A 57,671-nucleotide genomic window follows, 5' to 3' on the forward strand; every position below is an offset into this window, starting at 1 on the left:
GTCTCATTGTAATGTTGTCTCTTCACACTCATGGCGCCGGCACCTCTTCGATTTATTAGATTTATTATCTGCCTGAATCTAAGAGGTGTCCACTTTTTATTCTAAGTCCAATTCGCTTCTGTTTATGTGTTAACATCCAAATTAACAGCAAATAAGCGCGGGAAACGCGCTTATTCTGGAGCGCCCGGACAAATAAGCGCGAAATATGCGCTTTCAGCAAGTGCTCTACGCGCCGAAGCCCACCCACTGAGTCCGAGAAATTTACTGCTTTGCATAATTTCCAATACAATAAAAAAGTGGTCAAATCCACTCGATTATAGGTCGGCTTGAAAGCGAAACTCTGTGGATTGATTTCGAACATTTAGGCTGCAAATCTGAGGATCGCGGGGAACGAGGTGCCGTTATTTCGGTGATTATGTCGATGCGGGACCCGCACGCGGAACGCAGGGGCCTTATTTTGCCGTTTTACCGGTTTTTCCACCTCGAAAGCGGGAAATAAAGGCTGCTCGTTCCGCGAAAACGTGAAATACGCTGTTTTGAGCAAAATAAAGCTTCTACGTTCCGTTAAAATCTGGTGATGTCGGGTGCGTATCCCTTCCATTTCCGTTTTCATTTTACACCACTTATCCATAGATCGGCATCTTGCATAATTTCCAATACAATAAAAAATGCCCAAACTGATTACTATCAGCATAGGCATTATTTAAAATAAAATTATAAAGTTTGTTCGAGCTGCTTTACAGCATTACCGAAATGATCATTTACTTGAACAAGCGCATCCAAAGCTTTCTCACGGCTTACGCCAAACATCAGCATTAGAATCGCGACTCTTGCATCTCCCTTAGCTTCCATTCCGATGCGACGAGCTGTATCTTCATCTGTACCAGTCGCCTCTTGAATAATCCGCACGGTACGATCCCTAAGTTTCTTATTCGTCGCCTGAACATTTACCATCAGATTCCCATAAACTTTGCCCATTTGAATCATCACTGTCGTCGAGATCATGTTGAGAACCATTTTTTGCGCTGTTCCCGCTTTTAATCTTGTCGACCCCGTAATAATCTCAGGCCCGACAGGCACCTCGATCGGATATTTCACAACAGCACTAAGCTGCGTATCCCGATTACAACTTATGCCGATCGTTAATAGACCCAACCGGTTAGCCTCTCGTATAGCGCCAATCACATAGGGTGCGGTTCCACTTGCTGTAATACCGATGACTACGTCACCAGCTCGTGCAACATCTGCTATCGCGCGCACACCAGCATCTTCATCATCTTCAGCGTTTTCTACCGCTGCACGAATGGCTATTTCTCCTCCAGCAATAATGCCGTTCACAAGCTCCGGCTCAACACCAAACGTAGGCGGGCATTCGGATGCATCTAGAACGCCGAGACGGCCACTGGTTCCAGCTCCAATGTAGAAAAGTCGGCCGCCGCGGGTCATCGCTTCGACCACCGCCTCAGCGGCATCAGAGATTTGCGGTAAAGCTCCGTTAACGGAGAGAGCTACCGTCTGGTCTTCTTCATTCATTAGAGTCACGATTTCCCGAACAGTAAGTCGGTCAAGGTGACTTGACTTTGCATTTCTCTGCTCGGTAACCGTTTGATTAACTTGTTGTACCACGTTACCTTGCCTCCTTTTTATCAATACGCTGCTTTGCGTCTATTTACGAAAAACAAATGCTGCTATCCGTTGTTTCATTACTTCCGTTAATTCAAAGCCCCGTTCCTGCAAGGCAAGAAGATAGGCTCCAATCACGGGTGGCCGCTCGAGCAGCCGGACATCGAACATGCCGGACTGTATCAACGGTGTCTGCATAAAGCGATGCTCGAACATTTGATCTGAAAATAAGCCGCCTGTTATCACAAGAGGGATTGTATTTTCTGCCAAATCATGGTTATCGCTTTCCTTCATTGGGTGTTGTTTCTCCATGGAAGTTATAACCGTCTTTACGAGCTCTTCTAGCTCCTGAATCGCTTCTTCCACGAGCTTAACAGCAATCGGATCCCCATTGGCTGCAGCTTGCATGACGAGCTTGGATCCATCCGCAATCGCGGTCCGTACATTGTTATGGCCATAAATGGTGTTGATCAATTGCCCAGGATGCTGTAAGGACCAACGTTCAAGAACTAACCCTGTCAAAGCTGTAGGCTCTCCTCGGCCGTCATACGCCCGCATAACAGCCACAAGCGCTTTCCGCCCAAGATCAAACCCGCTTCCTTCATCGCCGAGTAAATAGCCCCAGCCTCCGACTCTTACAAATCCGCCCGTCGACGGATCGAATCCATACGCGATGGAGCCTGTGCCTGAGATGAGCGCAATGCCCTTCTGTCCCCAAGTACCAGCAGCCAACGCGGTCACTGCATCATTGTGGACGGTGATCGGAACACCTTCCGGCAATTCGGTTTGCAGCCAGTCGCCGATCCGTTTCCGGTCTTCGGGGCGGTCACTCCCGGCCAAACCAAGGAAGATCCCACCTAATTGGGACATTTCTGTACCCGATTGGTCTAATACATCCCGGATGAGTGTGAGCAGAACACGCTGAACATCTTCCCATGGACGGGACTTCACACTGCTGGATTCACCGCGGCTTTCAGCCAAAATGTTACCTTCCGCATCGCCGAGAATACATACTGTTTTGGTCCCACCGCCGTCAATCCCAATATATTTAGTTTCAGCCATCTTATTTCACCGCTCCTGCCGTCATGCCTTCCATAAACTGTTTCGACGCTAGGAAAAACATGACAATCATTGGCACTGAAGCCAAGGTTAAGCCAGCGAATAGCATACTTAAATCTGTAGAGTACTGTCCGAACAGTGACAGCATGCCAACCGGTATCGTCTTTTTCATATCGTCTTGGATAAAAATCAGCGGGAAGAAGAAATCGTTCCACGCCATAATAAAATTCATAATCATGACCGTCCCCAGTGCTGGGCGAATAAGCGGCAGCAAAACGTGCCACATGACACCGAAATCCGAAGAACCATCGATGCGCGCTGCTTCCTCGAGCTCCTTCGGCAGCGTTCTAAAAAAGCCAGTTAAAATCAGGACAGCGAGCGGCATTCCGATCGCCGTATATACGCTAACAAGCGACCAAACGCTATTCAACAGGGCTAGCTTCTTCATTAATAGGAACAAGGGAACGATCCCAAGCTTAATTGGAATCATCATGCCTAAGAGGAAAAAGAAGAACAACGCACCATTCCAACGGAACGGATATCGTGCAATATAAAATGAAGCCAAAACGCCAAACAGCAAGATCAAAGCTACGGAAACAACACTAACCACGACACTGTTCCAAAAATAAGTTCCAAACGGAATTTGATGGATTAGCTTACTATATGCCGTAAACGATATAGAAGTCGGAAGCGACATCGGGTTTTTCAAAATCTGGATATTCGTTTTGAAAGAGGAGGTCAGCATCAGAAAGATCGGATACAAACTGACCAGTGCACCCAAGTACGCCGCAGCGTATTGGAGCCCCCGAACGGATTTGTTGGTTTTCATGGTGTGCCTCCTTTCTTAATGCTGTGACGATTGGTTCCTTGTGAAGTACAGGAACAACGCGGAAATGGTTGCGATAATGAAAAATAGTACGACTGCCAATGCCGAGCCCAGGCCTAATGCGACCGAATCGCCGCCAGACGAGCCGCCAAACGCAATCCGATAAAAGAACACAGCAAGCGTGTCAGTGGAGTTGTAAGGTTCCCCTTGCGAACCTTCCATGGCATAGATAAGTTCGAACGCTTCGAATGCATGAATAAAGGTAAACACCGTAATGATGATTAATGACTGACTCATCATCGGCAGAATAATGGAACGGATCAACCGGAAGCCTTTTACTCCGTCCAATCTCGCCGCTTCAATGACTTCTGTCGATATAGCGTGCAAACCTGCAAGAAATATCAACATGGAGAAGCCTATGCCAAACCAGCTGTTGACGATTGTAATGGATGTTAACGCATAAGCCGGATCCCCGAGCCAAGGCTTAGCCCACGAAACAAGACCGATCTTTTTGAGCAGCACATTGACAATTCCATTGTTCGGGTTCAGCATAAGTTTCCACAAAAAGCCTACGACGATGACAGAAAGCAGCCTCGGTAAAAAGTAAGCCATTTTCAAAAAGTTCGAACCCTTAAGCTTGCTGTAAACCAGATAGGCAAGCACGAACGCAATCACGTTCTGAACAGCCATTTCAACAGCAAAATAATACAGATTATGACCGAACGCATTCCAAAATAAATGGTTGAACGGTTCTTTTGTAAACAGGCTCACAAAGTTGCCCAGCCCCACAAACTCCCCGCGGGTGTGACCTTTCCAGTCATAAAAACTGTAACCGAAAGCTGAAAGGATCGGATAGATCACGAAGAGAATGTAAACGGCGAGGGCAGGAACCGGGAACAGATGAACTGCTCCCTTTTTCCACCAAGACGATTTTGCAAAGTTATTCATGTGCCCCCACCCCTCTTCTTAAACTGAATTATTTCTTAGGCTTGAACCATGTATCTGCACTCTTTTGAACTTCTTCCGTCACTTGCTCCGGAGTCAATTTGTTCAAATACATGCCTTGAATTGAGTTTTCTAAAGTAGCTTTGGTTGTAGGGTTGCCTGCATTGAAATAGACAACGGATGCGTAAGGTGTAGAAATCGTATCAGCATTCTTAGCAATTTTGGCTACAAGCGGATCTTTCGCCGCGACACCTGGGATTGTGCTTGGTTTTTGCAGTTCGTTAACAGCTAGCGCTCCGAACTCTTTCGTTGTCAAAAACTCCATAAATTTCAGAGCTTCCGCCTTATGAGCAGATTTCGCATTCACTGAAAACGATCCGTCTACCCAAGTTGTAACTGTTGCTTTGCCATCAGCTTTCATTGACGGTACTGGGAACACATCCATTTGCAGGTCTGGATTCGTTTTCTTCATAACAGCATATTCCCAATCGCCCATGACCATCATGGCTGCTTGCTCGGAAACAAACATGTTTCTCATATCGTCCATCCCGATCCCTACATAATTATCTGGGAAGTATGGGGTCAAATCTTTGAGCATTTTAATCGAGCTTACATATTCCGGGCTTTTGAAATTCGCTTCGCCAGCAAGAATCTTCTTAATGAAATCAGTCCCATAAACGGACGGTGCAAGTGTACCTTGAGTCAGGGATAGAATCCAACCTTCTTTTGAGCCGAAAGCAAACGGAGTTACTTTATTTTTCTTCAAAGTATCCGCTGTTTTCAACAATTCATCCCACGTTTTAGGCTCGGTCAGATTATATTTTTGGAAGATTTTCTTGTTGTAAAATACTTGCGTGGAGCTGAATACAGTCGGTACGCCGTAGACTTTTCCATCTGATCCTGTAGCGGCCAGCAACGTGTCTTTCGAGAATACGTCCATTCCTTTGAGGCTGCTCAGCGGCTCTAAATAACCGGCATCTGCTAACACAGCACCTGCCGCATAAGGACGAAGATGAATAATATCAGGGCCATTTCCACTTTGCAGACCTGTGTTAAGCGCAGTGTTATATTCCGTATTTTTAATCGGCTTGAAATCAATATCAATGTTCGGGTTGCTTTTCTTGAATTCAGCAATGATTTTAGCGTAAGCATCCGCATCTTCCGTACGCCAGCTTCCCATTGTCAACTTCACTTTTTCCTGAGGTGCTGCCGATGGTGCTGTACTAGCTCCACCAGGTGTCGTGCTAGGAGTTGCGGTATTGCTGCTGCTGCAAGCGACAAGCATGGAAGAAGCAGCGACCATAGTTAATAATGCCCCACTGAATAAACGTTTCATTTAGAAAGCCTCCCTTTAATGTTTACTTATATATTTTAACCTCATGATTGAAATGAGGACAAAACCGCTTCATGCAAAATTGGACGCAGCTCCCGGATCTTATTGTTTCGCCCCAAATGAACCGCATTGGTAAGAAATACGACGCTGATGCCCTGTTCGGGCTCAACCCACAAGCTCGTTCCTGTAAAACCTGTATGACCGAAGCTACCCGTAGGCCAGCTTTCTCCGCAGCTCGGGACATTGGCGGGATCATGCTTGACCTCCCAGCCAAGTCCGCGGCCGCCTACGGGAGCAGCTGTGGTTTCTCGCATTAGCGATGGCGGAACAATATCCCAACGTTCCGGCTGCAACCACCATGCCGCATAGCGGGCTAGATCGTCCGCTGTTGCGAATAATCCCGCACTGCCGGTAACACCTCCGAGGTGGAAGCTCTTTTCATCATGAACTTCGCCGATGATGTAAGCTCCATCTACCTGTTCGGTTGCAGCAATACGATCTTGAAGTTCGGGGCCGGGGTTAAAAACCGTATTCTGCATCTCAAGTGGATCGAATATATGCTGCTTAACAAAGCGATCCAACGGCTCGCCAGACACTCGTTCTACAATAATCCCTAGGAGGATCATACCGAGATCACTATACAGCTTTTCCTTACCTGGCAGAAATAAAAGCTCTTGCGCCAGAATTTCCTCGATTAGGTTAGGCCGAGCTGCTTTGCGCGGAAAATATGGCAAATCCGGCGGCAGCCCGGACGCATGCATCAAGAGATGACGCAGTGTGACTTGCGAATGGCGGAATGCAGGCAAGTAAGCCTGCACGGAGCTATCCAGCGACAGTTTCCCTTTGGCCACTAGTACAAGAATTGCTGGAAGTGTAACGGTTACCTTCGTAAGGGATGCGATGTCAAACATTGTGTTCAAACGAATTGGATGTTCCTTTGTGCCGTCGGAGAATGATCCATATGCTTTTTGAAATCGCAAGCTGTTCGATACAGTAATATCAAGCACAGCGCCGGGCAAGAGCCCATCGCGCACCCATCCTTCTACCAAGCGGTCCACTTTATCCATTGCGTTTCCCCGCCATGACGGCTTGTCTCGTCTTTTCTAGAGATTTGATGCTTTCCTCATAATGACGGCCAGCGATGCCGGCGTACAAAATATCAATCACGTTCAGTTGAGAAATCCTTGAAGCCATCGCCCCGCTGCGAATGCTCTTCTCTAAGGTGCTTATAAACAACTGTATATCCGCAAGCTCCGCTACTGGATTAGCTCCAAACCGGGTCAGTGTAATGACAGAGGCACCGTTATTCTTAGCGACAGCGAGAGCACGAATCATGTCTTCGGTTTGGCCTGAATAGGAAATACCGAAAACTACGTCACCGGGAATTAGATTTGCTGCAATGGTTGCTTGAGCATCAAACCCGGTGCCCATTTCACACCAGCGATTAATACGCGTTAGCTTTTGCATGAAATCCTTCGCGATAACCGCCGATGCGCCTACACCGAAGACACCAACTTTTCTTGCGCTGCTCAGCGAATGAATTGCTTTTTCCACACTTTCCGGAGAAAGTACCGTTAATGTATCTTGGATAGAAACAATATTGTTATTGGAAACCGATTTAATGAGATCTACGATAGATCCGTCAGTGCGGATTTCTTGGTACGATTCTGCAGGTAAGGACGATTGTGATAAATCACCCGCGATCCTCAGCTTCAACTCTTGAAATCCTTTACAGTGAAGGGAGCGTGATAGCCTAACAATCGTCGCTTCACTTACGTGAGCAAACTCTGCCAGCTTCTGCACAGAAAGGCTGACTACCTGTTCCGGATGCTCCAAAATATATTGTGCAGCCCTGCGCTCCATCGGCTTTAAGCTCCCTATAGCCGCTTCTATACTTACTAATCCACCTTTTAACATGGGAGTCACCCTCTACGGTTTCATGTGTAGTTTTGAACTTGCATATCCTTATTATAGAGTTTTATTTCACTTTGTCTATATGTTACTGAAATTTTATTTCACATTTTACGTTTACGCTTAAAATCATCGTTACAGCGCGAGACAGACAAGGTTGAAACATCTGGCAACGATGTAAAACATCGTTGCAAGTTGCACGTGGCGTGGATATCAGGCCTTATCTCACCTGTATTAAAGGGTTGCTCTCTGTCAGCCAAAACATATAAATTCTTATCTTATAAAAAAACTGAGGCTCTGCCTCAGTTCCTTGTCTAATGCATATATTTCCATCCCATTTCCATCCTCTTTCTATTCTTCTCTGTATCTAGAATTTCAGTTACAAACCTAAACCTTAGCCAGCGAACATACGCGGCGCGTCGGACTTTAAGCGCCTTTTCGGCGCTTAGCAAGTAAAACATCTTGTCACATACTTGTTGCCCCCCAGGCTGGAGCTGCATCAGATGGTTGTTTTAGATGTTAATATTGTAAAACGGACCTATTCGCAACATTTGCGATAGAGCCGTTTTTCGTTATTCTTTGGATATTCTAATGTCCATATCTTTGTATTGCATAATCCTAGGAATAAAAGCGAATAATTCCTTTATTATGAAATGTTTCCGATTTGACCTAAGATCATTTCACTTTGAGGGGATTGGAAAATGGAACTAAAACAGGAACCTATCAGTACTTCCGTTTCCCAAAATCTTGAGAAATTATTGCAATATTTTAGTCAAAATGAATATCTGGTTGTCAGAAATATCACTAAAAATGACGGCCAATCGTTAGCGTCTATTATTTACTTGAATATCCTTGTTGATGAAAACATCTTAAATCAACAAATCATCCGTAAAATGTCCGAAGATCTTCTTTACTGGAAGGGACCCGTTGATGATGCGATAACAGGATCGTTATACTCGTTAGGCGCAGTTAGACTTTTGCCAAATTTAGATGCGGTTGTGAGCATGATTACGGATGCAGGCTTCGTTATTTTTGTTGAAGGTCGCTCAGAGTCATACGGAATGATGTTGCCTGGATATGAAACGCGCGCGATAGACGAACCAAAGCTTGAAGTCAACGTACGTGGGCCACGTGAGGGGTTCACCGAAGATTTGCAAATTAATTTGGGAATGGTTTATAGAAGACTGAAGACATCGGATTTGAAATCGAAATCCTATATCATTGGACGACGGAGTCAAACAAAAGTATCCGTCTTGTATCTCGATAATCAGGTTGATCATACCGTATTAGAAAAATTGAAGAGAAAACTCGAAGCGATAGACTTGAATATTCTAGTAGATAGTGCACAAATAGAAGAATGGATTCAGGACAGTACGTTTTCGCCTTTCCCACAAATTCTAAATACGGAACGCCCCGACCGGATTGTTACGGCCTTGAACAGAGGGAAAATCGCGATCATAACGGACGGGACTCCGATAGCTTTAATTGCCCCCAGCTCTTTTTTCGAGATGATGCATCCCAGCGAAGATCTTTACGAAAGGTTTTATTTTGCTAACTTTTTGCGCTTAATACGGTTGATTACGCTATTCACTTCCCTTTTTGGGCCTTCTTTATATATCGCACTGACGACCTTCCATCTGGAAATGATCCCTACGCCGCTAATGATGGCCTTCCTTTCTGCCAAAGCGGGGATCCCCTTTCCAAGTTTTATTGAAGCTTTCATCATGGAAGTGGCTTTCGAAGTGCTGCGAGAAGCCAGCCTGCGTCTGCCTCGCGCTGTCGGCCAATCTGTCAGTATCGTAGGTGCTCTCATCATCGGAGAAGCAGCGGTACAGTCGGGAATCGTTTCCCGTCCGGTTGTGATCGTGGTTGCCATGACAGGAATTGCATCCTTTACAATTCCATCATTTAGTACAGCCATCGCTTTGCGAATGTTACGGTTTCCTCTCATGCTTCTTGCAGCTTCTACAGGTGTCTTTGGGCTCTCTCTGGGATTGTTCGCAATCCTTTTGCATCTATGTTCCTTACGGTTCTGTGGAGTACCATTCTTAGAACCGGTCGATTCTGAAAGCTTAAAAAATACATTTAAGAAATTCATCCTCCTTCCGGCCCGATATCGAAGTTCCTCATCGTATAAGAGGAAATAAGATTGTAAGGCAAAGGTGAAGGGGAAATTTATTTTTGGAATTGAAGGCGAGGGGTATGAAGAACGTTAAATGGTTTCTGGCTATGTGTTCAATCTTGTCACTATTAGTGGGCTGTTCACCTGATAATAAGGAAATCAGCGATATTGATTTAGTTATGGCAACTGGTATTGATTATGACAAGGAAAGCAATAAATATGTAATTACTGTTTATTGTGTTTTACCCGCATCGACAAGTACGGAGAAAACAGGTAAACAGATGGAGTTGGTTGATAGTGCAGTTGGAGATTCGATATTGGACGCTGCAAGAAATATGCGTAACCGTGTAGGTAAATCCTTGGTATGGCAGCATAATAAATTCTTTATTGTAGGTGAAGCTGCAGCACGTCATTCCCTCTATGATATCGTAGATTTCCTAACAAGGAACCGTCAAATCCGCATAACAGGTCACCTACTTGTTAGTGAGGGAAAAGCAGAGGATTTACTGAAAAGAAAATCCAATATTAGCGAACTTACTTCGAATGTGCTGCTAGGGATCGTCCGAAATGAAAAAGAGTGGGGCAAGAGCTACAGTCTAATGATACATAAAGTGGCCGACCGCTACACTAGTCCATACAGGGGCTTTGTTTTAGGCAGAATAATGACGTCACCAAAGTCTGTTTCCTCTCCATCATCGCTGCTTTTTAATGGCGGAGCTGTTATTAACAAAGGGAAATTCGTTGACTGGCTGGATGGAAATGATGTGCGGGTTGTCCATTGGTTATCTGAGAAAAGTAAATGGAAAAACTATGAATTTACAGAATCATTGGAATTCAAATCCACGAAAGTGTCCTATTTTCTTCGAATCTCAAAAAGAGAAATTCACAGCGATTACGTCAATGGCAAACCAAAATTAGATGTCCAGTTGAATTTCAAAGCGACTTTGGGTGAAATGAATCAATATCTTGCACTGAGCGATCCGGTTATATTGGCTCAATTGGAACAAGTTACCTCCAAGCATTTGGAGAAAATCATTCATGATAGCTTAAAACATTTTCAACAAGATCTGAAAGTAGACCTACTTGGGGTTTCTGAATATTTCATCCAGCATCATCCAAAGGAATGGAAAAAGCTAAAAAAGGATTGGGATCATGTATATCCGACAATGTCAATTCCTGTTCATGTCAATGTAGAAATTGAAAAACTGGGCATGTCCCAAATCATAGGTGGCCGATAAATGCTTCTTAATAACTCGCTCTGCTTAATAGCTATTTGTTTGGGGCTGAAAGGATCTATTCGCTTATGGAAACAACAGACTAAAACAGATGCTATAGTTCTCCTGTTGTATTATCTCGTTATAATCGTCTATTTGAATCCCTTCATGGGTTTTTCAAAGCTTACCTTGGAGTCCTTAAACAAGATTATTTATGGTCCTGTCTCCGATTACATGATAGACCTATTAAAAGTACGAGTGGAGGAATGAAGATGACCGATTCTGAAAAAATCAATCATGGTCAATTGGGATTTCTCTGTTTTAGTTATTTGTCCGGATTCTCTACCTTGTTTTTAATTGAAGCCAAGCTGGTCAAGCAGGATGTCTGGATTTCAAATCTTCTAGCTATTGTTTTTTCAATAGGAGTATTATGGCTTCTATCCTATGTTCAATCGCAGCATCCTCAATTAAGTATGACGGAAGCTTGCGAAAAATTGTTGGGAAAATGGCTTGCCAAACTCGTACTTGTCATCTATCTTATCTATTTCCTTGATACAGGTGTGTTGGCTTATCGCGCAATATCTTGGTTCTATACGACGGCTATCCTTCCACACACCCCCCCTAACTTTTTAATTTTACTCATTGTGTTGGTTAGTTCCTATTCCGTTTATTTAGGTTTAGGTACTTTAGTACGCACGGTTCAATTTATCCTACCGTTTTTCATTCTATCCATCAGCATCGTCAGTTTGTTTATTCTGCGTGAAGTGGAAATTAATCCTTTCCTGCCCATGTTTCAAAGCAAATTATCCACAATCATTTACGGTGGGATGCTGTCTTTCGGTTTTCCATTTGGAAAATGCGTTGTCTTCTCTTTTCTTCTATCACGGGTAAAAAATACAAAAAAAACGTTCTCAAGTTTAACAACTGCAGTAGTTTTATCAGGTATTTATTTGTTACTGGCAAGTTATTTAACATTCGGTGCGCTTGGCATACATTTAACCAAATTGTCGGCGTTTCCCTATTTTACTTCCATACAATTAGTTAAATTCGGAGAATATATGGAAAGGATAGAAATTCTTATCATCGCAATTTGGACCATTTTCACTTTATTTGAACTTATTGTGCTTCACTACGTTTTTTTACTCGTGATAAAACAAATTTTCAAGATCAAAGAGACGAAACCTTTTATTTTACCTACTGGACTATTGTTCTATGTTTTGGCTCAGATTAGTTATACAAAGATGATGGATTTGGGAGCCTATGACTTTGAAATTTTTCCCTTCTCCTCACTAATCCCAACCTTAATCATACCTGTCCTTTTAGCTATTATAACTTGGGTAAGAACGCGGCAGCGTAAAAATGAGCCCTCGCTAGCACACAACTAGCGAGGACTCATCCTTTTATTTGAAACGATTCATTGAAAATAACGAAATGTCATACTCACTTTTGCCTGTCGTAATAAGCTGGGATAAGATTTCGCCGACTACACTGCTAAATTTAAACCCATGTCCGGAAAATCCGGCGGCAAAGGCGATATGCGGATACTCTGGATGTGCATCTATAATGAAATTTTCATCGGGAGTGAGGGTGTACGTGCAGGTTTTTCCCTTGCGCAGTTCCATATTGGCAAGAGGCATAAACCGGCTTAAAAACATTCGTAAGTCTTCTTCATCCTCCTGAAGTGCCCCAAACTCGGGAATGGCTTCATCTGGATGAATCCGAACTCCCCCATCATGACGTCCTACCTTAAGACCAGCTCCCCCCATGCTGGGAAAACCGTAATAATGTCCCAAGGAGGTTTCAAACGTAAACGCAGGAAAGCGTTCCTCCCCGAATAAAAAGTCATCTGCTTCAAACCAGGCAAACGTCTTTCTTTTCGTAACAAGCGGTGGATGGATATTCATAAGAGGAAGCAGCTTAGAAGACCATGCCCCCGCTGTAACGATGAGCGCGCGTCCCTTATAACTTTCGTCGGCTGTTTGGACCGTCACCCCGTCAGAATCGATAGACAACTCTTGGACGGATGAATTCGTTAAAATGGTAACTTGATGACGTTCCAACAGTTCCCGATAAGCACGAATACATTCCTCGCTTTTAAGCACACCTGAATTCGATTCGAAGCAGCCCACGTAGCCCTCTGGAAGCGAAATTCCAGGCCATATTGTATGGATTTTGCTGGAATCCACTGTTTGCAGCGGAAGTGAATAGGCCTCGGAGCTAGAAACAACTTGTTGGATAAAGGTTGAATCACGAGTACCTACATTCAGCACCCCGGTTTGGTAGAACAGTTTTCTTCCCGACTCTCGCTCTAGATCGAACCAAAGCTTTTGTGCTCTGAGGGCTAACGGAACATAACTCGTCCCTTCTCCATAGGCATGCCTGATGATACGAGTATCGCCATGATGTGCCCCGCGATCGTGCGGAGGGTTAAATGAATCCAGCAGTAAAACGCTTTTCCCTTTAAGGGTCAAATAATAGCCTGCAGCCATCCCCATCGAACCGGCACCAACAATAATTACGTCATAGTTCATCATTCCATAATTCCCTCCAAAAAAAGGTTCAACTCACAATACTGGCTCGAATGACATATGCTGCAGATTCATTGCCAGAATGGCTTATTTGTATATTCACTTTGTCCAATGAAACTCTCCATGATAGTACGCAGAAGTCGCCTTTCTCCAACCATAGAGACTGATCTTCATTTATACTACATCTTACTCGGCCCTCGGTACAATAAAAAGCTTCTGTCACTAGTGTAAATTCCACATCATCCTTGTGGCATTCGATCTCCTGAGAAGTTCCTTCTTTGATCCATAAAGCTTCTAATTCTCCCCGGCATCCCGCCGCTGTGATGAGATTGAAGTCTGTTACTTTCCCCATACTCCGGGTGACCCATCCACCGCTGAAGCTTTCCTGTTCGTAAGGCATTAATCCCACTTGATGTGATCCCTCATATTCTAGAATCACCTCTCCTTTAATAACCATAAGCTTTCTCCAAAAATCAGGAAGGCAGGTAAACAAAGACTGCTCATCTTGAATGCTGGCCGTGCTGATTCTCCATAAAAAATTCCGTTTATTATACTCCGCGTTTTCAGGATATATGGCTAGCTGCGTTGTCGTTCCACCTGACCAAGCGGACGTTATTTGCATATTCTTTTTAATGACTTTGATCGAATAAGACATATAGGCATCTCCTTGAAAATATTCCATAAACGAATGAAAAAGAGGACCTGGAAATGCCAAGTCCCACCTACTAATCTGAACTATGCCTACTCTTACTTTATCATGTCAGCGTACCAAGAAAAATACGAACCTACCGCGTCGTTTTTGCGGATCAGCTTCTTTGTTCTATCCTTAACCTCTTCCGCATGGATGTATAAACGTGCGCACCCCGTATCCATGGCTGCTTGAGCAACGGCAGCCGCCACATTCGGAGCAATCATAGGATCAAATGGATTCGGAATCACATAGTCCCGATTTAACTTATGGGCTGGAACCAAACCGGCAATGGCGTAAACAGCGGCTAGTTTCATAGCCTCATTAATCTCTCTGGCACGCACATCTAGTACGCCGCGAAAAATGCCCGGAAACGCTAATACATTGTTGATCTGGTTGGGAAAATCGGAGCGTCCCGTGCCAACGATCGCAGCTCCGGCAGCTTTCGCTTCTTCCGGCATAATCTCCGGCACCGGATTCGCCAAGGCAAATATAATAGAATCACGGTTCATGGAGCTGACCATCTCTTTCGTAAGCGCCCCCGCAGCAGAAACTCCAATGAAGACATCGGCTCCTCTCACTGCATCGGCGAGATTACCTGTTAGATGATCTTTATTCGTCATCCGTGCTATTTCCAGCTTGAACGGATTCATGCCTTCTTGTCTTTCTTCATGGATAATACCCTTCGTATCGCAATCGATGATATCCTTAGCACCCATATGGCCCAGAAGCTTCATGGCCGCTATGCCGGCTGCGCCTGCCCCGTTAATAACCACACGAATTTGGTCCATCGTTTTGTCGACTAATTGGAGAGCATTGATTAATCCGGCCGCAATGACAATAGCCGTACCATGCTGGTCATCATGGAAAACAGGAATAGCGCATTCCTTTTTCAACCTCTCTTCAATTTCAAAACAATCCGGCGCGGCGATATCTTCTAAATTAATACCGCCGAACGAAGGTGAAAGCTGCTTAACCGTCTCAATCACTTTCTCTTTATCCAACGCATCTAAACAGATCGGAATCGCATCGACGCCAGCAAATACCTTGAAAAGCAAAGCTTTTCCTTCCATCACCGGCAAAGCTGCATGCGGACCGATATTTCCCAAACCGAGCACAGCCGTTCCATTGGTAACGACGGCAACCAGGTTTCCTTTCATCGTATAATCGTATACTTTATCTTCTTCCATACAAATGTCTTTACAAGGCTCTGCAACTCCCGGGGAGTAGGCAAGGCTCAAATCACGGACAGTGCCTACCGGAACCTTGGCAATAACCTCAAGCTTTCCGGCATACTTTTTATGCATGTGAAGAGCATCTTCACGTAAATTGTTCATGATTCATCACCTTCCAAGGCATTTTGTTCAGAGCATTGATTAAATCCATCCGCGCCATTTTATCGCTTCCACCATTCGCTTTAAACCAACGATGTAGGCTGCCAATCTCATATCTACTTGCTTCTGCAAGGATAATTGATAGACGTTGTAGAAAGATTTTTTCAATATTTGTTGAAGCTTTTCATTCACTTCTTCTTCATTCCAATAATATCCCTGATTGTTTTGGACCCATTCAAAGTAAGATACGATGACCCCGCCTGAGCTCGCAAGCACGTCTGGAACGATCAAAACACCTTTATTGGTCAAAATTTCAGTAGCCTTCAAAGTTGTCGGTCCATTGGCTGCTTCTACCAAAATCTTCGCTTTAATATCGAAGGCATTGTCTTCTGTGATCTGGTTTTCAATCGCAGCTGGAACTAAAATATCACAATCTTGGATTAACAACTCTTGGTTCGAGATGGCATTCGGGAACAAATTCGTCACCGTTCCAAAAGAATCACGTCGATCTAATAAATACTGCACGTCCAAGCCTTCAGGATCGTAGAGAGCCCCTTGAGCATCCGAAATGCCCACCACTTTGGCACCAGCCTCGTGAAGGAACTGAGCAAGAAAGCTGCCTGCATTGCCAAAGCCTTGGATAATGACTCGCGCGCCCTCAATCGGAATCCCTGCAACATGAGCCGCTTCTCTTAGCAATAGCACCACGCCCATGGCAGTAGATGATTCTCTTCCAATCGATCCGCCTAAGACGAGCGGCTTGCCGGTAATAAAACCTGGCGAATCGAATTCCCGAATCCGGCTGTATTCATCCATCATCCACGCCATGATTTGTGAATTCGTGAACACGTCCGGCGCCGGAATATCCTTGGTCGGCCCGACTAGCTGGCTAATTGCCCGTACGTAACCACGGCTTAACCGTTCCAGCTCGCCGAAGGACAGCGTGCGTGGATCGCATTGGATTCCGCCTTTGCCTCCGCCGTAAGGCAGATCGGCAATGCCGCATTTAATGGTCATCCACATGGAAAGAGCCTTCACTTCATCTTCGGTAACACCGGGATGGAAGCGAATTCCGCCCTTGGTCGGTCCGACCGCATCATTATGCTGCGCACGATACCCAGTGAACACTTTCACCGAACCGTCGTCCATTTTCACAGGAATGCGTACGGTTAGCAACCGAAGCGGTTCCTTTAGCAATTCATATAAGGATTCCGCGCATCCCATTTTGTCGAGAGCAGCTTGGATAACAAGCTGCGTTCTGCTCAAAACATTCAAGCTTTCCGCCTGCATAGGCTTCTCTTTTACTTCCGTCGGAGCTTCCATGATGATCCCCCTTGAGTCTTCGTACAGACTGTATCCCTTTAATGAATCCGTTTGCCGTCCGTGACTACCATTTTTCCTTGCTTGAATACGGAATGAACATGGTTGATCCCAAAGTGATAAGGCAGATAGGCCAAGTTATCCGCATTGTAAATAACCAAATCTGCTTGTTTGCCCGCTTCCAAACTGCCAATCGTACCCGCTTTTCCGATCGCGTGAGCCGCATTGATGGTTACGGCCGTCAGAACTTCCTCCGGCGACATCCCTAAATTCAGACAGCCCAGCGTCATGACGAGCTGTATGGATTCCGTTGGCGAACTTCCCGGATTATAATCCGTGGATAAAGCTACGGGAAGTCCCATTTCAATCATCCTACGCGCTCGGGCGTGATGCTTCAGCCTTAAATTAAAGGAGGTAGCTGGCAGACAGACAGCAATGACGCCCGCCCGCTGCATCGCTTCCAATCCTTCATCTGATGCGGCGATCAAATGCTCGGCGGAGATACAACCCAGTTTGCCGGCAAGCTGCGCGCCGCCCATCGGCTCGATTTCGTCAGCATGGATTTTCAAGCCGAAGCCCATCGCTTTTGCAGCCAACAGAATTTGTTCCGATTCTTCCACAGAAAATACGCCGTGCTCACAAAATACATCGCAAAATTCAGCAAGTCCCTGACGTTTCACTTCGGGGAGCATTTCTTCAATGATAAGCTGAACGAATTCTTGAGACCGGCCCTTATATTCTTCTGGCACCATATGAGCACCCATGAACGTAGACACCAAATCAACCGGATGTTCCTGATTGAGTTTGCGAGTGACCCTGAGCTGCTTAAGCTCATCATCCAGCGTTAGACCATATCCGCTCTTGGCTTCTGCTGTGGTAACCCCATAAGAAAGCATCGTATCCAAGCTTTTTTTAGCCTTTACGTACAACTCTTCTTCCGAAGCCTGACGGGTTGAGCGGACTGTACTGAGAATCCCGCCGCCTTGAGCTAAAATTTCTAAATAAGAAGCGCCTTTCAGCTTTAAGGCTAATTCATTCTCGCGAGAACCGCCGTGAACCAAATGCGTATGAGGGTCGATAAGTCCAGGGGTAACAAGCTTACCCTCAGCATCATGCTTATGAGTTATCGGCCGTTCACCGATTTGTGCCAAAACTTCTTCTTCCGTTCCTACTCCAACAATGATACCGTCTGTGATTGCCACAGCTCCTCTTCGAACTGCTGCAACCTCTGACATTTCATCGCCTCGGCGCGGCTCCTGAGTTCCTTGCATGGTGATCAGTGTGCCAATATTATGGATCAGCAGGTCAATCCGATTGTTCTCCATCGTTTCTCCCCCTCGAAATACAGCAAGCCCGATCGGGCTTGCTGCAAGTTATCTTCATTCTTTTATATATATTCAGTAACGATTAGATACCCATCATCGGTACGCGAACGCCGCGTTCCTTCGCCGTTTGAATGGCAATGTCATAACCCGCATCAGCGTGACGGATGACGCCCATTCCAGGGTCCGTATTCAAGACGCGCGCTAATCTTTCGTCCGCTTCTTTGGAACCGTCCGCAACGACAACCATACCTGCGTGCAGGGAGTATCCCATGCCTACGCCGCCGCCATGATGGACGGAAACCCAGCTCGCACCGGATGCCGTATTCACTAGCGCATTTAATATCGCCCAGTCGCCAACAACATCGCTGCCGTCCTTCATCGACTCGGTCTCACGGTTTGGAGAAGCCACGGAACCGCAATCCAGATGATCACGTCCGATAACGATTGGCGCGGACAGTTCACCATTGCGCACCATTTCGTTAATGGCCAGACCCATCTTGGCCCGTTCCCCGTAACCCAACCAGCAAATACGCGCTGGTAGACCTTGGAAAGCAACTTTCTCTCTTGCCAATTCGATCCATTTACGCAGATGCGCATTGTCTGGGAACAATTTCAAAGCAAGTTCATCGGTTTTATAGATATCCTCCGGATTACCGGAGAGTGCCGCCCAACGGAACGGTCCTTTTCCTTCGCAGAAGAGCGGACGAATGTAAGCTGGAACAAATCCAGGGAAGTTAAAAGCGTCCTTAACCCCTTCATCAAGAGCTACTTGGCGGATGTTGTTGCCATAATCAAATACGGTTGACCCCAGTTTTTGAAGATCAAGCATCGCCTGCACGTGCGCAGCCATCGACTTTTTGGAAAGCTTCACATACTGTGTCGGATCGTTTTTACGCAAGTCAGCCGCAGCTTCCAATGAGTAACCGACCGGTACATAGCCGTTAAGCGGATCGTGAGCCGAGGTTTGATCGGTTACGAAATCAGGCACAATTCCCCGTTTCACAAATTCCGCGAAGACCTCTGCAGCGTTTCCTACTAGCCCAATAGCGAGCGCTTTTCCCTCTGCTTTCGCTTCGTTCGCAAGCTTCAACGCTTCATCCAGATCGTAAACCATGACGTCGCAATAACGCGTGTCGATTCTGCGTTGAATACGGGTCGGATCTACATCTACACCAATAACGACGCCATCGTTCATCGTTACTGCGAGAGGTTGAGCGCCGCCCATACCGCCAAGTCCGGCCGTTAAAGTCAAAGTACCTCTTAATGTGCCTCCCGAATGCTGCCTAGCTGCCTCTGCGAAGGTCTCATAGGTTCCTTGCAAAATGCCTTGCGTACCGATATAAATCCAGCTGCCAGCCGTCATCTGGCCGTACATCATAAGACCCTGCTTATCGAGTTCATGGAACGTCTCCCAGTTGGCATAGGCCGGAACAATGACCGAGTTGGAGATGAGAACCCGCGGCGCATGCGAATGCGTTCTGAATACGCCAACCGGTTTCCCGGATTGTACAAGCAGTGTTTCATCCGCTTCCAGGTTCGTTAGACATTCTACGATCTTGTCATAAGACTCCCAGTTCCGCGCAGCCTTGCCAATTCCGCCATAGACGACGAGATCTTCCGGACGTTCGGCTACGTCAGGGTCCAGATTGTTCATCAACATACGCAGGACAGCTTCCTGCTGCCACCCTTTTGCCGTTAGCTTCGTTCCGTGTGCTGCTCGAATCGTACGTTTGACTGTTTGTTCCATGAATAGTCACTCCTCTATGTTGTGTTCGATTTAGTTTCGTTTCATATATCCCGTCAAGAAAGTTAAGATAACATGCAAGGCGGTCCTGACCGTAGCTCTGCGGGGATCTTGCATAGGATCCACACAAACAATATCAAAGCCTCGCACCTTAGGATGCTGTCCTAATAGGAATACCGCTTCCAACAGCTGCCATGAGGTCATTCCTGCTGGAACGAGCGCTGGCACACCTGGCGCATATGCTTGATCCAGTACATCCATGTCAACGGTTACATAAATAGCATCCGTCCCGTCACCGGCAACCTCCAGCGCCTTTTCCACCAAAGCTTCGATTCCTTCTTTGGCTACCTGACGCGCCGTATATTGAGTAATTCCTTGCGCCATGGCGTATTCATGATACGCTCTTGAATTGGCAAAGCTGTGAAGTCCGATTTGCGCAATGTGGCGGCCTTCAACCGTGCCCGATTCAATCAACCCGCGGATTGGCGTTCCGTTGGAAGGACCTCCATCCTCCAGATTCCGGACATCCATGTGGGAGTCAAGCTGAACGATCCCCACCTTTCCACCGACATGATGCTTAAAGGCTTTCACAGAGGGGCACGTAATGGAATGATCGCCGCCTGCAATAATCGGGAACATATGAGGCATGGCTGCATAAATGTTCTTCAGCCCTTGTTCAATATTGGCATGACAGCGCAGCAGATCCGTCACATGCATCTGAATATCTCCAAGATCACGTGCTTGCAATTCCTGCAAATCGACACCGTGGTCGATACTGTACGTTGTCACATTCGCAAATAATTCCCGCAAGGCATTCGGTGTCATCGAAGCGCCTGAAATACTGATTGACGTCTTAGAAAGCGGAACTCCGATGAAACCGACTTGGACTTCTTCCTCGCCTTCCCAAGGGGTCAACCACTGGGATACCTTGGTCTCGAATCGATCCCGCCAATTGGAGTTTCGTACGAATTCTGGCGGATTCAGCAGTTCAATTTGTCTCAAAGCTGCTTCCCTCCTGTAGGTTGATGAAACAAAGTTTGTTTGTTTCTATGACTCCATCATACTGAAAAATGGGGCATCTGAATCTAGCCGAATTTGCGGAAAGGTAGCACAATATTACGATTTACCTCGGAATTGAACATTCCGATGAAAACGCTTAAAAGCCAACCCCTGAGCGGATTGGCTTTAAGTGATTATACCTATAACACTAGCACTGGGCTGATGACCGATAGTCCGTCGGGCTGCACCCCATAATCATTTTAAATTTCCTTGCAAAATAGTTCGCATCCTGAAAGCCAACTCGCGCGGCAATCTCTTGCATGGTCAATTCCGTTTTCTCTAACAAATAAACGGCCTTCTCAATACGAACTTTATTTAGAAAATCGACAAAGCTTACACCCGCTTCTTTTTTGAATACATGGGCAAAATAATGGGTGCTTAAGTAACAATGCTGGGCAATTTCTTTTAATAGCATTTTGTCTTGATGATGCTCTCTTATATAGACAATAGCGGATCTCACAATGGGGGACACCTCTAAGGCATGATCGTCCGATACCTGCCTGGCCAGCTTCCTCCAGTATGCGCACAGCTTTTTAACAAATTTGTCATATCGAATGGTACTGTACAAGTCTTGAAGCATTCTCGCGTTTTCAGATAAAATTTCAGAAGCATTACCTCCTAAGTCGACAACCATTCTTGACAAAGAAAGTACTAGATCATAGGCTTCCGACTTAAATAGATCAATATTATGCTTATACGATTGGGAGAGACTTTCTAATAACTCGATCAAATAAGTGATTGAGCCTTCTTCATCACCGATCCGGACACGTGACAGCAATTCGATTTTCTCTTCGTGGGTCACAGGCTTTGCGCGTTCTTCCTGAATGCTTTTTTGTCCTTCATATTGAAAAATCATCCGGTTTCCTTGAAAGAAACGGTCGATCAATGATTCTTTGGCTTCGCTGTAGGAAAGATGAAGCTTGTAAGGATCTTCATAATAGGTGCCTATCCCGGCTGAAACGGAAAAGCCCTTCGTATCTACGAAGTTTTGAATTTTACGGACCATGCCATACGTAACTTGTTTATAAGACGCTTCTACGGGTTGAACTGATTGGAGATCCAATAGTACGGCAAGTACGCCTTCTCCAACCCATACCCACAGGAATGGCAAGGTGATGCTCTCAAAAATAGCTTCCACCAACACCTGCCCGATCTCAATACTCCATTGCAATGACTTGTCCAAGGCCAAATCCGTATAACGGTCGATGGACAAAACAATAACGACTTGGGGCCGCGGTTCGATACCAAGCCGCTCACGCATTTCTTCATAATCCGCTTCATGGATTAACGTCCCGGAAATGAGAAGTTGCGAAAAGGAGGCTTGGGCCGTATCCAATTTCATTGTCTAATCACCTCCCCTATCTTAAAAAAGGAAGCCGTTTTGCTCTTAAACTTCAGAGAAAACTGCTTCCATGTTATTTTATTCTATTTCACCTATCATGTCTTCAACAACCTTTACGATGTCGCCCTCATGAATTTGATGATAGATCGTCACGATGTCCGGATAGAGAAATCGGTCTTCCTCCACCATCGGCACTTTCGATCGTATCAGATTATATACTGCCGCAATTACCGGTGAAGGTTTCAACGGACGATGAAAATCAAGAGCTTGTACGGCCGACATTAATTCAATCGCCAAAATATACGTCAATTTCTTCGAAATTTGATAGGCTTTCCTTGAAGCCGCATATGCGAAGCTGACAACATCCTCTTGATTGGCGCAAGTGGGAACATTATCTACGGAGGCTGGATGAGAAAGAATTCTAATCTCTCCCAGCAGTCCTACAGCCGTATATTGCGGGATCATATATCCGCTGTTTAATCCTGGATTCTTCACTAAAAAACTAGGCAGCTCGCTCAGGTGATAGTTCACTAATCGGTCAATTCTTCTCTCTGCTATTTTTGCCAGATTAGCCATGGCTATACACATCGTATCTGCCTGAATGCCGACATAGGTACCGTCGAAATTACCTCCCATTAGAGCAATTCCATCATTGTCTTCGGGATAAATAACAGGATTATCGCTTACGGAGTTCAGCTCATTATGGATTGTAAAGGCTGCATCCTTCAGATTTTTTTTGGAAGCTCCATGCACTTGAGGAATGCATCGTAAACTTAACGCATCTTGCAATCGATAATCTTTATAGGTTTCAACAATTTCACTGCCTTTAAGGATTCGGATTATATTTTGTGCCGTCTTAGCCTGTTCCTCATGTTTTTTTAAAGAATGAAGTCTTGGATCAAAGGCGTGAATCGTTCCTTTCAAAGCTTCAAGTGACATGGCGCCCGCAATATCCGCGGTTTTTGCCGCTTGAATGGCATTATATAGAGTTAGAATGGCCATTGCAGTAACGGAGGATGTCCCGCTGGTCAGTGCCAGTCCTTCTTTACAGCTTAAAGTCGTAGGTTTTAATCCTGCTCTTTCAAGCGCCTCACTGCCTGAGATGAGTTCTTCCTTGTACCATGCTTTGCCCTCCCCAATAAGCACCAATGCCATATGAGCTTCCGGAGAAAGATAGCCAACGGATCCATCACCTGGAGCAAAAGGGGTAATTCCTTGATTCAATAGGGAAGCCACAAGCTCTAGCAGTTCCAACCGAACCCCGGAATAACCATGACCCAAATGAATGAGAATCATCAGTTGTATGGCTCTTACAACTTCTTTCTCTAGTGGGTCCCCTACGGAAACGGCATGCGATCTAATAATGTTGCGCTGCAGGGTCTCGGCATCTTCGGTTGAGATGATCTCTGTCACATTGCTCCCAAAGCCAGTCGTAACGCCATAAATGATGCGGTTTTCGTTTAAAAATTTCTCGATTAGGTGTCTGGATTGCTTGACGCGATCGCAGAAGCTTTGTGAAAAGGATATTTGGGCCCCATAACGGGCTACTGCAACAAATTCGGAAATTGAGATCGGATGATCGCCAAGAATCACTGTATTTATGTCTTTAGGATGTATGGGGGCAGTTTCAATTTCCATGAGAACATCTCCTTTAAAACCAATACATACTATGCAATAGTTGTCGGTTAAATATGCATACAAGAGATGTCTGAAAGACATCTCTTGTCGAAAGTTTGATTAATGATAATGGATGTCATCATCCAGAGCAAGTGATTTCGTCTCCGGCGCCCAAGCGATAGAAACGATAGTTCCAATTAGCAGTACTACGCTCATACCTATCATTGATGGGGTTAATCCCATGGAACTAACGCTTACCGGTAAAAGAAAAGTTCCAATGGCCGAACCGATTCGGCTTATTGCAGTAACAACACCAACACCAGATCCCCGAATTTCGGTGGGAAAGAGCTCGGCTGGATATACTAAGGTAAGATTGGAAGCAGCAGACATGACAAAGGTAAATAAACAAAATATTGAAATTGCCACGATATGTGAACCTGCTGGTAAAAGAGTAAGCGCAAGCAAGGAGACTGTAAGGATTATAAACGTGCTAATCGTAAAGCTCCTACGTGTATATTTCTCTGTAAACCACAGACCGGCAACCGAACCGACAAGCAGGAATAAATTCAGAATGGTGTCCATTAAGAACGTCTCTTCAAATCCCATTTTAGCTAAAATATCCGGCAGGAACGTATAAATGGCGAAGTACGGAATGACTTGACATACATAAAATAGACCGCCAAAAGCCGTACGCTTCCAAAGTTGTTTTTTGAAAAGATCTTGAAAGCGGTACGTTTTCGAGGTATGCTCCAAACGCGTTTCATCAAGCTCAGCAAGTGGTCCGATATGCTTCTTCACGATTTCCCTTGCTTCCTCCACACGTCCCATGCTAATGAGCCATCTAGGGGATTCAGGTGTTCCGATTCGCAACAGAAGAACGATTACTGCCGGGATAGCCGCACTAGCTAGCATCCACCGCCAGGAATCCGGACCGGTCTTAAGCAGATAATAACCAACAATGTTGGAGACTACATAACCGACGGTCCACATGACATTTAAGAAAGAAAGTAAAAAACCTCGATGCTTTCTAGGCGCGAACTCGGCAAGCAGCGTCGACCCAATCGCGTAATCGCCACCCAAAGCAAAACCGATCAATATACGCAGGATGAACAGAATCGTAGGATCTTGTACAAAAAATTGTAAGAAAGATGCTAAAGCAATGACTACGAAGTTACCAAGGAAGATTTTCTGTCTACCTATACGGTCAGATAATCCTCCGAGGAGTAGACTGCCGAAAAAAAGTCCGATCAACGCTGAACTTCCTATTAATCCGCTCCAAATCGGGCTAAGGTTCATTTGAGGTCCGATCAAAGTCAGAGCCATTCCTATAATACCAAGAGCATATCCATCGGAAAAATTAGAACCAAACGTAAGTGCTGTAATTTTCAGATGAAACTTATTAAGCGGCGCGTCATCAATCTTATAAGGTTTCATGGATAGTTGTACGGACATAGCAGTAACCCCCGTTTATGAAAATCGATTTTATGAATGTCTTGACTAAGCCCTCCGGAGGCAAGTAACCACTTTTAAACATGAATAAATGGTACATCTTTTCCTGCAATTTTATCAGGTTAAGTATCAAGGCGCCTCCTTCTAAATGTTAATTAACTTAACAAGAAATCAATCGAATCATTAAACCGAAATATCTATGTTAAGTTTATTAACATTAGAATACCTTCAAAACAGATGGATGGAACTAAACAATATTGCCAAACACTAGCACGATTTTGCTTTCCACTTTAGAACCAAACTGATCTCATTATTTTTGATTGTGACTAATAATGTGATACATTCCATTCTCTTTCTTCGTTCCAAAGCGATTTAAAGCGTTTTCAAATTACCAATTTTCCTTTGAAATCCGCTGCAGTAAATAAAGTATAATCGTTCATTATGGATTTCGCTCTAGATAATAATTCGGATTACTAGCACAATATTGCTGGAAAGAACTGCTACTGGAAAGGTATATGCAATGACTTGGAGCTGCCATAATTCATTCAGCATACCCAATTTCACAATAAAAATAACCATACAGCAGTTGCTGAATGGTTATTTTTAAAACTTCAAATCACATTATCCCCATCTATTATCGGGATGACGAAGTCGCCGCTTGACGGGGAATCTCCAAGCTTGACTGCTCTTTCTTATTGCCAATGATAAGATGGAGCAGCATCATAAACACGACTACTATAACCATTCCGCCAAATGCCGGAACGAAGCTGCCTGTAGCATCATGTATCCAACCAACAAAGATTGGACCCAAAGAGCCAATAACATACCCGCCAGACTGATTCATCGCTGCCCAAGCACTCGCGGTTTCCGCATCACCTGTTTCTTCCAGCGGCAGCATCAAAACGATAGGAAACAGTCCGCCTGCACCAATCCCGAGTAGGATGGCACAGAACCAGGGATTACCGTTTATCATGAAAAGAAGCAATCCTGCAAGCTGTAAAATAGCGCAGCCTAATAACCAGTACATCCGTTTAGGAAAGCGCGCAATCAGGATCGGCAGCACGAAACTGACCGGGTCACATCTTTCGCTCCATTTTACGCCTCAAATGCTGACCTTCCAGCGTCTTCTTTCCTCATAGACCTTCTCTGTTCTCTTCTCGGAACTCCCGTGGTGATAGACCGTATATCTTGCGGAACAGCTTCGAAAAATAATGCAAAGTCGAAAATCCGTGCTTGTCTGCAATCTCGGTGATGCTCAGATTCGTAAAGAGGAGGTCGTCTTTCGCCCGATTGATCCTGAATTGGATGACATACTGAGTTGGCGGCAATCCGGTTGCATCTTTGAACAAATCAAAAAAGTAACCACGGCTTATGCGCAGCTCCCTGTAATAGATCTCCAAAGGCTGCAGATTGCCTTGTACTAGATCCTGATCCAATCGTTCAAGTAACTTGGACATGCGGAGATTGGGGATATGCTCCTCTTTCAAGGCAAAAGTTAGAAAAAACTCGATAAACTGCTGGAAGCTGCTTTGGACCTTTAGGCTGCGAACGTACGTCCGCCCATTTGTATAGTGATTTTCGGTATAAAATTTCTCAAAAAAATCCATCCACAGCCGCAGCTTCTCCACTTTCACATGCTCAGGTAATGAATAAGGAAATGCAGGTCCAATCAGAGTAGGAACCAGAGTGGCTGCATCATAACAGATCATGCTCGGGTGGGTGAACTCGGCCCGACGGTCTACGTATGACCAATCGAAATAACAGCAGATGTGGACCATCGGGTCTAGGCTGTCCGCAACCCAATGGTGAGACTGCCCTGCTGGTATGTACACAAGAGAGCCGGCTACCGTTTCATAAGTGCGACCTTCGGTGTGAATGACACCTCTTCCCTCGCTAATCAAATATAGGGAGGACGCATAACAGATCCGATTGTTGCTAGTCTGTCCTTTGGAGAATGGGTACCGGGTTGCATAGTACACATAAGGATGTAAGTCGGCGAAATCCATCCATGATCACCACCTTATTCGAAAAAATTAAAATGCAATTAATATGACGATTGTACAAATAATTGACGATTTTGCAAATACAAAATAAACCGAATACTGTAGTATTTCTAAGTAAGGACGAAGATTTCTAAGGAGGATTTAACATGTTAGATACCAAGTATTTGTTGACAGATGAGCAAATGATGCAATTTATTACCAAAGGATATCTGGTGCTTCAGAACGACATGCCTCATCAACTTCATTTGAGCATCATGAACCAGATCAATCACGTTATGCATAATGAAGGAAACCCTGGAAACAACATTCTGCCTCGTGTCCCGGACATTCAGCAGCTGTTCGATACGCCGATTGTCAAGGGAGCGTTAAGCAGTGTACTTGGCCCAGACTTTTACATGCATCCACATCGACACTGTCATTACAATCAACCTGGAAATCAGACGCCGGGCGGCGGAAAATGGCACAAAGACGGCTATTGGTCTTCCATGCGCAGTCACCGACCGTGGTGGGCGATGATTTTCTATTACACCCACGATATTACCGAAGATTTAGGGCCTACGGCGATCATGCCAGGCACCCAATACTACGAGAAATTTCTCGGCGACCAAGGTGAGACGCTGCTGCCCACAGGCAAAGCGGGTACTATGGTACTCGTGCATTTCGACTTGTGGCATAGAGCTTCGCTTAATGTATCAGAACTAGATCGTTATATGCTTAAGTTTCAATTTCTCAGATTGAGCGCACCGGAGTTCCCAAGCTGGAATCATCAAAGCAGGGAGATGATTGTGCCGGAAGGAACGCCCGCTATCCATATGAATTTATGGCAAGACGTCTGGAATTGGCTTCGTGGAGAACCTACGTCCAAGCAGGTTGTCACGACAACGACCGAGGAGCGATTGTTGGCATTACGGCAAAAGCTTGAGTCAGAGAACCCGACCGATCGCGCGCGGGCGGCGGATGAATTGGGACGAATCGGTGAAGAAGCGGCTTCTTGCGCTCCCTCGCTAGGGCTTCTATTAAAAGATCCGGTGGAAACGACCGCTTTGAATGCAGCCTATGCGCTTGGACAACTTGGAACTCAAGGGATCGAGATGCTGATCAAGCAAATAACGGAGGGGTCGAGCCTGACAGCGGAACGGGCCGCATACGGATTGCAAGGAGCAGGCACTGAGGCGATTCCTGCCCTTCTCCGCGTTATGAAACATGAGGATGAAAAGCGCAGAGCACTGGCGGTTTTCGTACTCGGGATGATAGGTTCTTCCGAAGGTGAAGTAATACCCTCACTGATCTCCAGCTTGCAGGATCAGAGCGAGTGGGTTCGTCGAAATGCGGTAGAATCATTAGGTATGCTCAAGAATGCTGGTGAACAGGTTGTTGCGGCATTAGCGAAAGTATTGAAGGATTCTATACGATGTGAAACTGACGATGCTTCAGAATCAAATCATACGGAATCGATAAAGTCGTATGTAGGCGATCAGACATACATTACCAATAAGGTCGGATATACTGCGGCACTTTCATTGCTGCGCACTGGTAAGACTGGCGACGTGAAAGATGCTGTCCAATCCTTGGAGCAAGCGCTTTACAGCAAAGACCGTTACGTTAGAGCTTATGCAGCGGAAGCACTCACCCATCTGAGAACGGACGAAGCGGTAGATATCTTGATCCGATATTACCGCACTTCCCGCTGGTGTCCGGATACAAGTAAAGTTAGTACTTTTTAAGGATCCGATTACTAACTGAATACGAAAGCGCGGCTGTCCTATAAGTGGGTAAATCTACTGGAGGACAGCCCTTTAAGTTCTTGGCATGCCATTTGACGAAATGCAGTTTATGATGGATGATATTCTCATTTCAACATGAGGTGTGAACCCTACTTAATTGTGCACGATATGTCGGATGGATACATTTAATTCCTGCTATTCTTTTGATAAAGGAGGTCAGATAAATGGATTTGCTTACAAACATGAATGGTGCTTTAAGGTACATTGAAGAAAACCTTGCGAACGATATTGATTTTAAAGAAGTAGCAAGAAGGGCTTTCTGTTCCGAGTACCATTTTAAAAGGATGTTTTCCTTCCTTGCAGGTATTTCGCTATCGGAATACATCCGCCGCAGACGTCTTACTCTTGCAGCATTTGAGCTTAAAGGCAGCAGCGTTAAGGTCATAGACATTGCTGTGAAATACGGGTACAACTCACCAGATTCTTTTACTAGAGCTTTTCATAATTTGCATGGTATTGCACCGTCAGAAGCCAGAAATAATGGCCATTCACTTAAAGCTTACCCACCAATGACCTTCCAGTTATCCATCAAAGGAGGAAATGAAATGATCTATCGAATAGAAGAAAAAGAGGCATTTCGCATTGTTGGAATTAAGAAAAGAGTTCCCATCCAATTCAACGGGGTTAATCCAGAAATTGCCGCTATGTGGAAAAGTTTAGATGGTGAAACGATCAATAATCTTAAAAAACTTTCTAATTTCGAGCCTAATGGACTGCTTAGTGCATCCACAAACTTTTCTGAAGGCAGGATGGAGGAAAAAGGAGAGTTTGATCACTATATTGGCGTAGCAACAACGAATGAGTGTCCAGATAACCTAACACAGTTGGATGTTTCCGCCTCAACATGGGCTGTATTCGAAGCAATCGGACCTTTTCCTGATACACTGCAAAATGTATGGGGACGCATTTATTCCGAATGGTTTCCATCCTCAAACTATGAAGCAATAGAAGGTCCAGAGATCCTTTGGAATGAGAATAAAGATGTAACCTCACCAACTTTTAAAAGTGAAATATGGATACCGATTTTGAAAAAGTCCATTCAGGAGCACTTCCAATCGCTGTAATCGGTATAAAAATTTCATAAGGTGGAAAACTATTCCTTGTTGTTATTTTTAATAAAGGAGGTGTCACATGCCCAATCAAGATAATCAGGCAACAAAGGCAGAAGTACAGTCTACGGAGTTAAACAAAATGCCTGTCCCAGGTAAAGATGATACGGAATTTTCCGCAGAGGAAGCAGCAGAGGCATTTAAAGAAAATCAATCCTCCAGCAGCAGCTCACAAAATCAATGATCTTACTAAGTAATGCGAAAAAAGCCCGGTTCCACTTGGACCGGGCTTTTCGTTTTCTATAAAAGTATTTATCGCAACAATTTGTCAGATTAATGACCAACCATTATTGGAATTTCTGCACCGTCCGTGGACTCGCCTTCCAACTTCTTGGGCTTTTGCAGCATAAGACCTAGCAATCCGCCGACAACTGCGATACCCAGCAGAACTAAGAACGTGTATCCAAAGGAAGAAGCATACAAGTCTAAATCCGGCTTCTGCTTACCTGATTCAACCATTAAATTTTTCATCTTCGTTGTAAAGATCGTCATCAAAATGGCGATAGCGAAGGACATCATCACTTGCTGTGCGGCGTTCGTTAGCGACGTTACACGCCCAACCAAATTCTGAGGTGCGGATTGGATCAAATGATTATTGAGAGGCATCATAAACAGTCCCATTCCCGCACCTAGCAGTGCAAGCGGCAGAATCACTGCACCTACACCTGAATCGCCAGAAATATTGGATAGTAACAAGGCTGAAATCGTTGTAAGAGCCATTCCCGCCAAGACGAGCGGACGCGCTCCGAAACGATCTGACAGTTTACCGCCAATTGGCATAAATAAACCGGAAGCCAGAGCTTGCGGAAGCATGATGAGTCCTGTCTTCAAAGGGCTATAGCCATGGGCTTGTTGTAAATATAAGGGGACAAGGAACATAGTTCCGAACATCGCAATCTGTGAAATCCATTGCACGATGATCCCTTTTGTAAAATTACCTGAGCGGAAAACGCGAAGCTCGAGCAGCGGATTCTCACGTCTTAATTCCACAATAACGAATAAAATAAGCGCCACAATACCGATTCCTGAGCCGATCAGCGTATCAGCATCCATCCAAGTGGATTTCCCGGTAATCGGGTCAATACCGCCATTAGAAACACCGTACACTAGTGCTGCAAAAGCAATTGGACCTAACAGCATGCCAAGTAAATCCAAGGATGCAACCGACTGCCGCCCAATATTCGGTAATGTACGGATTCCGAGGATAATACCGATGACACCGATAGGCAGGTTAATCAGGAAGATCCACTGCCAGCTGTGATATTCAACCAACCAGCCTGCAACGACAGGTCCTAGTGCCGGACCTAGCAAGATTGGAATCCCCATCATGCCCATAACTGCCCCTACTTTTCCCGGCGGCGACAGACGATAGATGAACGCCATAGCAATCGGTACCACAACACCGCCACCGAGGCCTTGGATGATACGGAAAGTAATCAGCATTTCAACCGAATTAGCCAGCGCACATAGGCCAGAACCGATCGTGAATAGACCTACCGAGATCAAGAATATTTTCTTGGCGCCAAATCTGTCGGATAGCCAGCCCGCTAAAGGAATGACCGCGGCTTGTGCCAGCGCATATCCGATCACGGTCCATTGTACTAAAGACAAGTTCAATAGTTTAAATTCTTCCTGCAACTTGGGAAGAGCAACGTTTACCGCCGTTCCGTCCAATATGACCATGAAAATCCCAACCACAATTGCGACCAAAGGCCCTAGTATGCTTCGCATTGAAAACGGGGCTTCTGTTGCTGCATTGTTATTACCTGAAGACATGTATTCCCTCCATCCGATTCAGCATCCTCTGCTGATCTCTCTTGTCTAATACTTAATTTTACGGACAATTGTCCGTTTCACAAATGATGCTATCGAAATATAGTTTATTTGTCAATAGGCTGGGAGATGTTCTCGGCACTGAGATAGCCTATAAAGGTTGCTGCAAACCAAGTTACTCTCAAAACGTATATTCTTACATTTATTTGCTTATCCGTGAAATGTTGTATTTTGCACAACTTTAGGCACCGTGCAAAAAAGAGCTGCCGAAGCAGCTCCTTCCCGCTAAAGAATCAACTTAATAATCTTCGACTCCGCCGGTTCCAAGCGAACGCTTATGTCTCCTGATGACTGATGGGCGGTTCCCTCCCATAGATCATGCAGCTCATAAGTCGCATTTTTGGGCAGACCCAAACGCTCGATGGATATACGTTTCTCAACCGTTTCATCTTTATTATAGTTAAACACAGCTATAAAACAGTCGTCATTTGTCATTTGGAAAAAAACATCATCAGACGCCGCATCGGTATTTCCCTCAAGCGGAATAAAACTTATTCCTGTCTTTGCAATTTTTAGCAGCTCCGCCCGGGTTAACCAGTCCTCTGCCCTGATTCTTGCTTCCTCCTTACGGAAATCGTCCCCCATCAGAAGTACCGTTCCGGCAATAAGAGAAGCGTTTAGACGACTCCTGCCTTCCTGCACCATCGTAGGTTCTTGGTTATAGCTCTTATACAGAACAGTATGGTCAGGATCATTGAAAGGATAAATGCTCCCATTCATCCACCAACCATATGTAAGTGAATTCAACATATACTCCGTATCTTTCAGTGTACCGAAAGCATCACATGAGATGCGCCTGCTATGGGCGTATTGATGGGGAAACATCGGCGCGATGGACAAGTTGATAAAGAATGGCCGTCCGATAACCTTGGGATCAAGCCTATTCTTGATCAACGCCATACCAAGGTTGTACGCTTGAAGCCCTGTACGCACTTCTTTATCGAAGTGCACGCCTTCCAAAGCACCGTGTCCAAGGAAGTCGAGTTTAATGTACTCGAAGCCCCACCTGACAAAACGTTCAAGATGCCACTCCGTCCGCATCAGATTGCCAGGGTTCGTAGGATCAATTGCAAATCCGCCGTCCAATTCGGGTAAAATTTGCCCATGCTCATCACGCAGCAGGAGATCTCTGTACGTATACTTGCCGTCCGTGCCTTCCACAACCCGATCGAAATCATTCCCCCAGAAGGCAAAAGGTGTCCAATAAATGCCGGGCTTTTGTCCATTGTTGCGAACATGACGTACGGCGTCTTCGAGCTGCTGCTGTGTTAAGTTCGACCAGAAGGAATCAAAGTTCATATAAACTGTCCCTTGATGATGAAACCCGCCATCGTGCAAGCTTTTTAAGAAGTCCGACGTATGGGTGTAAAGCTCGTAATCGAGTTCTCCCCCTGCCGCCGACCAGCTATTCCATCCAAACGGAACACCGTGTTCCCATTGAAGAGGTGGAGCTATCACAGCATTGGCTTTTCCGTATTCTTCTAATCCGGTTCTGTAATCCGAATACATACCCACAAAGATACGCGGTGAAGCAATCGTTTTGCCGATCAGTGTACCGTGAGGAATGCTATCGCGCGTATACTCGCCTGCTGCTCCACCGTATACCTCCAGATGGTGAATAGCCGCTCCTTCATGTCCGATCACTTTCAGTCCGGTTTTCCATGTATCATGGGTAACCGAACCAACAACTAGCCCTTTTCTCGATGCAGGTTCGAAAATAGCCGTTACCTCATAGCTTTCCAGCTGGTTCGGCATGGCGGTTGATTCGTAACGTACCCACTTATCGTTATCGAATGGCACCAACAACGCTCGCAGTTCCTCGGCCGCTATTTCCAAAGAAATCGCCGATGATCCCTTAGCTGCGTCCGCCGTCAATGGAGAAATATAGTTTGTCTCCAATGCTTCCGATACACCCTCCAGCTCAACCTGAACGAAAAAGTATGGCACTTTTTCATAAAGCCAAAACGTCTGCGTCATGACCGGAAGCAATTCAGCCGAATGAATCACAGAGAAACGGCAGCCTGTACCGAAATCATCATGGATCATTTGAGTGCTGCTAGCGGCCAGCTTGTGCTCCGAATATTCGGTCGAAGCAACGTATTTGCCTCCTTCGATCCGCGCTGCACTGTAAGCGCCGCTCAAGCAGCCACCGGAATCCCATTCATAATCGGTTAATCCGCTCGCCAGATCGACGATAATTCGGCATAACCCATTTTCTCCAACCACTTGCCCGTTTAACTCTTGAAAGGTAATCGTACTGGTTGTCATCATTAACCTGCTCCCTTCATGCCTAAAGACATTTAAATGAAGAAGGAAGCCGGAACAGTGCCTCGGCTTCCTGATCTGCATCCTCTCTTATTTCCAAAGATCCATGCGTTTCTTATAGTTGTCGTTAATGATTTTCTCCACTTTCTCATCGCCAGCTGCCTTCATATCGGCAAGCATTTTATCGAATAGAGCGGCTGCATCCGTATCGGTCTTGGAGATGATGACTTTCGTAATCGTTTGGCTCATAATATCTGAAATCTTCTGGCTAACGAGCGCATCCGGGGTGCCGCCGGCAGGGCCGAGATTATCATAAGCCGAAGTTTCCCACACCGTATCGGACAAGTTCTTCAGTGCCATCTGGTCGATCTCGCCACGCTGGTAACGGCCCGGCAAATCATACGGCGTACCGTCGGAGCCTTTACCGTTCTTCACGAACCAAGTCCATTTGCGAATACCGGTTTTCTTCGCGAAGTTATCCCAATCGTCTTTAAAGCCTTGAAGAACTTCCGGACGCGGCGTATGCTTGCCGTCCTTCATATCCCAGTGCACTCCCTCTATCCCCCACATCAGAAGGTATTGGCCTTCTTCACTAGCTAGGAAGTCAATGAGTTTCATCGTTCTTTCTGGGTTTTTATTCGTCTTTGTGATCGCAATCGCATCCCAACCAAGCGAGCTTTTTGGCCCTAATGTCGTTTTTGCCGGATCAACGCCAGGTCCCACAAGCTTATACGGGTAGAGCTGCTTTTCAGGTCCGCCAGCTTTCTTAAGCACACCATTAGGCGTTCCGAAATCCCAATAAGCGCCTGGTGATGCAAATACGAGTCCATTAGAAATTTTTTGCTCCCACGTTTGTTTCTTGTTGACTGGCCATTCCGGATCAATCAAACCCTCTCGGTACAGCTTATTCAAGTACATCAGCATGTTCTTATATTTCGGGTCCTTCACATCGTACTTCAGTGTTCCATTATCTTCGAAATAAGTCTTCATCCCCCACATGCCTTTAAACGTTCCGAGCACAGCACCCATATTTTCACCGTTGAAGCTCATCGGGAATACGTCTTTGCCGTCCGCTTTGCCAAGCTTTGTTTTGAAATCTTTCAGCAGCGCCTCGAATTCATCTGCCGTGAACGGCTTTCCGCCTTCAGCTTTGTCCGGAGCAATCTCTTTAAGCCAATCCTTGCGCATATTTATGCCGAATACAGGCTCATTCTCCGGGCCGTACCAGTTAGAAAGATAATAGTTTTTCCCGTCGGTAAACCGTGTCTTTTTCAAAGTGTCCCCATACATTTTCTGCACGTTGGGACCGTATTTCGCAATCAGATCATCCAGCGGAATAATCGCCCCTGCGGCGATGTACTTACTAACGATATCTCCTCCGCGGTCCATTAGCACAAGATCCGGCAAATCGCTGCTGGCGAGCATCAGATTTAGTTTTTCTGAAGGATTGCCCGTTGGCTGCTGAATTTCGATCGTAACGCCCGTCCGTTTCGTTATTTCCTTGGCAACCTCGTTCGTGAAGGCGTCGCCTGTATTTTTATCAAAGAACGTCATTTTAATCGGAGTCATATCGTTTGCTTTGCTATCGGTTGCTTTGCTATCGGTTGAGGCAGCCGGCTTAACGCTTGGCGAAGCCGTATTTTCTTTTGTAGAGCAACCAGCGATGACGGAACCCAGAAGAACCGTTGAAAGCAGTACGTTGAACGTTTTCTTGGTCTTGAACATGGATTAAAATCCCCCTTGACTAATGTATTGAAAACTTTTGATTACCTTTTATAGGATATCGTCCTATCCTCTGCGGATTGTGCTCTCAACCACCGCCTTTCAAGAATGAGAAAGCTGGTTTAGGCTTTAACTGCTCCCACGGTCATACCTTTAACAAAATACTTTTGCAGGAACGGATATACAATGACAATGGGCAGTGTTGCGACGATCGTTGCAGCCATGCGGATCGAATCTGACGATACGGCGAGGCGTTTGGCGGAATCCGCCATCTGCTGCGCATCCGACACCATAGATGATGTCTGATATTGATTCAGTATTTTGACGAGAACAGCCTGCAGTGTCTTCAGTTCAGGTTTATAGGTGAATACATAAGAATCAAACCAAGAATTCCAATGGCCGATCGCCGTAAACAACCCTATCGTAGCAAGGACCGGAGTCGTTAGCGGCAATACGATCTTGACGAAAATTTGCAGATCGTTCGCGCCGTCCATCTTCGCAGATTCATCTAACTCCCCAGGGAGCTGCTGAATAAATGTGCGTACTAATATCATAAAAAACACATTCATAAGACCTGGCGCAATGTACACCCAGAAGGAATCTATAAGGTGCAGGCTCTTTAAGATCATATAGTAGGGGATTAAACCGCCGCCGAAGTACATCGTGAATATGAAGAAAAGTGTGATGAACTTCCCACCGACCAAATCACGCTTGCTGAGCGGGTAAGAAAGCAGACTGATTACCAGAACAGCTAGCGGCGTGCCGATCAACGTACGTGCTAGAGTCACTTTGACCCCATTAATAATTTCCTGATCGCCTAAAATCTGTGCATAGCTTGTTAAGGAAAACACCCGCGGCCAGAAATAAACGCCGCCCCGGATCGTATCCTCCGCACTGTTTAGAGACAGGACGAGAATGTTCCAGAAGGGGTAGAACGTTGCAATAAATACCAGAAGAAGAAACGCATAAACGAACCAGGCGAAGACGATATCGCCACTGGATTTTGTTCTCATTCAGACCCACCCTTTCCTATCTTTTTCTTATTTAGAACAAAGATTGCTGATTCATTCGCTTGGAGAGTGTATTGACGCTGACGACCAGGATGAAGGCAATGACCGATTTGAACAATCCAACCGCAGCGCCATAAGAGAACATGCCGTTCTGCAGTCCGTATCGGTACGTATAGGTATCGATAACGTCCGAATATTTCAAGATTGTGTTGTTTTGCAACAAATACTGCTGATCAAACCCCGCGTTCAATATACCTCCCACTGACAAAATGGCCAGAATTACAATCGTTGGGCGTAAAGACGGGAGTGTGACGTGAAACATTTGGCGCATGCGGCTAGCACCGTCAACTTTGGCTGCTTCATATAGTTCGGGATTAATAGCCGATATTGCAGCTAAATACATAATTGCGTTAAATCCCATATCTTTCCACATATTGGATACAGCAATGATCCCCCAAAAATAATGGCCGTTTTGGAAAAATTGCACCGGTTGCTCCGTAATGTGCATAAGCATCAACAACTTGTTGATCAGCCCCTGCGAGGATAGCAGCGTTATGATGATGTTTGCCGCTATGACCCAAGATATAAAGTGAGGCAAATACGAAACCGTTTGTACCACTTTTTTGAATACACCGGTCTTTACCTCATTGATCATTAGGGCCAGCAGAATCGGGGCCGGAAATCCAACCAGCAACGATAAGAAGCTTTGCGCAATCGTATTGCGCATGATGATATAAAAATCACCGCTTGTAAAGAAGTACCGAAACCACTCAAAACCGACAAACTTGCTCGTAAAAAACTGGTGGAAAAAGGAACCACCGCCGGGCGAGTAATTGATGAACGCCATGTACAAGCCGAACATCGGACCATATGAAAATAAGATGGTAGAGATGAAGGCGGGCAGAATCATTAAGTATAAATATTTTTGTCCTTTCATCCTTTTCAGTCGCGCTTCCATACGTATAACCCGCCTTTTCCAGGCTGCGGCGGCTTGTGCCGCTCAGTCACAACCAATCATTTTGTATATTTTCATTATAGGAATGAGCAGAAAACAATTCTATACAAGCATCTTCAGAAACGTATTCCAAATGAACGATCCTTTGGAAAGATCATTGTTTATTTGAGTTATACGTTTTACAATAAAATTGGGTAAGATCAGCGTTTGGAAAGGTGGGAGCGCTTTCAATGTACAGCATACTGCTTGTAGACGATGAAAAAATGGAGCTCGAGATGCTGGCGGATTACGTTCGTTGGGGAGATATGGGCATTCGTGTCGCTGGCACGGCGAAGAACGGCAGAGAAGCGCTTCTGCGCATGGAAGAGCTTCGTCCTGATATCATATTAACGGACGTTCGTATGCCGATTATGGACGGACTGGAATTTAGCAGACGGGCCAAACAAATCAATCGCAATGTCCAGATCGTATTCCTAAGTGGACACGATGAGTTTCAATATATTAAAGCGGCACTTTCCGTGGAAGCAATCGGCTATTTGTTGAAACCCCTTGATATGGGGGAGCTCCAGCATTTAATGGAGAAAGTCAAACAGAAGTGCGAGGAATTCCGGATTTCCTCCCAAACCTCTGAAGTACTAAAGGAGACCTATCTGAGGGAGCTGATCTTGGAAAGTAGTCCCATGGTTCGATCCCAATGGATTGATAAATTGTTACTACTGCCTTCTATGATTCCTTCGAGCGTTTTTATTCAAATTTTATATATAACGGTTGAACCATCCAGCAATTATGGGTTGGAGCTCGTGTCACTTATCCGCAATTTCACGCAGGCGGAAATCCCCCGTTCCTTTCTCTGTCAAATCAAGGAAGGAACATTCGTACTTCTCTGTCATAAGCTTGATACCCCGCCAATAGAACTTTGCCATGCTGCGGAGCAACTAATTCGGAATGTAAACGACAGCAACGACGCCATCATTTCAATCGGCGTATCCGACGTTGGTAGGGGTCTCGAAAGCGTATACGATTTATGTGCAGGCGCTAAACGAGCGAATGAAAGCAAATTTTATTTCGGCTTGGGATCGTGTACAAAGGCCGATCAAGCTGTCGAGCCGGTCTTCAAAGAGGTGAACCCGGAACCGGTAATTGCATCTCTTTGTCATGCCATTTCACACTTGCAGGAATCTGTGGCTATCACCGTGATTCAAGATTTCTTTGACACTATGCGCACCTCGAAGGTCGATCGGGACCTGGTATGTTCAAGCTCGTTGCGGCTTATTACGGCCATTGAGCAGCATTTTGCCAATTTACTCGGGGGTGACTCCGTCAATTCGATGTATGTCGACGATTGGAAGCGTATCGCCAATTACTCCACCATAAATGAAATCGAAAATCATATCCTAGAGGTCTGCCATTCCATCCTTTCCCTAATGAAGGAAAAGGACAAGGACAAGAATCTTCATATCATTCATCAAATCGCAAGCCTCATCGACCGCAGCTTCAGCAGACAGTTGACCATCGAAGATATCGCTAAACAGGTGTATCTGTCACCCAATTACGTGCGAACCCTATTTAAAGATAAAACAGGAGAAACAATATTGGAATATTTGACCCGTGTACGGATTCATCATGCTGCTGAACTGCTTAAAGACAAATCCAAAAAAATCCATGAGATTGCTGCATCCGTTGGCTACGAAAACGTCTCTTATTTTTGCTCTGTGTTTCAAAGGTTCAAAGGAACGACACCCAACGAATACAGGAAAAAACTTTTATGATACAAGGAAGATTGCCAATGCCACTCCGGTTTATTGCCAAAACGTTTCTTAATCTCAGTTTGCGCAGCAAGTTGTTCGCCGTCTTTTGCATCGTTTCGATCTTACCCTTATTGTTTTTCGTCAAATATTCCTATGACACGACCAAACGGGAACTAACGACGCAAATCTATACCAATATGATTGCAACGACAGATCAACTTAACGCCAACTTGGAAACGAAGCTAGATTCCTATTCGAAAATATCCGCATCCATTTATTTGGATAATACGCTGCGGTTGCTGCTGACCAAAGATTACACCGAAAACAGTACAGACTACTTGGATTCGTACATTTACTTCAATAATGTGATTAATAATGTACTGGCAACTAATCCCGACATTCGTGCGGTATCCATCTACACGAGCAATACGACATTTCCTGCGGACAGCGTATATATTAAGCGAATTGATGCTGAGGCAAAAGCAACCAATTGGTACGAGTCAATCTCCCATTCTTACGGGAATGTGACTTACAGCGTATCCGCAACAAATACTGGCACTGAACCTGTATTCAAGCTAGCGCGTTTGCTCAATAACAACAGCCTTAACTATCCTTACGGTATTCTTACGTTCGATATTGCCGAAGCCGACATTTATCGGCTTATGGAAAAGGAAGATAAACAAAAAGACATTTATATCGTTAACGAAAATGGAAATATCTTATCTAACCGCAACAAAGCGCTTCTGAACCAAAATATCGGCACACTGATCCCCGGTACTTTCGGTGAGAAAAACTCAGGGAGTTTCGATAGTATGTACAATGGAGAGAAATCGCTCGTCGTTTACAATACGATCAAGAATGGCTGGAAAACAATTTCCGTCATCCCTTACAAGAGCTTTATTACCAACGCTCAAATCGCCTCCAAGCGAATTCTAATCATTGCTTTGAGCAGCATAGCGATCTCCGTTGTTTTGATTTATATAACCGCACGGCTCTTCACCAAACGGATCGAATCCCTGCTTCAAGTTATCCGGCGGGTAGAACGGGAAGATTTCAATGTCAACATGACGTTTATGGGGCATGACGAAATTGGCCAGTTATCCTTTGCATTCAAAAAAATGACAGGTCGCCTGAAAGAACTGATTAATGAGGTCTACAAGAAGGAAATTTCGAAGAAAGAAGCGGAAATGAACATGCTGCAAGCCCAAATCAATCCGCATTTTTTATACAATACGCTAGCGTCCATCTCAGCACTCGCCGTTAAGCACCGAGATAACACCATTAATGAAATGGTCTCACACCTTGCCAAGTTTTACCGGATCTCTTTAAATAAAGGAAAAATGATATTGCCCATCAGTGAAGAAATCAAACTCACCAAGTATTACATCGCTATCCAACAGATTAGGTTCGAGGGACTGCTTCGGCTCCATTATGCGATTGACGATTCCTTACTTGTTTATCAGACGGTTAAGCTGGCGTTACAGCCATTTGTCGAAAATGCCATCAATCATGCCGTTTGGGACGATGAAGTTGGAATTAATATCATCATCAAGGTGTACAAAGATGATCGTGATATTTATCTGGAAGTGATCGACGACGGGATGGGCATGCGGACCGAAACACAGGAACGTGCTCTGAGTAAAATCGACAACGTCTCGGGTTATGGGATTACCAATGTTGACCAGCGAATCAAATTAGCATTTGGCGACGAATACGGTGTTACGCTTTATAGTAAGTTCGGCATCGGGACGAAGGCGCAAATTCGTATTCCGCTGCACGGTATTAGTTCGTAAGCATGATTAGATAAACGGCTTAAATCGGAATCCATTGTACGATATGATCACTTGAAGTTGCCGGATGTACGAATGAACGAATGTTTGTTTATGGGTCGGATGGATATGTATGTATGTATGTATGTATGTATGTATGTATGTATGTATGTATGTATGTATGTATGTATGTATGTATGTATGTATGGATGTATGGATGTATGGATGTATGGATGTATGGATGGATACCTAAGCACGATTTGTTGATGTTGCAGAAAGTGCAACAATTTCAGCCTAAATGCGCCTCTCTCCCCTTGATGTTGCATAACGTACAACAATTTGGGCCCTATACAGGCCATTTCGCAACAAAATGGTTCAAAATGTTGTACAAACTACAACATCAGCTTGCAAAATAGCCGTTGGACGTGTGGATTGTTGTACAAATTACAACATTGGCTAACTATGATAGCCGCTCTACCTTCACGAAGCTGTTCGTCACCTCCCCCTAACCCACATAAATTGCAAAAAAATGGCTGTCCCTGAAATGATAAAGACATTAGAGGGGCAGCTTTTTCATAGATACATTGCATCCATCAGTGTAGGCTTCCACTAAGGGGAACGTAGTAACGCTATTTACGTGAAATATGCTCAAACTCAAGAAATGAGGAACGTAGTGACGCTATTCCATTGTTTTTAGCTTCGAACAGCTCAAATTTCATCGAATAACGCACTCTCGTTCCGCTAATTCAATTTTCAGCTCATTTCATCCAATTTAGCGGCATGTCGTTCCGTTAAGAACAACGCTGACCAAAAAGGACCTCCCCCTATTGGCGGAAGTCCTCATATAACCATCTTTAAGTTAGTCCCCGTCAAGGTTTATAGCCCTTTGGTGACAACCCTTTCCTTAAAGCTATTTACTGGCATTTTGGATCAAGTAATCAATATCAGCGATGAGGATCGCAGAGAATTCTTTGGTGATCTTTTTGCCGGTTAAAGCTTCCACAAAAATGCGCAGCGCCTTTAATTGGCGGACAGTCACTTCTTTATTGTTGCTGCGAATAATTGTTTCCACTTTGGCAAGCAATTCCTTGCCTTTGTCCGAAATCGTGATCGAACCGTTCGCAACACCGATGTTGATGAGATCAATGAAATGATTGGCATCGATCTGTACCTGTAGCGTATACGTATTCGCTGTTACGTTGCCGGCCAGATCCGTCCCGGTAATCTCGATCACATGGTTTCCAACGGCTAAAGCTGCAGGAGCAGCTTTGATTGGATTGCTCGTGATTTTCTTATCCAGTTGAACGGTGCTATTACTTATGCCGCTTAACGCATCCGTGATCTGAACAGTCAGGCTCAATGGATCTGTTTGCCAGATGGTTAATGGATCGGTTATTCGGACAACGGGTGCTGTGCGATCGATGCCGACAGTCACTTGCTTGGCTTCCTCCACATTGCCGTATCGATCCTTCGAACGATAATGAATGCTGTAAACGCCTTCCTCGGATAGTGTTACAGGTCCGTTAACCGTTATCCAATTTCCGCTATTCAACTGATATTCAGTCAAAAGTATGCCGGATCCTCCCGGTTGATCCACTGCGTTCAACGTCATAGTGATGTCTTTGTTTGTAAAAGTTCCGGAACCGCTGATCCCATCCAAGACGACGCTCGTCGTAGGAGGAATAGTATCTAGCTGAAGCTTAAACAGTTTAGACTCAGCCGGCTTCAGGGTTACGTTCAGCTTACCGCTCACCTTATCCTCGGCTCCTGACCATAAATCTGTTCGCAGATAGTTACTGGTGCCATTCAACCCCGCACGGGTCAGATCGACGGACTTTGTCGAAGAGGAAGCACCGTTGTAATTGAAGACAGCCACATAATAAGTTCCATTATCATTCAGTACGAACGTATCGGCCGCACCCGCACCGGTGTTCCCTTCGACCGTTTGGAAAGCTTTGCCCAGTAACGCGACACGGTTGACTTCTTTGTTCGTCAAAAGCTCGTTCATGTAAGCTTGAGCGGTCGCATTGCGAACGTCATCGGAATTCAAGAAGACCGTGCCTGAAATAACGGCAGAAGTTACTCTGCTGCGCGCTTCATCCAAGGAACTTGCCCTCGACAACGCCATATGATCTGGGTCGGTATACGGGTAAATCGTACCATTCTGCCACCAACCATAAGTGAGCGCGTTCAGCTCATATTCTGTCTCACTGATTTTGCCGTACACATCGCAAGAGATTCGACGGCTGTGTGCATATTGGCTGGGGAATAACGGCGCAATCGATTCGCTAATGAACATGCTGCCGCCTATGACACTGTTCACGTAGGCCATTCCTTGATTATAAGCTTGAATACCAGTGGTCACGGTTGGGTCGGCATGCTTCCCTTCCAAAGAACCGTGCGTTAAGAAATCCAATTTGATATAAGTGAAGCCTAAAGCCTTAAATTTACCCAAATAGTAGTCCATTCGTGCTTTCGTTCCTGGATGAGTCAGATCAAGCGCATAGGCGCCGTCCAGAGTAGGCAATATTTTCCCAGTGCTATCCTTCAATACAATGTCTCCGTACGTGAATTGATTGTTCGTACCCTCAACAATCTGACTCATGTTATTGCCCCAGTAAACGAAAGGCGCCCAATAAATACCAGCTTGCTGACCATTTTGACGGATTGTTGCCACCGCATTCTGCAGCTGGGTATCCGTTAAATTGTCCCAATAGGAATCCAAGTTAATGTAGAGTGCACCTTTGTTGTTAAAATTATTGTTTTGAAGGTGCGTCTTGAAGTAATTCGACGTATCTATGACATCTTGGTAGGTGAGATTGCTGCCGTAGGCCCCCCAACTGTTCCAGCCTACCGGAACTTCCTGGGCAACAGAGCCATGGAAGCTTAAAGGGGGTGTGAACACGGCGTTCGCACGTCCGTACTCCTCGAGACCCGCACGGTAATCCGCAAAATAGCCGACAAACACGGTTGGTGATGTTAATTCAGTACCAGAAATGCTTCCGTGAGCCTCGGCGTCGTGCGTTATGTTGGAGGATGCTCCGCCATACACCGTGAGGTTGTTCAATTTATTATTAAACCCGTTCCATGCAATACCCGTCTTCCAAGTATCATGAGTGACGGAGCCGATCACCAGACCCTTCCGATTCGTGTTATCGTAAATAGCCGTTACTTCATACCCCGTGTTCGAAGTGTTGATCGATTGGGCTTTATACCGAATCCAGTTATCATTATCAAATGGGACGAATAGCGCTCTATTATCCGCATTGCTTCCAATATCCACACCGCCACTATTGCTCACAATGATAGGAGCTATGTTATTCGTCGTCATGGATGAAGTGTTAACCGCTTTTAACTGAGTCAAGAAGAAGCTCTTTCCTTCATACACGGTATAAATCTGATGAAGCGCAGGTTTACCAGGTGATTCATTGATGACGGTAAAACGAAGTCCTGTACCAAAGCCGTCATGAACCGGGACGATTGCAGCATCCGATAAGGTATGACTGGTATAACTCTTGCTGGTGACGAGCTCGCCCAATTGTAAGCTGCCGTATACGCCTTTTACAATTTTTGCGTCCTTCCAGGAATAATCCGCAAGACCGCTGTCGGTATGGTACGAAATGGTAGCCTCACCGTTCGAAAATGTCGCGCCATACGTATAATGCGTCACGGTGATGGAACCGTACTGCTTCGACTCGCCGGGATCGCCAAGGCTGCCGTTGACGTTATCGTCCTCGCCAGGATTCGGTTCAATCTTCGGACCGACCACGATTTTATCCAAATCCGGGGAGTAGCCGTTGCCGTCAGCAAACTGGATCGTATTGCTGCCAGCTACTAAAGCTAAAGGAATAACGAACGTATTCACTGTGTTCCAGTCTGGTGTTTTCGGAAAATCATACGTTTCAGCGGCTCCTCCGTTAACACTGACTTGTACAGAACGAGGATCGCCGGAAATATAAGAAACGGTTACTTGATAATTTCCGGTTGAACCCACCTCAACCCCATTAAATTGCAGGGAGCTGCCTTGATATAAATTGCCGACTTTTTTGCCTTCGGAACAGCTGCTGCAGTTCGAAATGCTTGCTTTGCCTGCAAGTGTGTTAGCAGAAGCTTCTGCTTCATAGGTAACGATTTTGGGCGTCACTGCGATCTTATCGATATCAGGGGAATACGCATTGCCGTCATATAAGATGATCGTGTTGCTGCCCGCCGTTAAAGAGAGATCAACGTCAAACGTGCCGACCGTATTCCAATCCGTCGTTTTCGGCAGATCATACAGTTCGGCCGTGCCTCCGTTCGCACTGACTTGTACGGATCTGGGATCTCCGGAAATATAGTACAGTTTCACCGTGTAGACACCGGGAGCATTCACTTGGATTTGATTGAATTGCAGCGAGCTTCCTTGATACAAATTGCCGACTTTCTTGCCTCCTGAACACGTGCCGCAATTGGACACGGAAGCTTTGCCAGCAAGTATATTTACAGCAGACTCAGCCTCGTAATATTGTGCGAATGTCGGGGGCGTTTCGCTTCCGCCACCTCCTCCGGGATTCGAAGTTACTGTAGGCGCAATTACGATCTTGTCAATGTCCGGGGAATACCAATTTCCGTCGTCGAACACGATTGTATTCGTACCGGCATTTAATTGGAGCGTGACATCAAAGGTGCCGACCGTGCTCCAGTCAGCTGTTTTGGGAAAATCGAAATTTTCCGTACTCCCTCCATTTACACGGATGTTCACCGAACGAGGATCGCCGGAAATGTAAGAAACCGACATCTTGTAGCTTCCAGCTTCGCTTACGGTAATTCCGTTGAATTGCAGCGAGCTGCCTTGATAGAGGCCGCCTACCTTCTTGCCTCCCGAGCATACGGTGCATTCGGCCGCTGAGGCGTTACCGCTCAAAACATTAACCGGTGCTTCCGCTTCGTAGGTTTGGCTTTCCGCATACGCTGTTTGAACGCCAATACCCGCGTTGGAGGAGACCGTCATAAACAAAAGCATGAACAAAGCAACCCATTTCGCAATCCTTTCTCGCATAAAATCTCTCCTTGTCAAATGTAATTACATTCATGTCCATTATAGGAATGAACTCAAAGAGATCTCTACACGATTATTTTCAGAAATATAACGATAATTAACGGTCTTTGTAATTCGACAGCAAAAAAGACCCACAGCAACGGGCTGAGGGTCTAAGTTTTGAGTCCATTGGGGAATTGTTCAAGTAGTTCTTGCTTGAGAAATTGGTAAAGCTTTGAGCTTGCCTGTTTCATCGGATATTCCGAAGGTTTGGAGAGAATGCCGAAAGTCATGTCTATAAGACTGCCGCTCATAGGCCGTATCGTCGTTCCTGTAGGAACTGGTTTCAAAACAATTTCTGGCACAAGAGCAATACCTAATCCGCTTTCTACATAATATTTCAAAGCTGTCATACTGCCAATCTCCATAGTGTCTATTGGATTGTTCCCTGATTCCTGCAATACCATCTCAAGTTTTCTGCGGTACGGACAGGTTGCTGACGTGATAAGCAGACGATGTCCCCGAATATCATCCGGCGCTATGACCGCTTTTTGGGCAAGCGGATGGTTCTCCTGCATCAAGACCGCAAACTTTTCCTTAAATAAAGGTTCAAAATAGAACTCGGTACCCAGGTCCGGTGCCGAACAAAGAGCCAAGTCAATATCCCCATTGAGAAGCCGCTCGCTTAATGTTGGCGTGTTTGCAAACTCCACAGAGATACGGATTTTCGGAAATTGTGATAAAAACCTCTCTAAGATACCAGGTAATCGATAACTGGCAGTTGGCTCCGTCACCCCTAAACGGATATTCCCCGTTTCGCCTAATCGCAAATCCGACAAATTCGTTTGTAATTGATCTATATTCTTTACAATTTGCAAACTCTGTTCATAAAACAGTCTTCCGGCTTCAGTTAACCGGATTTTTTTTCCTCGTTCGATAAGCTGAACACCCAAGTCGGATTCAAGCTTTTGAATTTGCATCGTAACGGTCGATTGCACATAATTCATTTCATCAGCTGCGCGGATAAAACTACTGTGCTTTACAATCATTTGAAACGTTTTTAATGTTTTAAGATCCATCGAAATACCTCTAGCTCCAAGTTCAATTTTTTTGAACATATCCATCAATTAATTCAATTATACAAATTTAACTTGGCCATATACAATCATTAATATCATAGTGCAACAAAAGGAGATGGACTAATTATGGATTTAAAAGACAAAGTGGCACTTGTTACTGGCGGTGGTACAGGAATCGGAAGGGCTACTAGCCTTGCACTTGCCGAGCGGGGGGCAACTGTCGCGGTGAACTATTCGCGCTCTAAAGCTGATGCGGAAGAAACAGCACAAATCATCAATATAAAAGGTGGCCGCGCCATAGCCATTGGGGCCGATGTTTCTCAAGACAAAGAAGTCAGGAAAATGGTAGATACATTGGTTCAACAATTTGGGACGATTGATTTGCTTGTGAATAATGCCAGCATTACACGGCATATCCCATTTGATGATCTGGAAGCGGCAACAGAAGAAGCATGGGATGAGCTTTATGATGTTAATGTCAAAGGTATGTATTTCTGCGCTAGAGCTGTTGCCCCATTCATGAAAATGAATAAACAAGGAGCGATTGTCAATCTCGGCAGTATAGCGGGACAAACAGGATTAGGCTCCTCTCTTCCATACGCTGTATCTAAAGCGGCAGTTCACGGTCTTACGAAATCGTTAGCACGCGCCTTAGCTCCAAATATTAAAGTCAACTGCGTTGCACCGGGAGCCGTCGCGACAAGATGGTGGACTGGAAGAGAAGAACAAATGAACAGGTTAGCTCCTAATCTTCTGCTGCAGCGCATTTCCACACCTGAAGATATTGCTAAATTTATCTGTGCAGCCTTGGAACAAGAAGCAATGACAGGTCAAATCATTACAGTTGATAGTGGGCAAACGTTATAATCAAGATTTTGTATGCCATATCTCTTTCCCGGTAACAATGTGTTGATGCTTATACAGCTATAGAGCCGCAGCTTATTTCTTGATTAACTTAAAGTCATCATAATGAAACCCCGGCGCTACAACACAGGAGACAAAAACAGGCTCGGTTCCTAGCGGTTTTGCCGTCTGCCAAACGTTGGCCGGAACTAAGGCTTGTGGACACTGTCCATTGATAACATCTGGTCCGAGAATGATCTCTTGTGTTTCCTCAGGCTTGTCTTTTGTACCTCCGAGTGTTAACAACAGTGGACTACCTGAATGCCAAAGCCAAAGTTCATCTGATAATACCGTATGCCACTCTGAAAACTCTTCTGGATGAAGTACGAAATAAATGGAAGTAGCCGCGTATCGGGAACCTGTGTACGCTTCATTAAGCACCTCTTTTGGAATTTCGAAGGAAGCTTTCCAAAGCTCCTTGTACCATCCGCCTTCACGATGAGGCTTTAAATCTAGTGCTGCAACTAATGGTGATAAGGATTTTGTAATCATATGGTTTCTCTCTCTCTCTTTCTATTTCTTTCTCTATAAAATTCCTATTATATTATACACTTATAACCGGTAGGTATGGCCAGCAAAAATGCAGAGTTATTTTCAGTTCTATGCTTCCTCCATCTTGCCCATAATCACCCCGCCTGCAGAGGGACTTTTTTTCCTGAGGAAAAATGTGAGAGGAACTGCGATGACAACAAGTACCGTGCCTATTATAAACACGTCCTGTATGCTAAGGGAGAGTGCGCGCGAAGCCGCTTGGCTATCATTAGCTCCTGATTGTCCCATATAACTAAGGGTTCTGGAAGAAAGAATGGTACTGAAAAGGCTGACAGAAAGCGCAGCGGTTCCTTGACGGATCCAGTTCATAAGTGCCGACGCTTGACCTGACGATTGCGACGGAATGGCGGACATACCGGCATTTGTTACGGGCATATTGCTCATAGCGATTCCAACGTAACGAATGGCAATCCAGGTAACGATGAAGATTGTACTAGAAGTCATGCTTAATCGGGACATAGCCCACGTAGCCACAGCCATCAGTATAACGCCGGAAAGGACCAAACGGAATGGCCCCACCTTGTTATATACTTTCCCGACCAGTGAAGAAACAAGCGCCATTGCCAGTGTTCCCGGCAGCATGACAAGACCGGTGTGGAGTGTGGATTCATGTTGAATTTTTTGCAGGTAAATCGGAATAAGAAAAGTTCCTGCATATAGAGAAATTGTAATGGTGCAATTCAAAATTAAACTGTAGGTGAATCGTGGTATTTTGAATAAGCGCAAATTAAGCAGCGGTTCGTTTGACTTAAGCGACCGCATAACAAAGTAAGCAATCATGATAATGCCCACAAGCATAAGCAACATCGTTTTCCATGATGTCCACCCCCAGCTATGACTTTGGCTAAAGGATGTAAGCAGCGAGCTCGTTCCGATGATGACTGTAAGGAATCCGACGAAGTCCAAGGATAAGCCTTTCCCCAGCCGATAATACGGAATAAATCGCTGCGTGACGATCATTGCTACGATTCCGATCGGAATGTTCATTAGGAATAGAGCTTTCCAGCCATAAAATTCCGTTAACCAGCCTCCGAGCGTTGGGCCGAATGCCGGTGCCAGCATCGCAGAAACAGTCCAAAGACTGATTGCGCTAGCTTGCTTCTCTTTCGGAATTACCTGGTAAATAATCGTCATTGTTGTGGGCATAATAATGCCGCTAAAGAGTCCTTGAAGAATTCGAAAAGCGATAAGCGATTCCATATTCCATGCGAAAATGCAAAGTAAGGAAGTTAATGTAAATCCACCTAACGCGTAGACATACAACCGTTTGTAGCTTAATTTATCCCCGATGAATCCAATAACAGGAGCAATAACTCCTGTTGCCAGCATAAATCCGGACATCATCCATTGAACGGTATTCAGCGGAGCATTAAAATCGTCCATGAAAACGGGCAAAGCTACATTAATGCTAGTCGTGCTCAAGGTCGCCATGAAATTCCCAAAAAATACGGCAAAAACAATACTCCAGAATGGTTTCTGTATTGAGTCTTTACTCTCCACTTCTTTTCCTCCAACTTGCCGCTGTACGTTCTATCCTTTCCTTTGGCATCCTTATAAAATGGACTGGAAGGAATGCCGAATAACATCCCCCCTGCTGATTATTCCGACAAGAACGCCTTGGTTTAGAACTGGCAGTTTTTTAATTCGTTTTTTACCCAATATGGCAGCAATTTGCTCAATATCCTCATCCGAATCTACGGTAAATACCTTCTTTCGGGCGATTTTCATCACATTCAAAGGAAGCAATCTACGAACTCTTTCGTGGAACTCTTCATTGTCTCCCTTGATGACAGCCGTATAAAAATATGAACCGAAGACATGGTCATCGTGCTTGCCGATAAAACGCATAATATCCCCATCACTAATGTAAGCAACCACTTCATTCCGGTCATTAACAACGGGAAGCCCACTGATTCTGTGCTTAATAAATTTTTCAATCACGGCGCGTACAGAATCGCCTTCCTTTACTTTGTAGACTTGACGAACCATGATTTCATTTGCCTTAATGACGGTTCCCCTCCAGTTTAGAAATTGCCTTCTGTTCAAATAAGTTGTATGATGAAACTATATACTTGCATTATACAACTATGTGATGCGAAGTCAATCCATATTCAGTCCGTATGTTCGAAGATATTCAAAATATACCGGGTATGTTACGATAAAAGTAATGAAGTTGTATAAAGAAATGAAAGACGAGGTAACCTATGACGAAACATCCTGCCGAAACCATTGAGCTTGAATTAGCCATTCTTATGCGCCGATTTATGGCGGCAACTACCAATAAAAAAGTTGGAAATCTGGATCGTTCTGCCTACCTTTTACTTCATCAAATCTCTTCACAGGGATCTGCAGGTGTCAAAGCCTTGGCAGAGGAATTTCATCTGGACATCTCGACAATCAGCCGACAGTCGGCCGCTTTGGAACAAAAAGGCTATGTATACCGGATTCTAGATCCCCAGGATGGACGTGCCTATTCCCTACAAATCACGGAAAGCGGAGCCAAAGAACTGGCTTCAAACAAACAGGCTCGATTCGAACGAGTAGCGGAGCTATTGCAAGAATGGTCTTTGGAAGATCAGCAAATGTTCGGAGAACTTTTGAGTAAGTTTAATCGCACTTTTATTTAGACCCTTCTCTACTGACCATTTGCATCAATTAATTGCTTTGTAATCTTTAGTGTGATATGATGACTTTATAAAACGTGTTAACATAAATTCACATATTGAAAAGGTGATCATTTGTGTAATGGTACCTTTTTCAATGTGTGATTTTTTTATCTAAAAAAACATGTTAAATAAATATTTGGAGGTAATTGATTATGGAAACAGGAACAGTAAAATGGTTTAACGCAGAGAAAGGCTTTGGCTTTATCGAAGTGGAAGGCGGAAATGACGTATTCGTGCATTTCTCCGCGATTCAAGGTGATGGTTTCAAATCACTTGACGAAGGACAACGTGTTGAATTTAATGTAGCTCAAGGCAACCGCGGACCTCAAGCCGAGAATGTTGTAAAACTGTAATACACAGATACAGTAAACTGTCCTTAACAAGTGTTAAGGGCAGTTTTTTTTAATCTAAGGAGGATAACTATGTATTTTCGAAGAAAATCGTTAGAGGATCTCCCTCAGGAAAACACTAAAATCTGGGCTTGCAAGGAAGAAGATTGTAAGGGTTGGATTCGGGACAATTTTGCGTTTGAGTACGTTCCAACTTGCCACCTTTGCCTCTCTCCCATGATTAGTAGCGTGAAGATGCTACCTCTGATTGCCAACTCCAACATAGATATGAAGGCCCTTAATAAAGGCAGACTGATCTCGTAGACGGTTCCATATTGAAATATAGCTTGTATTTCATCCAGATTTTTTATTCTAGGTCTCGTTAACTTCGGTAGAATAACAAAAAGGCTGGTTCCTGTTGCGAACAGGAACCAGCTTTTTGCGTTGTATTATGAGATCAACTTACTTGTTGGTTATTCCACGTTGTGATAAACCTGCTGCACATCCTCTAAATCTTCCAAAGCATCAATCAATTTGTCGAATTGGGCTTGTCCTTCTTCTGATAAGGTGACGTTGTTTTGCGCTAACATCGTCAGTTCAGCAATGGCAAACTCCGTGATTCCGGCCTTTTTGAATGATTCTTGAACAGCATGGAACTGCTCCGGATCAGCGTAAACCATAACGATGTCATCTTCTTCAGCAATGTCACGAACGTCTACATCCGCTTCCAGCAAAATTTCCATGATGTCATCGATGCTCTTGCCTTCAATACCGATGACAGCAGTGGCATCGAACATGTAAGCGACTGAGCCGTTTACACCCATATTGCCGCCATTTTTACTAAATGCTGCACGTACGCTTGAAGCTGTACGGTTTACGTTATTCGTCAGTGCGTCCACTATGACCATCGCACCGTTTGGTCCGAAGCCCTCGTAACGAAGCTCCTCATAAATTTCATCCGAGCTGCCTTTTGCTTTATCAATGGCACGATCAATAATTGCTTTCGGCACATTATAAGTTTTTGCCCGTTCGAGCACAACTTTCAGAGCACGATTCGCTTCAGGATCCGGTTCACCCTTCCGTGCTGCTACATAAATTTCAAGGCCGAACTTAGCGTAAATTCGACTTGTATTTGCATCTTTAGAAGCTTTCTTCTCTTTAATGTTATTCCACTTACGGCCCACGATTGATCCCACTTTCTATTTTTATTTCATTAATATAATAACCGATTTTCATTCTAAATGGAAAAAAAGTTGCATCATAATTCCCGTACTAACATTTTTCATTGCAGTTTTGGCGCCTATTTGTTCGGTGGCGCCTGGATAAGCGCGATTTCCGCGCTTACACAGCACGGACGCGCGGGACAGACTGCTGAGAAGCCGATTTTCGGCTTCTCAGGCTCTACAGACGAGCTTCGGTTCGCAAAGTTCTCGCTGAAAGCGCGGTTTCCGCGCCTATTTGTTCCTCTCGCAGAACCGTAAGGAAAGGGCTATTCCCGACCGATTCCGTTCGGATTCGGAGGATAGCCCTCGAAGATGGTTCAGTTATAGACTTACTTACTGCTGAAAAACAACCGTCGGATTGGAAGAGATATCGTTCACGCTTTCCTTGTGTGCCCCCCCGTAGGAGATCCCAAACGTATAAGAGCCGGGCAGCAGCTCTTTGCTGACCTCGCCGCCGCTCGTGCTTCCGATCATCCGCCAACTGCCTGCATAATAAGAGGCCGCACCTCCGTCAAGCGGATTCCCTTGACTGTCCTTCAGCTGCACCTTGACGTTCACCGTCTGGAAGCTGATGACGGCGTTCGTCGACGTATCTTGCACCTTCTCCTTGTATGTGCCTTCGTATGTCATCGCAAAGGTGTAGGAGCCGGGCAGCAGCTCTTTGCTGACCTCATCGCCAATCGTGCTTCCGATCGTGCGCCAACTGCCTGCATAATAGGAGTCCGCACCTCCATTAAGTGGATTCCCTTGACTGTCCTTCAGCTGCACCTTGACGTTAACCGTCTGAAAGCCAACGACGGCGTTCGTCGAAGTATCCTGCACCTTCTCCTTGTAAGTGCCTTCATATGTCATTGCAAATGTGTAGGACCCGGGCAGCAGCTCTTTGCTGACCACGCCGCCGCTCGTGCTGCCGATTGTCCGCCAGCTGCCTGCATAATAAGAAGCTGCACCTCCGTCAAGCGGATTCCCTTGACTGTCCTTCAGCTGAAGCTTGACGTTGACGGTCTGGAAGCCGACGACGGAGTCGGTACCGGTATTTTGCACCTTCTCGCTGCGTGTCCCTTCATACGTCAGCGCAAAGGTATAAGACTTGTTCGGCAGTGATTTGCTTACCGATCCGGAAGCGTCGGTGATGCCGAAATCTTTCCAGCTACCGTCATAGTACGTCACATTTCCGCCGCTAAGCGGATTTCCGTTGCTGTCCTTGAGCTGCACCTTGACAGCGGTCGTTGCGAGCATAAAGCCAAACTGCTGAGGAAGCTCGATATTTCCCGCTAGGTCTGTAGCCTTGTAGAGCAGGCTGTAGTTGCCTTTTTTGTCAAACGTTACGGGCGCCGTATACAGCTGCCAGGAAGTCCCGTTGTCCAGGCTGAGCTCGGTTTTGGCCACACCTGATAAGCTGTCGCTGCCGACTAAGGTGACCATGACCGGATTCACATATGTGCCGTTCGGGCCGTCCGGTTGCGCAGGAGATACGCTCGCGCTCGTAACCGGAGCTGTACGATCAATATTGCTTACTGTATAGCTTGTAATGTTAGACACTTTGCCTTCGGCAGACGTTCCTCTCGCAAACACCGTATTATTGCCGGAAAGAACAGTAGGTGCTGTGTAAGCAGTCCATGAACCGGTTTGGCCGATCTTAAATTCTTTTACCGCTGCATCTACAGGGTACTGGATTGTCACATTGACATCCGTGTTGGTCGGCGCTGTCTTGTCGGCTGTAAAGGTGGCATCCGCCGGAGCCACAGCATTCTTGTAAAGCATGACATAATCGAGCAGAATTTTGCTCGTAAAACGTGGTGTACTAAAGCGGAAGGCATCGATAGACGCTGCCGTCGTATTGTTGTTATAGAACGGTATGCCGTTGATACGATAAGTACCGTTCGTTTTATCCAAGGTGCCCGGAGTATCCACAGTACCAGTGTAACTTTTAAAAACATCTGCCTGCATGATAATGTCATACGTCTTCGCAGCCATATCCAGATCAAAGCGAAGCGTGATCCACTGATCGCGCGGAAGCCCAAGGCCTGCGGCTTTCGGAATTTTGACGGTCGTATTGGTGCCGCCGATCATCTTCCAGTAGCCGAATGTGCCGTCAGAGAAGCCATTGAACCGCACGACATCGATTCCGGCATTGCGCAGCTTCAAATCGAAATTCGCGATATCGCTATTCACCTTGTTGAACATGAATCTAGTTTCGAACGATAGCTTGCCGCCAAGGGCAGCATTTGCTCTCAACGAAACTGGACTTTCCGTATAATCGCTGTCCGATAAAGCGTAATTGTCTAGCAACTGTAGTGCTTTACCCACGCCATCCGGCGATGGTACGACTGAAACGGACGTTCCGCTGTTCGTACTCACCGTCCAGTTGTTGCCATTCGATATGTTTCCTGTCGTCCAATCGTCAAAAGAATCATAGTATGCTCCGCTGCTGCCTGCCGTAGGGAGCGTAACCGTCTTACTCGGGCCGTCGACCGTTTCGTTACCCTGTGCATCGACCGCTTGAACCCGGAACGTATAGGTGCCTCCTGGCTGTAGAGCCGTCAAGTCATACGCGTACGTACTGCCGCTCACTGTTGCCGCTTTCACGAAGGACGGTTGTGCTCCGTCCTTTCGATAAATCGAATACGATGCTACCATGCCTGAGTTGTCGGCAGCCTGATCCCATGTAAGCCTAGCCGCATTCGGGAACAGATAAACCGGTTGAATCGAGGCTGCTCCGCCCCATGCTGGAGCCATTGTATCAACCAAAGTTGTCTTGTACAACGTCACATAATCTAGCAAGAATTTGCTTGTATTACGGAACGAACTGAAGCGGAAGGAATCGATCGCCGTTGCTGTCGTATTGTTGTTATAAAACGGAATCCCGCTAACCTGATAAATGCCGGTTTTCTTATCCAGCTTGCCGGGAACCGCCACCGTTCCGTTGTAGCTTTTGAAGGCTTCCGCCTGCATCGCAATGTCATACGTCTTCGCAGCCGTATCCAGATCGAAGCGGAGCGTGATCCACTGATCGCGTGGAAGCGTAAAGCCGGTTGCACCCGGAATTTTGACGGTCGTATTGGTGCCGCCGATCACATTCCAGTAGCCGATTGTGCCGTCCGAGAAGCCGTTGAACCGCACGACATCCGTCCCGGAACCGCGCAGTTTGAGCTCGAAATTGCCGATGTCACTGCTCACCTTATTAAACATAAATTTGGTTTCGAATGTGACCTTACCGCTAATCGCCGCATTATTTCTTATAACAATCGGGCTTTCCGTATAGTCACTATCCGATGTAGCGTAACTATCTATTAACTGGAGCGAGTTGCCAATCGAAGCCGGCGAAGGCACGATCGAAACCGACGTTCCGCTGTTCGTAGTCACCGTCCAGTTGCCGCCGGAACTCATTTCCCCCGTCGATCTGTCGTCAAATGATTCATAATAGTCGCCGCTGCCGCCTGCCGCAGGCAGCGTCACCGTCTTGCTCGGACCATCCGCTGATTCGTTGCCCAGCGCATCCGTGGCCTGAACCCTGAACGTATACGCGCTTCCCGGCTGCAGACCCGTTACATCATAGCCGTATACACTTCCGCTCACCGTACCCACCTTCACGAAGGACGATTGTACGCCATCCTTCTGATAGATCGAGTACGTCGTTACGGTACCCGAATTGTCCGTCGCCTGATCCCACACAAATCTTGCTGAATTCGGGAACAGATGCTCCGGCCGCAGTGAGGCCGCCTCCCCCCATGTAGGGGCTGAAGTGTCTTGGGTCAATACATTCAAGGCATCACTTACTAGCGACCGATTATTGCTCGTATCCACTGCCACAATCGTGATGGCAAATGTATTTCCAACCGTTAGACCCGTGATCGTCGCTGTCACAGTATCGCTCGGAACGACGGTTTTCAATACACTATTTGCATACACAGCGTATTCCTTTACTCCAGCATTGTCCGTCGAAGCACTCCAACCGATGGTAACCGTCGTATCCGTCTGCGAAGTAAGATGCACTCCGCTCGGCGTTGTCGGACGCTCCTCATCGCTTTTCCGCTCGATAAGGCCGATCCAGTCCAAATTCATCGGCCCCTTATCGTTCCACATCGTAATGTCGATCGGTCCTGGCGCCAGCTGCTGCCCCAGCTTGACCCGAAGCCCTCTCCAATACTCTGGCGCCGTCCCATAATCGTAGGTCTTAGGGGCCTGAAAGGATGTCGCTTTGTCTCCGATCATAACACTTCTGCTCGTGAGTTCTCCAGGATTCATGCCCCAACCGGCTACAT

At 45.5% G+C, this 57,671-nt stretch carries 45 protein-coding genes (1 of these 45 running past the window's edge); 13 read left to right on the top strand and 32 right to left on the bottom strand.

Annotated features, from left to right (window positions below):
• Nucleotides 1-361: 361 nt before the first annotated feature.
• From AC58U0_RS25080 to AC58U0_RS25115, 8 genes are all read right to left on the bottom strand, one after another.
• On the bottom strand, nucleotides 362-613 hold the full coding sequence (locus AC58U0_RS25080; protein WP_497381639.1) for a hypothetical protein: 252 nt from the start codon (nucleotides 611-613) through the stop codon (nucleotides 362-364).
• 101 nt (nucleotides 614-714) lie between these two features.
• Nucleotides 715-1,626, bottom strand: a complete 912-nt coding sequence (gene murQ, locus AC58U0_RS25085) for an N-acetylmuramic acid 6-phosphate etherase (RefSeq protein ID WP_497381640.1) — start codon at nucleotides 1,624-1,626, stop codon at nucleotides 715-717.
• A 39-nt stretch (nucleotides 1,627-1,665) separates the two neighbouring features.
• On the bottom strand, nucleotides 1,666-2,685 hold the full coding sequence (locus tag AC58U0_RS25090; RefSeq protein ID WP_497381641.1) for an N-acetylglucosamine kinase: 1,020 nt from the start codon (nucleotides 2,683-2,685) through the stop codon (nucleotides 1,666-1,668).
• Between the two features lies 1 nt (nucleotide 2,686).
• Nucleotides 2,687-3,511, bottom strand: coding sequence for a carbohydrate ABC transporter permease (locus tag AC58U0_RS25095; protein ID WP_057306676.1), 825 nt, complete (start codon nucleotides 3,509-3,511; stop codon nucleotides 2,687-2,689).
• A 15-nt stretch (nucleotides 3,512-3,526) separates the two neighbouring features.
• Nucleotides 3,527-4,456 (bottom strand): carbohydrate ABC transporter permease, encoded by a 930-nt coding sequence (locus tag AC58U0_RS25100; protein ID WP_057306677.1) that lies wholly within the window; start codon nucleotides 4,454-4,456, stop codon nucleotides 3,527-3,529.
• Nucleotides 4,457-4,484: 28 nt separating this feature from the next.
• The gene (locus tag AC58U0_RS25105) at nucleotides 4,485-5,789 is read right to left on the bottom strand and encodes an ABC transporter substrate-binding protein (protein WP_497381642.1); all 1,305 of its coding nucleotides are present in this window, start codon (nucleotides 5,787-5,789) and stop codon (nucleotides 4,485-4,487) included.
• 41 nt (nucleotides 5,790-5,830) lie between these two features.
• The gene (locus AC58U0_RS25110) at nucleotides 5,831-6,853 is read right to left on the bottom strand and encodes a serine hydrolase domain-containing protein (RefSeq protein ID WP_497381643.1); all 1,023 of its coding nucleotides are present in this window, start codon (nucleotides 6,851-6,853) and stop codon (nucleotides 5,831-5,833) included.
• Nucleotides 6,846-7,703, bottom strand: coding sequence for a MurR/RpiR family transcriptional regulator (locus AC58U0_RS25115; RefSeq protein ID WP_497381644.1), 858 nt, complete (start codon nucleotides 7,701-7,703; stop codon nucleotides 6,846-6,848). The genes AC58U0_RS25110 and AC58U0_RS25115 overlap by 8 nt, the downstream gene beginning before the upstream one ends.
• A 695-nt stretch (nucleotides 7,704-8,398) precedes the next feature.
• On the opposite strand from AC58U0_RS25115, the gene AC58U0_RS25120 reads away from it, so the two are divergent.
• The 3 genes from AC58U0_RS25120 (at nucleotide 8,399) to AC58U0_RS25130 (ending at nucleotide 12,418) form a co-directional block, all read left to right on the top strand.
• Nucleotides 8,399-9,844 carry a spore germination protein gene (locus AC58U0_RS25120; protein WP_497381645.1) on the top strand — a complete coding sequence of 482 codons (1,446 nt, stop codon included), beginning with the start codon at nucleotides 8,399-8,401 and terminating at the stop codon, nucleotides 9,842-9,844.
• A 55-nt stretch (nucleotides 9,845-9,899) separates the two neighbouring features.
• Entirely contained in the window at nucleotides 9,900-11,057 is a 1,158-nt protein-coding gene (locus AC58U0_RS25125) for a Ger(x)C family spore germination protein (RefSeq protein ID WP_497381646.1), read from the top strand.
• A 248-nt stretch (nucleotides 11,058-11,305) separates the two neighbouring features.
• Entirely contained in the window at nucleotides 11,306-12,418 is a 1,113-nt protein-coding gene (locus AC58U0_RS25130) for a GerAB/ArcD/ProY family transporter (protein WP_497381647.1), read from the top strand.
• Nucleotides 12,419-12,433: 15 nt separating this feature from the next.
• Here the strand turns inward: AC58U0_RS25130 and solA are convergent, their stop codons facing one another.
• From solA to AC58U0_RS25190, 12 genes are all read right to left on the bottom strand, one after another.
• Entirely contained in the window at nucleotides 12,434-13,567 is a 1,134-nt protein-coding gene (gene solA, locus AC58U0_RS25135) for an N-methyl-L-tryptophan oxidase (RefSeq protein ID WP_497381648.1), read from the bottom strand.
• A gap of 25 nt (nucleotides 13,568-13,592) precedes the next feature.
• The gene (locus AC58U0_RS25140) at nucleotides 13,593-14,216 is read right to left on the bottom strand and encodes a HutD/Ves family protein (protein WP_497381649.1); all 624 of its coding nucleotides are present in this window, start codon (nucleotides 14,214-14,216) and stop codon (nucleotides 13,593-13,595) included.
• Between the two features lie 92 nt (nucleotides 14,217-14,308).
• Complete coding sequence (locus AC58U0_RS25145; RefSeq protein ID WP_497381650.1) at nucleotides 14,309-15,586, bottom strand: NAD(P)-dependent malic enzyme; 1,278 nt, start codon at nucleotides 15,584-15,586, stop codon at nucleotides 14,309-14,311.
• Nucleotides 15,587-15,625: 39 nt separating this feature from the next.
• A complete protein-coding gene (locus AC58U0_RS25150) occupies nucleotides 15,626-16,906 on the bottom strand; it encodes a Glu/Leu/Phe/Val family dehydrogenase (protein ID WP_497381651.1) in 1,281 nt (426 codons plus the stop codon).
• Nucleotides 16,907-16,944: 38 nt separating this feature from the next.
• A complete protein-coding gene (hutI, locus tag AC58U0_RS25155) occupies nucleotides 16,945-18,228 on the bottom strand; it encodes an imidazolonepropionase (protein WP_497381652.1) in 1,284 nt (427 codons plus the stop codon).
• 82 nt (nucleotides 18,229-18,310) lie between these two features.
• Complete coding sequence (gene hutU, locus AC58U0_RS25160; RefSeq protein ID WP_497381653.1) at nucleotides 18,311-19,975, bottom strand: urocanate hydratase; 1,665 nt, start codon at nucleotides 19,973-19,975, stop codon at nucleotides 18,311-18,313.
• 30 nt (nucleotides 19,976-20,005) lie between these two features.
• Nucleotides 20,006-20,974 carry a formimidoylglutamase gene (gene hutG, locus AC58U0_RS25165; RefSeq protein ID WP_497381654.1) on the bottom strand — a complete coding sequence of 323 codons (969 nt, stop codon included), beginning with the start codon at nucleotides 20,972-20,974 and terminating at the stop codon, nucleotides 20,006-20,008.
• 205 nt (nucleotides 20,975-21,179) lie between these two features.
• Nucleotides 21,180-22,373, bottom strand: a complete 1,194-nt coding sequence (locus AC58U0_RS25170; RefSeq protein WP_497381655.1) for a helix-turn-helix domain-containing protein — start codon at nucleotides 22,371-22,373, stop codon at nucleotides 21,180-21,182.
• 78 nt (nucleotides 22,374-22,451) lie between these two features.
• Nucleotides 22,452-24,011: a histidine ammonia-lyase gene (gene hutH, locus AC58U0_RS25175; RefSeq protein WP_497381656.1), complete on the bottom strand. Its 1,560-nt coding sequence runs from the start codon at nucleotides 24,009-24,011 to the stop codon at nucleotides 22,452-22,454.
• Between the two features lie 99 nt (nucleotides 24,012-24,110).
• Entirely contained in the window at nucleotides 24,111-25,442 is a 1,332-nt protein-coding gene (locus tag AC58U0_RS25180; protein ID WP_057306698.1) for an MFS transporter, read from the bottom strand.
• Between the two features lie 631 nt (nucleotides 25,443-26,073).
• Nucleotides 26,074-26,502, bottom strand: coding sequence for an MFS transporter (locus tag AC58U0_RS25185; protein ID WP_497381657.1), 429 nt, complete (start codon nucleotides 26,500-26,502; stop codon nucleotides 26,074-26,076).
• Nucleotides 26,503-26,572: 70 nt separating this feature from the next.
• On the bottom strand, nucleotides 26,573-27,445 hold the full coding sequence (locus AC58U0_RS25190; RefSeq protein ID WP_497381658.1) for a helix-turn-helix domain-containing protein: 873 nt from the start codon (nucleotides 27,443-27,445) through the stop codon (nucleotides 26,573-26,575).
• Between the two features lie 143 nt (nucleotides 27,446-27,588).
• Between AC58U0_RS25190 and AC58U0_RS25195 the strand changes: the two genes are divergently transcribed.
• The 3 genes from AC58U0_RS25195 to AC58U0_RS25205 all read left to right on the top strand — a co-directional run bounded on the left by AC58U0_RS25195 (nucleotide 27,589) and on the right by AC58U0_RS25205 (nucleotide 30,519).
• Nucleotides 27,589-29,166 (top strand): HEAT repeat domain-containing protein, encoded by a 1,578-nt coding sequence (locus tag AC58U0_RS25195; RefSeq protein WP_497381659.1) that lies wholly within the window; start codon nucleotides 27,589-27,591, stop codon nucleotides 29,164-29,166.
• A gap of 224 nt (nucleotides 29,167-29,390) precedes the next feature.
• Complete coding sequence (locus AC58U0_RS25200) at nucleotides 29,391-30,290, top strand: AraC family transcriptional regulator (protein ID WP_497381660.1); 900 nt, start codon at nucleotides 29,391-29,393, stop codon at nucleotides 30,288-30,290.
• A 67-nt stretch (nucleotides 30,291-30,357) separates the two neighbouring features.
• The gene (locus AC58U0_RS25205; RefSeq protein WP_164484193.1) at nucleotides 30,358-30,519 is read left to right on the top strand and encodes a hypothetical protein; all 162 of its coding nucleotides are present in this window, start codon (nucleotides 30,358-30,360) and stop codon (nucleotides 30,517-30,519) included.
• An 89-nt stretch (nucleotides 30,520-30,608) separates the two neighbouring features.
• Here AC58U0_RS25205 and AC58U0_RS25210 read toward each other — a convergent pair whose 3' ends face one another.
• The 5 genes from AC58U0_RS25210 to AC58U0_RS25230 all read right to left on the bottom strand — a co-directional run bounded on the left by AC58U0_RS25210 (nucleotide 30,609) and on the right by AC58U0_RS25230 (nucleotide 38,123).
• Nucleotides 30,609-32,111, bottom strand: coding sequence for an MDR family MFS transporter (locus tag AC58U0_RS25210; protein ID WP_497381661.1), 1,503 nt, complete (start codon nucleotides 32,109-32,111; stop codon nucleotides 30,609-30,611).
• A gap of 282 nt (nucleotides 32,112-32,393) precedes the next feature.
• Complete coding sequence (locus tag AC58U0_RS25215; RefSeq protein WP_497381662.1) at nucleotides 32,394-34,439, bottom strand: alpha-galactosidase; 2,046 nt, start codon at nucleotides 34,437-34,439, stop codon at nucleotides 32,394-32,396.
• A gap of 84 nt (nucleotides 34,440-34,523) precedes the next feature.
• Nucleotides 34,524-36,158 (bottom strand): type 2 periplasmic-binding domain-containing protein, encoded by a 1,635-nt coding sequence (locus AC58U0_RS25220; protein ID WP_497381663.1) that lies wholly within the window; start codon nucleotides 36,156-36,158, stop codon nucleotides 34,524-34,526.
• Nucleotides 36,159-36,277: 119 nt separating this feature from the next.
• Complete coding sequence (locus tag AC58U0_RS25225; protein ID WP_497381664.1) at nucleotides 36,278-37,168, bottom strand: carbohydrate ABC transporter permease; 891 nt, start codon at nucleotides 37,166-37,168, stop codon at nucleotides 36,278-36,280.
• A gap of 31 nt (nucleotides 37,169-37,199) precedes the next feature.
• A complete protein-coding gene (locus tag AC58U0_RS25230; RefSeq protein WP_497381665.1) occupies nucleotides 37,200-38,123 on the bottom strand; it encodes an ABC transporter permease in 924 nt (307 codons plus the stop codon).
• A gap of 227 nt (nucleotides 38,124-38,350) precedes the next feature.
• On the opposite strand from AC58U0_RS25230, the gene AC58U0_RS25235 reads away from it, so the two are divergent.
• Both AC58U0_RS25235 and AC58U0_RS25240 read left to right on the top strand, forming a co-directional pair.
• Nucleotides 38,351-39,889, top strand: coding sequence for a response regulator transcription factor (locus tag AC58U0_RS25235; RefSeq protein ID WP_497381666.1), 1,539 nt, complete (start codon nucleotides 38,351-38,353; stop codon nucleotides 39,887-39,889).
• A gap of 17 nt (nucleotides 39,890-39,906) precedes the next feature.
• Nucleotides 39,907-41,661 carry a cache domain-containing sensor histidine kinase gene (locus tag AC58U0_RS25240; RefSeq protein ID WP_497381667.1) on the top strand — a complete coding sequence of 585 codons (1,755 nt, stop codon included), beginning with the start codon at nucleotides 39,907-39,909 and terminating at the stop codon, nucleotides 41,659-41,661.
• 886 nt (nucleotides 41,662-42,547) lie between these two features.
• On the opposite strand, the gene AC58U0_RS25245 is transcribed toward AC58U0_RS25240, so the two are convergent.
• A complete protein-coding gene (locus AC58U0_RS25245; RefSeq protein WP_497381668.1) occupies nucleotides 42,548-46,675 on the bottom strand; it encodes an OmpL47-type beta-barrel domain-containing protein in 4,128 nt (1,375 codons plus the stop codon).
• Between the two features lie 152 nt (nucleotides 46,676-46,827).
• The gene (locus AC58U0_RS25250) at nucleotides 46,828-47,733 is read right to left on the bottom strand and encodes a LysR family transcriptional regulator (RefSeq protein WP_497381669.1); all 906 of its coding nucleotides are present in this window, start codon (nucleotides 47,731-47,733) and stop codon (nucleotides 46,828-46,830) included.
• A 126-nt stretch (nucleotides 47,734-47,859) separates the two neighbouring features.
• Between AC58U0_RS25250 and AC58U0_RS25255 the strand changes: the two genes are divergently transcribed.
• The gene (locus tag AC58U0_RS25255; RefSeq protein ID WP_497381670.1) at nucleotides 47,860-48,600 is read left to right on the top strand and encodes an SDR family NAD(P)-dependent oxidoreductase; all 741 of its coding nucleotides are present in this window, start codon (nucleotides 47,860-47,862) and stop codon (nucleotides 48,598-48,600) included.
• Between the two features lie 72 nt (nucleotides 48,601-48,672).
• Here the strand turns inward: AC58U0_RS25255 and AC58U0_RS25260 are convergent, their stop codons facing one another.
• The 3 genes from AC58U0_RS25260 to AC58U0_RS25270 form a co-directional block, all read right to left on the bottom strand.
• Complete coding sequence (locus tag AC58U0_RS25260) at nucleotides 48,673-49,125, bottom strand: cupin domain-containing protein (protein ID WP_057307085.1); 453 nt, start codon at nucleotides 49,123-49,125, stop codon at nucleotides 48,673-48,675.
• 111 nt (nucleotides 49,126-49,236) lie between these two features.
• Nucleotides 49,237-50,688, bottom strand: coding sequence for an MDR family MFS transporter (locus AC58U0_RS25265; RefSeq protein WP_497381671.1), 1,452 nt, complete (start codon nucleotides 50,686-50,688; stop codon nucleotides 49,237-49,239).
• Nucleotides 50,689-50,739: 51 nt separating this feature from the next.
• Nucleotides 50,740-51,195, bottom strand: coding sequence for a CBS domain-containing protein (locus AC58U0_RS25270; protein ID WP_497381762.1), 456 nt, complete (start codon nucleotides 51,193-51,195; stop codon nucleotides 50,740-50,742).
• Nucleotides 51,196-51,392: 197 nt separating this feature from the next.
• Here AC58U0_RS25270 and AC58U0_RS25275 point away from each other — a divergent pair, with 197 nt between their 5' ends.
• From AC58U0_RS25275 to AC58U0_RS25285, 3 genes are all read left to right on the top strand, one after another.
• Nucleotides 51,393-51,815 (top strand): MarR family winged helix-turn-helix transcriptional regulator, encoded by a 423-nt coding sequence (locus AC58U0_RS25275; protein ID WP_497381672.1) that lies wholly within the window; start codon nucleotides 51,393-51,395, stop codon nucleotides 51,813-51,815.
• A 191-nt stretch (nucleotides 51,816-52,006) separates the two neighbouring features.
• A complete protein-coding gene (locus tag AC58U0_RS25280) occupies nucleotides 52,007-52,207 on the top strand; it encodes a cold-shock protein (protein ID WP_028553508.1) in 201 nt (66 codons plus the stop codon).
• 69 nt (nucleotides 52,208-52,276) lie between these two features.
• Complete coding sequence (locus tag AC58U0_RS25285) at nucleotides 52,277-52,507, top strand: cold-shock protein (protein WP_497381673.1); 231 nt, start codon at nucleotides 52,277-52,279, stop codon at nucleotides 52,505-52,507.
• Between the two features lie 149 nt (nucleotides 52,508-52,656).
• Here AC58U0_RS25285 and AC58U0_RS25290 read toward each other — a convergent pair whose 3' ends face one another.
• Entirely contained in the window at nucleotides 52,657-53,367 is a 711-nt protein-coding gene (locus AC58U0_RS25290; RefSeq protein ID WP_047687725.1) for a YebC/PmpR family DNA-binding transcriptional regulator, read from the bottom strand.
• 69 nt (nucleotides 53,368-53,436) lie between these two features.
• On the opposite strand from AC58U0_RS25290, the gene AC58U0_RS25295 reads away from it, so the two are divergent.
• Nucleotides 53,437-53,664 carry a hypothetical protein gene (locus AC58U0_RS25295; RefSeq protein ID WP_497381674.1) on the top strand — a complete coding sequence of 76 codons (228 nt, stop codon included), beginning with the start codon at nucleotides 53,437-53,439 and terminating at the stop codon, nucleotides 53,662-53,664.
• Nucleotides 53,665-53,739: 75 nt separating this feature from the next.
• Here AC58U0_RS25295 and AC58U0_RS25300 read toward each other — a convergent pair whose 3' ends face one another.
• On the bottom strand, nucleotides 53,740-57,671 hold the 3' portion of the coding sequence (locus AC58U0_RS25300; RefSeq protein WP_497381763.1) for a fibronectin type III domain-containing protein. The gene runs 3,241 nt beyond the window's last position; only the last 3,932 of its 7,173 coding nucleotides appear in the window; the start codon falls outside the window, past its right edge; it ends in the stop codon at nucleotides 53,740-53,742.

The sequence above is a fragment of the Paenibacillus sp. J31P190 genome (assembly GCF_059692075.1).

What these genes read in the sequence shown, in the direction of transcription:
- AC58U0_RS25080 (WP_497381639.1), bottom strand. Translation starts at nt 613, where the DNA reads ATGAAAACGGAAATGGAAGGGATACGCACCCGACATCACCAGATTTTA.
- AC58U0_RS25090 (WP_497381641.1), bottom strand. Translation starts at nt 2,685, where the DNA reads ATGGCTGAAACTAAATATATTGGGATTGACGGCGGTGGGACCAAAACA.
- AC58U0_RS25095 (WP_057306676.1), bottom strand. Translation starts at nt 3,511, where the DNA reads ATGAAAACCAACAAATCCGTTCGGGGGCTCCAATACGCTGCGGCGTAC.
- AC58U0_RS25100 (WP_057306677.1), bottom strand. Translation starts at nt 4,456, where the DNA reads ATGAATAACTTTGCAAAATCGTCTTGGTGGAAAAAGGGAGCAGTTCAT.
- AC58U0_RS25105 (WP_497381642.1), bottom strand. Translation starts at nt 5,789, where the DNA reads ATGAAACGTTTATTCAGTGGGGCATTATTAACTATGGTCGCTGCTTCT.
- AC58U0_RS25110 (WP_497381643.1), bottom strand. Translation starts at nt 6,853, where the DNA reads ATGGATAAAGTGGACCGCTTGGTAGAAGGATGGGTGCGCGATGGGCTC.
- AC58U0_RS25115 (WP_497381644.1), bottom strand. Translation starts at nt 7,703, where the DNA reads ATGTTAAAAGGTGGATTAGTAAGTATAGAAGCGGCTATAGGGAGCTTA.
- AC58U0_RS25120 (WP_497381645.1), top strand. Translation starts at nt 8,399, where the DNA reads ATGGAACTAAAACAGGAACCTATCAGTACTTCCGTTTCCCAAAATCTT.
- AC58U0_RS25125 (WP_497381646.1), top strand. Translation starts at nt 9,900, where the DNA reads ATGAAGAACGTTAAATGGTTTCTGGCTATGTGTTCAATCTTGTCACTA.
- AC58U0_RS25130 (WP_497381647.1), top strand. Translation starts at nt 11,306, where the DNA reads ATGACCGATTCTGAAAAAATCAATCATGGTCAATTGGGATTTCTCTGT.
- solA (WP_497381648.1), bottom strand. Translation starts at nt 13,567, where the DNA reads ATGATGAACTATGACGTAATTATTGTTGGTGCCGGTTCGATGGGGATG.
- AC58U0_RS25140 (WP_497381649.1), bottom strand. Translation starts at nt 14,216, where the DNA reads ATGTCTTATTCGATCAAAGTCATTAAAAAGAATATGCAAATAACGTCC.
- AC58U0_RS25145 (WP_497381650.1), bottom strand. Translation starts at nt 15,586, where the DNA reads ATGAACAATTTACGTGAAGATGCTCTTCACATGCATAAAAAGTATGCC.
- AC58U0_RS25150 (WP_497381651.1), bottom strand. Translation starts at nt 16,906, where the DNA reads ATGGAAGCTCCGACGGAAGTAAAAGAGAAGCCTATGCAGGCGGAAAGC.
- hutI (WP_497381652.1), bottom strand. Translation starts at nt 18,228, where the DNA reads ATGGAGAACAATCGGATTGACCTGCTGATCCATAATATTGGCACACTG.
- hutU (WP_497381653.1), bottom strand. Translation starts at nt 19,975, where the DNA reads ATGGAACAAACAGTCAAACGTACGATTCGAGCAGCACACGGAACGAAG.
- AC58U0_RS25170 (WP_497381655.1), bottom strand. Translation starts at nt 22,373, where the DNA reads ATGAAATTGGATACGGCCCAAGCCTCCTTTTCGCAACTTCTCATTTCC.
- hutH (WP_497381656.1), bottom strand. Translation starts at nt 24,011, where the DNA reads ATGGAAATTGAAACTGCCCCCATACATCCTAAAGACATAAATACAGTG.
- AC58U0_RS25180 (WP_057306698.1), bottom strand. Translation starts at nt 25,442, where the DNA reads ATGTCCGTACAACTATCCATGAAACCTTATAAGATTGATGACGCGCCG.
- AC58U0_RS25190 (WP_497381658.1), bottom strand. Translation starts at nt 27,445, where the DNA reads ATGGATTTCGCCGACTTACATCCTTATGTGTACTATGCAACCCGGTAC.
- AC58U0_RS25195 (WP_497381659.1), top strand. Translation starts at nt 27,589, where the DNA reads ATGTTAGATACCAAGTATTTGTTGACAGATGAGCAAATGATGCAATTT.
- AC58U0_RS25200 (WP_497381660.1), top strand. Translation starts at nt 29,391, where the DNA reads ATGGATTTGCTTACAAACATGAATGGTGCTTTAAGGTACATTGAAGAA.
- AC58U0_RS25205 (WP_164484193.1), top strand. Translation starts at nt 30,358, where the DNA reads ATGCCCAATCAAGATAATCAGGCAACAAAGGCAGAAGTACAGTCTACG.
- AC58U0_RS25210 (WP_497381661.1), bottom strand. Translation starts at nt 32,111, where the DNA reads ATGTCTTCAGGTAATAACAATGCAGCAACAGAAGCCCCGTTTTCAATG.
- AC58U0_RS25215 (WP_497381662.1), bottom strand. Translation starts at nt 34,439, where the DNA reads ATGATGACAACCAGTACGATTACCTTTCAAGAGTTAAACGGGCAAGTG.
- AC58U0_RS25220 (WP_497381663.1), bottom strand. Translation starts at nt 36,158, where the DNA reads ATGTTCAAGACCAAGAAAACGTTCAACGTACTGCTTTCAACGGTTCTT.
- AC58U0_RS25225 (WP_497381664.1), bottom strand. Translation starts at nt 37,168, where the DNA reads ATGAGAACAAAATCCAGTGGCGATATCGTCTTCGCCTGGTTCGTTTAT.
- AC58U0_RS25230 (WP_497381665.1), bottom strand. Translation starts at nt 38,123, where the DNA reads ATGGAAGCGCGACTGAAAAGGATGAAAGGACAAAAATATTTATACTTA.
- AC58U0_RS25235 (WP_497381666.1), top strand. Translation starts at nt 38,351, where the DNA reads ATGTACAGCATACTGCTTGTAGACGATGAAAAAATGGAGCTCGAGATG.
- AC58U0_RS25240 (WP_497381667.1), top strand. Translation starts at nt 39,907, where the DNA reads ATGCCACTCCGGTTTATTGCCAAAACGTTTCTTAATCTCAGTTTGCGC.
- AC58U0_RS25245 (WP_497381668.1), bottom strand. Translation starts at nt 46,675, where the DNA reads ATGCGAGAAAGGATTGCGAAATGGGTTGCTTTGTTCATGCTTTTGTTT.
- AC58U0_RS25250 (WP_497381669.1), bottom strand. Translation starts at nt 47,733, where the DNA reads ATGGATCTTAAAACATTAAAAACGTTTCAAATGATTGTAAAGCACAGT.
- AC58U0_RS25255 (WP_497381670.1), top strand. Translation starts at nt 47,860, where the DNA reads ATGGATTTAAAAGACAAAGTGGCACTTGTTACTGGCGGTGGTACAGGA.
- AC58U0_RS25275 (WP_497381672.1), top strand. Translation starts at nt 51,393, where the DNA reads ATGACGAAACATCCTGCCGAAACCATTGAGCTTGAATTAGCCATTCTT.
- AC58U0_RS25280 (WP_028553508.1), top strand. Translation starts at nt 52,007, where the DNA reads ATGGAAACAGGAACAGTAAAATGGTTTAACGCAGAGAAAGGCTTTGGC.
- AC58U0_RS25285 (WP_497381673.1), top strand. Translation starts at nt 52,277, where the DNA reads ATGTATTTTCGAAGAAAATCGTTAGAGGATCTCCCTCAGGAAAACACT.